General features: G+C 34.1%; 70 protein-coding genes and 3 tRNA genes (2 of these 73 only partly in view). 39 read left to right on the forward strand and 34 right to left on the reverse strand.

The annotated features are described in order from the left end of the window. The 4 genes in view from ACW9W4_RS01340 to ACW9W4_RS01355 are tightly spaced (at most 4 nt apart) and all read left to right on the forward strand, a layout consistent with a single transcriptional unit that may run on beyond the window. Window positions 1-857 carry the 3' portion of a branched-chain amino acid transaminase gene (locus ACW9W4_RS01340; RefSeq protein WP_457760738.1) on the forward strand. Its footprint begins 61 nt before the window's first position, so 857 of the gene's 918 nt are visible here — the last part of the coding sequence; the start codon falls outside the window, past its left edge; it ends in the stop codon at window positions 855-857. Beyond that, a complete protein-coding gene (locus tag ACW9W4_RS01345; RefSeq protein WP_457760739.1) occupies window positions 858-1,793 on the forward strand; it encodes a Gfo/Idh/MocA family protein in 936 nt (311 codons plus the stop codon). Then, window positions 1,790-2,059 carry a Trm112 family protein gene (locus ACW9W4_RS01350; protein ID WP_457760740.1) on the forward strand — a complete coding sequence of 90 codons (270 nt, stop codon included), beginning with the start codon at window positions 1,790-1,792 and terminating at the stop codon, window positions 2,057-2,059. Before ACW9W4_RS01345 ends, ACW9W4_RS01350 begins: the two co-directional genes overlap by 4 nt. A 4-nt stretch (window positions 2,060-2,063) precedes the next feature. Next, complete coding sequence (locus ACW9W4_RS01355) at window positions 2,064-2,540, forward strand: acyltransferase (protein ID WP_179362978.1); 477 nt, start codon at window positions 2,064-2,066, stop codon at window positions 2,538-2,540. Here ACW9W4_RS01355 and ACW9W4_RS01360 read toward each other — a convergent pair. The 5 genes from ACW9W4_RS01360 to ACW9W4_RS01380 are packed head-to-tail and all read right to left on the reverse strand — an operon-like array spanning window position 2,537 to window position 8,478. After that, the gene (locus tag ACW9W4_RS01360) at window positions 2,537-2,767 is read right to left on the reverse strand and encodes a hypothetical protein (RefSeq protein ID WP_457760741.1); all 231 of its coding nucleotides are present in this window, start codon (window positions 2,765-2,767) and stop codon (window positions 2,537-2,539) included. The two genes, ACW9W4_RS01355 and ACW9W4_RS01360, sit on opposite strands and share 4 nt — an antisense overlap. Then, complete coding sequence (locus ACW9W4_RS01365; protein WP_457760742.1) at window positions 2,764-3,756, reverse strand: MraY family glycosyltransferase; 993 nt, start codon at window positions 3,754-3,756, stop codon at window positions 2,764-2,766. The genes ACW9W4_RS01360 and ACW9W4_RS01365 overlap by 4 nt, the downstream gene beginning before the upstream one ends. Beyond that, a complete protein-coding gene (locus tag ACW9W4_RS01370; protein ID WP_457760743.1) occupies window positions 3,757-5,883 on the reverse strand; it encodes a DEAD/DEAH box helicase in 2,127 nt (708 codons plus the stop codon). It abuts the gene before it with no gap. Next, window positions 5,880-7,967, reverse strand: a complete 2,088-nt coding sequence (locus tag ACW9W4_RS01375) for a minichromosome maintenance protein MCM (RefSeq protein ID WP_457760744.1) — start codon at window positions 7,965-7,967, stop codon at window positions 5,880-5,882. The genes ACW9W4_RS01370 and ACW9W4_RS01375 overlap by 4 nt, the downstream gene beginning before the upstream one ends. Further along, window positions 7,948-8,478 (reverse strand): hypothetical protein, encoded by a 531-nt coding sequence (locus ACW9W4_RS01380; protein ID WP_457760745.1) that lies wholly within the window; start codon window positions 8,476-8,478, stop codon window positions 7,948-7,950. Before ACW9W4_RS01380 ends, ACW9W4_RS01375 begins: the two co-directional genes overlap by 20 nt. Before the next feature lie 190 nt (window positions 8,479-8,668). Between ACW9W4_RS01380 and ACW9W4_RS01385 the strand changes: the two genes are divergently transcribed. Continuing rightward, complete coding sequence (locus ACW9W4_RS01385; RefSeq protein WP_457760746.1) at window positions 8,669-9,619, forward strand: replication factor C small subunit; 951 nt, start codon at window positions 8,669-8,671, stop codon at window positions 9,617-9,619. Window positions 9,620-9,622: 3 nt separating this feature from the next. Here the strand turns inward: ACW9W4_RS01385 and ACW9W4_RS01390 are convergent. From ACW9W4_RS01390 to ACW9W4_RS01400, 3 genes are all read right to left on the reverse strand, one after another. After that, a tRNA-Ser gene (locus ACW9W4_RS01390) sits at window positions 9,623-9,706 on the reverse strand. Between the two features lie 73 nt (window positions 9,707-9,779). Next, the gene (locus ACW9W4_RS01395; RefSeq protein WP_457760747.1) at window positions 9,780-10,328 is read right to left on the reverse strand and encodes a 4Fe-4S dicluster domain-containing protein; all 549 of its coding nucleotides are present in this window, start codon (window positions 10,326-10,328) and stop codon (window positions 9,780-9,782) included. Between the two features lie 104 nt (window positions 10,329-10,432). Next, window positions 10,433-10,942, reverse strand: coding sequence for a 4Fe-4S dicluster domain-containing protein (locus tag ACW9W4_RS01400; protein WP_457760748.1), 510 nt, complete (start codon window positions 10,940-10,942; stop codon window positions 10,433-10,435). A gap of 129 nt (window positions 10,943-11,071) precedes the next feature. On the opposite strand from ACW9W4_RS01400, the gene ACW9W4_RS01405 reads away from it, so the two are divergent. After that, a complete protein-coding gene (locus tag ACW9W4_RS01405; protein ID WP_457760749.1) occupies window positions 11,072-11,737 on the forward strand; it encodes a translation initiation factor IF-6 in 666 nt (221 codons plus the stop codon). On the opposite strand, the gene hisS is transcribed toward ACW9W4_RS01405, so the two are convergent. The 3 genes from hisS to ACW9W4_RS01420 all read right to left on the reverse strand — a co-directional run bounded on the left by hisS (window position 11,718) and on the right by ACW9W4_RS01420 (window position 14,206). Further along, window positions 11,718-13,001: a histidine--tRNA ligase gene (gene hisS / locus ACW9W4_RS01410; protein WP_457760750.1), complete on the reverse strand. Its 1,284-nt coding sequence runs from the start codon at window positions 12,999-13,001 to the stop codon at window positions 11,718-11,720. The genes ACW9W4_RS01405 and hisS overlap by 20 nt on opposite strands. A gap of 191 nt (window positions 13,002-13,192) precedes the next feature. Continuing rightward, window positions 13,193-13,591, reverse strand: a complete 399-nt coding sequence (locus tag ACW9W4_RS01415) for a hypothetical protein (RefSeq protein WP_457760751.1) — start codon at window positions 13,589-13,591, stop codon at window positions 13,193-13,195. Window positions 13,592-13,645: 54 nt separating this feature from the next. Then, on the reverse strand, window positions 13,646-14,206 hold the full coding sequence (locus ACW9W4_RS01420) for an HD domain-containing protein (protein ID WP_457760752.1): 561 nt from the start codon (window positions 14,204-14,206) through the stop codon (window positions 13,646-13,648). Window positions 14,207-14,282: 76 nt separating this feature from the next. On the opposite strand from ACW9W4_RS01420, the gene ACW9W4_RS01425 reads away from it, so the two are divergent. From ACW9W4_RS01425 to ACW9W4_RS01455, 7 genes are all read left to right on the forward strand, one after another. Continuing rightward, window positions 14,283-15,263 (forward strand): aldo/keto reductase, encoded by a 981-nt coding sequence (locus ACW9W4_RS01425; protein ID WP_457760753.1) that lies wholly within the window; start codon window positions 14,283-14,285, stop codon window positions 15,261-15,263. Between the two features lie 45 nt (window positions 15,264-15,308). Next, entirely contained in the window at window positions 15,309-16,028 is a 720-nt protein-coding gene (locus ACW9W4_RS01430) for a hypothetical protein (protein ID WP_457760754.1), read from the forward strand. Between the two features lie 64 nt (window positions 16,029-16,092). Continuing rightward, on the forward strand, window positions 16,093-16,311 hold the full coding sequence (locus ACW9W4_RS01435) for a hypothetical protein (protein WP_457760755.1): 219 nt from the start codon (window positions 16,093-16,095) through the stop codon (window positions 16,309-16,311). A 35-nt stretch (window positions 16,312-16,346) separates the two neighbouring features. Continuing rightward, a complete protein-coding gene (locus ACW9W4_RS01440) occupies window positions 16,347-16,532 on the forward strand; it encodes a hypothetical protein (protein WP_457760756.1) in 186 nt (61 codons plus the stop codon). Between the two features lie 363 nt (window positions 16,533-16,895). Beyond that, window positions 16,896-17,318 carry a Kazal-type serine protease inhibitor family protein gene (locus ACW9W4_RS01445; protein ID WP_457760757.1) on the forward strand — a complete coding sequence of 141 codons (423 nt, stop codon included), beginning with the start codon at window positions 16,896-16,898 and terminating at the stop codon, window positions 17,316-17,318. Window positions 17,319-17,356: 38 nt separating this feature from the next. Further along, window positions 17,357-18,103 (forward strand): thermonuclease family protein, encoded by a 747-nt coding sequence (locus ACW9W4_RS01450; RefSeq protein ID WP_457760758.1) that lies wholly within the window; start codon window positions 17,357-17,359, stop codon window positions 18,101-18,103. A gap of 56 nt (window positions 18,104-18,159) precedes the next feature. After that, entirely contained in the window at window positions 18,160-18,399 is a 240-nt protein-coding gene (locus ACW9W4_RS01455; RefSeq protein WP_457760759.1) for a hypothetical protein, read from the forward strand. Here the strand turns inward: ACW9W4_RS01455 and ACW9W4_RS01460 are convergent. Next, window positions 18,396-19,067, reverse strand: coding sequence for a TIGR00266 family protein (locus ACW9W4_RS01460; protein WP_457760760.1), 672 nt, complete (start codon window positions 19,065-19,067; stop codon window positions 18,396-18,398). The two genes, ACW9W4_RS01455 and ACW9W4_RS01460, sit on opposite strands and share 4 nt — an antisense overlap. Before the next feature lie 161 nt (window positions 19,068-19,228). Here ACW9W4_RS01460 and ACW9W4_RS01465 point away from each other — a divergent pair, with 161 nt between their 5' ends. After that, window positions 19,229-19,774 carry a hypothetical protein gene (locus ACW9W4_RS01465; protein ID WP_457760761.1) on the forward strand — a complete coding sequence of 182 codons (546 nt, stop codon included), beginning with the start codon at window positions 19,229-19,231 and terminating at the stop codon, window positions 19,772-19,774. 95 nt (window positions 19,775-19,869) lie between these two features. Here the strand turns inward: ACW9W4_RS01465 and ACW9W4_RS01470 are convergent, their stop codons facing one another. Then, complete coding sequence (locus tag ACW9W4_RS01470) at window positions 19,870-21,384, reverse strand: ABC transporter substrate-binding protein (protein ID WP_457760762.1); 1,515 nt, start codon at window positions 21,382-21,384, stop codon at window positions 19,870-19,872. 453 nt (window positions 21,385-21,837) lie between these two features. Here ACW9W4_RS01470 and ACW9W4_RS01475 point away from each other — a divergent pair, with 453 nt between their 5' ends. The 5 genes from ACW9W4_RS01475 (at window position 21,838) to ACW9W4_RS01495 (ending at window position 24,683) form a co-directional block, all read left to right on the forward strand. Beyond that, a complete protein-coding gene (locus tag ACW9W4_RS01475) occupies window positions 21,838-22,212 on the forward strand; it encodes a nitroreductase family protein (RefSeq protein WP_457760763.1) in 375 nt (124 codons plus the stop codon). Continuing rightward, the gene (locus tag ACW9W4_RS01480; RefSeq protein WP_457760764.1) at window positions 22,209-22,442 is read left to right on the forward strand and encodes a nitroreductase family protein; all 234 of its coding nucleotides are present in this window, start codon (window positions 22,209-22,211) and stop codon (window positions 22,440-22,442) included. Before ACW9W4_RS01475 ends, ACW9W4_RS01480 begins: the two co-directional genes overlap by 4 nt. Before the next feature lie 15 nt (window positions 22,443-22,457). Further along, window positions 22,458-22,784, forward strand: coding sequence for a hypothetical protein (locus ACW9W4_RS01485; RefSeq protein ID WP_457760765.1), 327 nt, complete (start codon window positions 22,458-22,460; stop codon window positions 22,782-22,784). Window positions 22,785-22,786: 2 nt separating this feature from the next. After that, complete coding sequence (locus ACW9W4_RS01490) at window positions 22,787-23,443, forward strand: uracil-DNA glycosylase (RefSeq protein WP_457760766.1); 657 nt, start codon at window positions 22,787-22,789, stop codon at window positions 23,441-23,443. A gap of 448 nt (window positions 23,444-23,891) precedes the next feature. Further along, complete coding sequence (locus ACW9W4_RS01495) at window positions 23,892-24,683, forward strand: DUF72 domain-containing protein (protein ID WP_457760767.1); 792 nt, start codon at window positions 23,892-23,894, stop codon at window positions 24,681-24,683. A 12-nt stretch (window positions 24,684-24,695) separates the two neighbouring features. Here the strand turns inward: ACW9W4_RS01495 and ACW9W4_RS01500 are convergent, their stop codons facing one another. After that, window positions 24,696-25,238: a DedA family protein gene (locus tag ACW9W4_RS01500; RefSeq protein WP_457760768.1), complete on the reverse strand. Its 543-nt coding sequence runs from the start codon at window positions 25,236-25,238 to the stop codon at window positions 24,696-24,698. Between the two features lie 78 nt (window positions 25,239-25,316). Continuing rightward, window positions 25,317-26,267, reverse strand: a complete 951-nt coding sequence (locus ACW9W4_RS01505) for an MDR/zinc-dependent alcohol dehydrogenase-like family protein (RefSeq protein WP_457760769.1) — start codon at window positions 26,265-26,267, stop codon at window positions 25,317-25,319. 85 nt (window positions 26,268-26,352) lie between these two features. On the opposite strand from ACW9W4_RS01505, the gene ACW9W4_RS01510 reads away from it, so the two are divergent. The 6 genes from ACW9W4_RS01510 to trxA (ACW9W4_RS01535) all read left to right on the forward strand — a co-directional run bounded on the left by ACW9W4_RS01510 (window position 26,353) and on the right by trxA (ACW9W4_RS01535) (window position 32,363). Beyond that, complete coding sequence (locus tag ACW9W4_RS01510; protein ID WP_457760770.1) at window positions 26,353-26,718, forward strand: VOC family protein; 366 nt, start codon at window positions 26,353-26,355, stop codon at window positions 26,716-26,718. A 41-nt stretch (window positions 26,719-26,759) separates the two neighbouring features. After that, window positions 26,760-27,179: an archease gene (locus tag ACW9W4_RS01515; RefSeq protein WP_457760771.1), complete on the forward strand. Its 420-nt coding sequence runs from the start codon at window positions 26,760-26,762 to the stop codon at window positions 27,177-27,179. Between the two features lie 79 nt (window positions 27,180-27,258). Further along, complete coding sequence (locus ACW9W4_RS01520) at window positions 27,259-28,884, forward strand: Ig domain-containing protein (RefSeq protein WP_457760772.1); 1,626 nt, start codon at window positions 27,259-27,261, stop codon at window positions 28,882-28,884. 94 nt (window positions 28,885-28,978) lie between these two features. Next, window positions 28,979-31,723, forward strand: a complete 2,745-nt coding sequence (locus tag ACW9W4_RS01525) for a fibronectin type III domain-containing protein (protein WP_457760773.1) — start codon at window positions 28,979-28,981, stop codon at window positions 31,721-31,723. A 47-nt stretch (window positions 31,724-31,770) separates the two neighbouring features. After that, window positions 31,771-31,917, forward strand: coding sequence for a hypothetical protein (locus ACW9W4_RS01530; protein ID WP_179362946.1), 147 nt, complete (start codon window positions 31,771-31,773; stop codon window positions 31,915-31,917). Window positions 31,918-31,961: 44 nt separating this feature from the next. Continuing rightward, the gene (gene trxA, locus ACW9W4_RS01535) at window positions 31,962-32,363 is read left to right on the forward strand and encodes a thioredoxin (protein WP_457760774.1); all 402 of its coding nucleotides are present in this window, start codon (window positions 31,962-31,964) and stop codon (window positions 32,361-32,363) included. On the opposite strand, the gene infB is transcribed toward trxA (ACW9W4_RS01535), so the two are convergent. From infB to glmM, 6 genes are all read right to left on the reverse strand, one after another. Continuing rightward, on the reverse strand, window positions 32,360-34,141 hold the full coding sequence (infB, locus tag ACW9W4_RS01540; protein ID WP_457760775.1) for a translation initiation factor IF-2: 1,782 nt from the start codon (window positions 34,139-34,141) through the stop codon (window positions 32,360-32,362). The genes trxA (ACW9W4_RS01535) and infB overlap by 4 nt on opposite strands. Before the next feature lie 6 nt (window positions 34,142-34,147). Continuing rightward, window positions 34,148-34,549, reverse strand: coding sequence for a nucleoside-diphosphate kinase (ndk, locus tag ACW9W4_RS01545; RefSeq protein ID WP_457760776.1), 402 nt, complete (start codon window positions 34,547-34,549; stop codon window positions 34,148-34,150). Between the two features lie 2 nt (window positions 34,550-34,551). After that, on the reverse strand, window positions 34,552-34,752 hold the full coding sequence (locus ACW9W4_RS01550) for a 50S ribosomal protein L24e (protein WP_457760777.1): 201 nt from the start codon (window positions 34,750-34,752) through the stop codon (window positions 34,552-34,554). A gap of 8 nt (window positions 34,753-34,760) precedes the next feature. Further along, complete coding sequence (locus tag ACW9W4_RS01555) at window positions 34,761-34,973, reverse strand: 30S ribosomal protein S28e (RefSeq protein WP_179362942.1); 213 nt, start codon at window positions 34,971-34,973, stop codon at window positions 34,761-34,763. After that, entirely contained in the window at window positions 34,970-35,356 is a 387-nt protein-coding gene (gene rpl7ae, locus ACW9W4_RS01560) for a 50S ribosomal protein L7Ae (protein WP_179362941.1), read from the reverse strand. Before rpl7ae ends, ACW9W4_RS01555 begins: the two co-directional genes overlap by 4 nt. 62 nt (window positions 35,357-35,418) lie before the next feature. Continuing rightward, a complete protein-coding gene (gene glmM / locus ACW9W4_RS01565) occupies window positions 35,419-36,768 on the reverse strand; it encodes a phosphoglucosamine mutase (protein ID WP_457760778.1) in 1,350 nt (449 codons plus the stop codon). A gap of 47 nt (window positions 36,769-36,815) precedes the next feature. On the opposite strand from glmM, the gene ACW9W4_RS01570 reads away from it, so the two are divergent. The 7 genes from ACW9W4_RS01570 (at window position 36,816) to rpiA (ending at window position 40,660) form a co-directional block, all read left to right on the forward strand. Further along, window positions 36,816-36,903: transfer RNA gene (locus ACW9W4_RS01570), tRNA-Leu, on the forward strand. A 51-nt stretch (window positions 36,904-36,954) separates the two neighbouring features. Next, complete coding sequence (locus tag ACW9W4_RS01575) at window positions 36,955-37,797, forward strand: formyltetrahydrofolate deformylase (RefSeq protein WP_457760779.1); 843 nt, start codon at window positions 36,955-36,957, stop codon at window positions 37,795-37,797. A 5-nt stretch (window positions 37,798-37,802) separates the two neighbouring features. Next, the gene (locus ACW9W4_RS01580; protein ID WP_457760780.1) at window positions 37,803-38,525 is read left to right on the forward strand and encodes a creatininase family protein; all 723 of its coding nucleotides are present in this window, start codon (window positions 37,803-37,805) and stop codon (window positions 38,523-38,525) included. A 58-nt stretch (window positions 38,526-38,583) separates the two neighbouring features. Beyond that, window positions 38,584-38,820 carry an LSm family protein gene (locus ACW9W4_RS01585; protein ID WP_457760781.1) on the forward strand — a complete coding sequence of 79 codons (237 nt, stop codon included), beginning with the start codon at window positions 38,584-38,586 and terminating at the stop codon, window positions 38,818-38,820. Between the two features lie 10 nt (window positions 38,821-38,830). Next, on the forward strand, window positions 38,831-38,998 hold the full coding sequence (locus ACW9W4_RS01590; RefSeq protein ID WP_008297772.1) for a 50S ribosomal protein L37e: 168 nt from the start codon (window positions 38,831-38,833) through the stop codon (window positions 38,996-38,998). After that, on the forward strand, window positions 38,999-39,985 hold the full coding sequence (locus ACW9W4_RS01595; RefSeq protein WP_457760782.1) for a hypothetical protein: 987 nt from the start codon (window positions 38,999-39,001) through the stop codon (window positions 39,983-39,985). Then, a complete protein-coding gene (gene rpiA, locus ACW9W4_RS01600) occupies window positions 39,986-40,660 on the forward strand; it encodes a ribose-5-phosphate isomerase RpiA (protein WP_457760783.1) in 675 nt (224 codons plus the stop codon). Window positions 40,661-40,663: 3 nt separating this feature from the next. Here the strand turns inward: rpiA and ACW9W4_RS01605 are convergent, their stop codons facing one another. Continuing rightward, window positions 40,664-41,557 carry a hypothetical protein gene (locus tag ACW9W4_RS01605; RefSeq protein ID WP_457760784.1) on the reverse strand — a complete coding sequence of 298 codons (894 nt, stop codon included), beginning with the start codon at window positions 41,555-41,557 and terminating at the stop codon, window positions 40,664-40,666. Window positions 41,558-41,618: 61 nt separating this feature from the next. Then, window positions 41,619-43,022, reverse strand: coding sequence for a dihydroorotase (locus tag ACW9W4_RS01610; protein ID WP_457760785.1), 1,404 nt, complete (start codon window positions 43,020-43,022; stop codon window positions 41,619-41,621). Between the two features lie 75 nt (window positions 43,023-43,097). Between ACW9W4_RS01610 and ACW9W4_RS01615 the strand changes: the two genes are divergently transcribed. Then, window positions 43,098-43,169 (forward strand) — tRNA-Ala (locus tag ACW9W4_RS01615). A 972-nt stretch (window positions 43,170-44,141) separates the two neighbouring features. Then, window positions 44,142-44,498, forward strand: coding sequence for a zinc-ribbon domain-containing protein (locus ACW9W4_RS01620; protein ID WP_457760786.1), 357 nt, complete (start codon window positions 44,142-44,144; stop codon window positions 44,496-44,498). Window positions 44,499-44,524: 26 nt separating this feature from the next. On the opposite strand, the gene ACW9W4_RS01625 is transcribed toward ACW9W4_RS01620, so the two are convergent. Together ACW9W4_RS01625 and trxA (ACW9W4_RS01630) are read right to left on the reverse strand one after the other, a co-directional pair. Further along, window positions 44,525-45,058, reverse strand: a complete 534-nt coding sequence (locus tag ACW9W4_RS01625) for a zinc ribbon domain-containing protein (protein ID WP_457760787.1) — start codon at window positions 45,056-45,058, stop codon at window positions 44,525-44,527. Between the two features lie 67 nt (window positions 45,059-45,125). Continuing rightward, a complete protein-coding gene (gene trxA / locus ACW9W4_RS01630; RefSeq protein WP_179362930.1) occupies window positions 45,126-45,452 on the reverse strand; it encodes a thioredoxin in 327 nt (108 codons plus the stop codon). A gap of 115 nt (window positions 45,453-45,567) precedes the next feature. On the opposite strand from trxA (ACW9W4_RS01630), the gene ACW9W4_RS01635 reads away from it, so the two are divergent. The 3 genes from ACW9W4_RS01635 (at window position 45,568) to ACW9W4_RS01645 (ending at window position 48,133) form a co-directional block, all read left to right on the forward strand. Beyond that, the gene (locus ACW9W4_RS01635) at window positions 45,568-46,302 is read left to right on the forward strand and encodes a PRC-barrel domain-containing protein (protein ID WP_457760788.1); all 735 of its coding nucleotides are present in this window, start codon (window positions 45,568-45,570) and stop codon (window positions 46,300-46,302) included. 41 nt (window positions 46,303-46,343) lie between these two features. Continuing rightward, window positions 46,344-47,108 (forward strand): signal peptidase I, encoded by a 765-nt coding sequence (locus ACW9W4_RS01640; RefSeq protein WP_457760789.1) that lies wholly within the window; start codon window positions 46,344-46,346, stop codon window positions 47,106-47,108. Between the two features lie 173 nt (window positions 47,109-47,281). Beyond that, entirely contained in the window at window positions 47,282-48,133 is an 852-nt protein-coding gene (locus ACW9W4_RS01645) for a CFI-box-CTERM domain-containing protein (protein ID WP_457760790.1), read from the forward strand. Here ACW9W4_RS01645 and ACW9W4_RS01650 read toward each other — a convergent pair. From ACW9W4_RS01650 to ACW9W4_RS01680, 7 genes are all read right to left on the reverse strand, one after another. Beyond that, the gene (locus ACW9W4_RS01650) at window positions 48,130-49,041 is read right to left on the reverse strand and encodes a lysyl oxidase family protein (RefSeq protein ID WP_457760791.1); all 912 of its coding nucleotides are present in this window, start codon (window positions 49,039-49,041) and stop codon (window positions 48,130-48,132) included. The genes ACW9W4_RS01645 and ACW9W4_RS01650 overlap by 4 nt on opposite strands. Before the next feature lie 124 nt (window positions 49,042-49,165). After that, entirely contained in the window at window positions 49,166-50,692 is a 1,527-nt protein-coding gene (locus ACW9W4_RS01655) for a 4-hydroxyphenylacetate 3-hydroxylase family protein (protein WP_457760792.1), read from the reverse strand. Window positions 50,693-50,765: 73 nt separating this feature from the next. Continuing rightward, a complete protein-coding gene (locus tag ACW9W4_RS01660) occupies window positions 50,766-52,862 on the reverse strand; it encodes a 4-hydroxybutyrate--CoA ligase (RefSeq protein WP_457760793.1) in 2,097 nt (698 codons plus the stop codon). Window positions 52,863-52,925: 63 nt separating this feature from the next. Continuing rightward, the gene (locus ACW9W4_RS01665) at window positions 52,926-53,282 is read right to left on the reverse strand and encodes a reverse transcriptase-like protein (protein WP_457760794.1); all 357 of its coding nucleotides are present in this window, start codon (window positions 53,280-53,282) and stop codon (window positions 52,926-52,928) included. Then, window positions 53,272-53,715: a hypothetical protein gene (locus ACW9W4_RS01670; protein WP_457760795.1), complete on the reverse strand. Its 444-nt coding sequence runs from the start codon at window positions 53,713-53,715 to the stop codon at window positions 53,272-53,274. Before ACW9W4_RS01670 ends, ACW9W4_RS01665 begins: the two co-directional genes overlap by 11 nt. A gap of 35 nt (window positions 53,716-53,750) precedes the next feature. Next, on the reverse strand, window positions 53,751-54,035 hold the full coding sequence (locus ACW9W4_RS01675) for a hypothetical protein (RefSeq protein ID WP_457760796.1): 285 nt from the start codon (window positions 54,033-54,035) through the stop codon (window positions 53,751-53,753). A gap of 25 nt (window positions 54,036-54,060) precedes the next feature. Further along, the gene (locus ACW9W4_RS01680) at window positions 54,061-54,363 is read right to left on the reverse strand and encodes an ArsR/SmtB family transcription factor (protein ID WP_457760797.1); all 303 of its coding nucleotides are present in this window, start codon (window positions 54,361-54,363) and stop codon (window positions 54,061-54,063) included. Window positions 54,364-54,464: 101 nt separating this feature from the next. Between ACW9W4_RS01680 and ACW9W4_RS01685 the strand changes: the two genes are divergently transcribed. Then, the gene (locus tag ACW9W4_RS01685; protein WP_457760798.1) at window positions 54,465-55,346 is read left to right on the forward strand and encodes a radical SAM protein; all 882 of its coding nucleotides are present in this window, start codon (window positions 54,465-54,467) and stop codon (window positions 55,344-55,346) included. Here ACW9W4_RS01685 and ACW9W4_RS01690 read toward each other — a convergent pair. Continuing rightward, on the reverse strand, window positions 55,343-55,795 hold the full coding sequence (locus tag ACW9W4_RS01690) for a hypothetical protein (protein ID WP_457760799.1): 453 nt from the start codon (window positions 55,793-55,795) through the stop codon (window positions 55,343-55,345). The two genes, ACW9W4_RS01685 and ACW9W4_RS01690, sit on opposite strands and share 4 nt — an antisense overlap. 40 nt (window positions 55,796-55,835) lie before the next feature. Next, window positions 55,836-56,087 carry a hypothetical protein gene (locus ACW9W4_RS01695; protein WP_457760800.1) on the reverse strand — a complete coding sequence of 84 codons (252 nt, stop codon included), beginning with the start codon at window positions 56,085-56,087 and terminating at the stop codon, window positions 55,836-55,838. An 81-nt stretch (window positions 56,088-56,168) separates the two neighbouring features. Between ACW9W4_RS01695 and ACW9W4_RS01700 the strand changes: the two genes are divergently transcribed. Further along, window positions 56,169-56,379 carry the beginning of a hypothetical protein gene (locus tag ACW9W4_RS01700; RefSeq protein WP_457760801.1) on the forward strand. Its footprint extends 281 nt past the window's final position, so only the first 211 of its 492 coding nucleotides appear in the window; it begins with the start codon at window positions 56,169-56,171; the stop codon falls past the right edge of the window.

Raw genomic sequence — 56,379 nt, forward strand, 5'->3', positions numbered from 1 at the left:
CACAAGTTCCAATTACAACACATGCAATTCATTATGGGACATCAATATTTGAAGGAATTAGAGCATACTGGAATGGGAAAAATCTCAATGTGTTCAGATTAGATGAACATGTAAAGCGATTTAGAAGATCAGGGCAATTTTATAATATTTCACTTAATTTTTCAGATGATGAGATTACTAATGCAATAATTGGAATTTGTAAAAAAAATAAGATAAAAAAATCATGTTACATAAGACCATTTTACTTTGTAGGTGATTACGGAATTAATCTTCATGTTACTGAAAAAGCACCAACAAATGTTGCAATCTTTACTTTTCCTTTTGGGGATTTGTTTAGCAAAAATGGAATTACAGCAGGAGTTGTATCTTGGAGGAAATTCTCAGACATGTCAACCCCACCTCAAGCCAAAATGGGAGGAAATTATCTAAATTCTATCATTGCCACACAGGAAGCAAAACGAAATGGGTTTGATGAGGCAATTTTACTTGATCATAATGGAAATGTCAGTGAAGCCCCAGGTGAGAATATTTTCATTGTTAGAAATGGTCAATTGATCACTCCTTCGCTTGCATCATCAGCACTTGAAGGAATTACTCGTGATGCAATTATCAAAATTGCAAAAGATTTGGATATCGATATGATTGAGCGAGAGGTCACAAGAAGTGAATTGATCATATCAGAAGAAATTTTCCTAACTGGAACTGCAGCTGAAATTACACCAATCATTAAAATGGATTCAAAACAAATTGGAAATGGTAAACCTGGAGACATTACTAAAAAAATGATGGAAATGTATACAGAGATAGTAATGAACAAAAATGATGATTACACTCATTGGTTAACTGAGGTGTATTAGATGAAAATTATTCAAATTGGAACAGGTGGATGGGGAAAGAACCATACAAGAATTTTATCACAATTAGGAGTACTAGTAGCTGTGTGTGATTCAGATTCTCAAAAAAGTAAAGAATATGGAGAAAAGTATTCTGTTAATCACTATACATCATTAGATGAATTATTATCTAAAGAGGAATTTGATGGTGCATTTGTGGTAACTCCCACATCAACTCATACTGTAATTACACAAAAATTGTTAGAAGCAAAAAAACATGTCTTTGTTGAAAAACCAATGACATACAAATCTGAAGATGGACAAAATCTTGTTAAAATTGCAGAAAAAAATAAAGTCATTCTAACATGTGGATATATTGAAAGATTCAATCCCGCAGTTGACGTAGTTAAAAAAATGGTTAAAGAGAAAAAATATGGCGATTTGGTAATGCTTGAATTTCACAGAGAAAATAGAATGCCTCTGCACATCAAAGATGTGGGAATTATTTATGACACATCAGTTCACGATATTGATACTGCAAACTGGTTATTTGATGAAATGCCTCAAGTAGTATTTGCCAGAGCAGGAAAAATAAAACATGAACATGAAGACTTCACAAGTATCATGTTAGGATACAAAAATGATAAAGTTGCAATCATCACATCCAATTGGATAACCCCTAAAAAATTAAGAAAATTTAATGCCGTTTGTACAGATGCAATTATTTCATCTGATTTCATCACCCAAGAAATTGTTGTAGAAAAAGATGAAGATTCAGAAACCATACAAAATGAAAAACAAGAACCATTGTTATTAGAAATTCAAAGTTTTCTTGGAGTAATTGAAGGGAAAAACAACCAGATAGTAAAATCTCAGGAGGCAGTAAATGTAACAAAAATTGCCGAAGCTGCACTTTTATCTAGTCAAAAGGGAATCCCCATCTATCTGGATCTAAAATGAACAAAACTATGATGGATATTTTGGCTTGTCCTATTGACAAAACACATCCTTTAGAATTATTTGAAATAAAGGAAAAAAACAATGTTATTTTAGATGGGGTAATTTTTTGCCCAAAATGCTCTAGATTTTACCCAATAATTGAAGAGATTCCAATAATGTTACCAGATGAACTTCGAGATAAGAAACAAGAAATAGAATTTCTGAAAAAATTTAAGGATAAATTACCTGAAAAAATTATTACAAAGGCAAACCCATGGCACTTGTGAGATAATGGTTACTAATTTTATTTCAGAGAAAGCAAAGATTGGTGAAAATGTTCAGATTTGGCATTTTTCATATGTAGGAGATAATGTAGAAATTGGAGATAATGTCAAAATTGGTTCTTTAGCACATGTTGATTATGATGTAAAGATTGGTGAAAATACCAAAATCGAAGGTCAAGCATACATACCACCACTTTCAAGAATTGGAAAAAATGTATTCATCGGCCCTGCAGCAGTATTAACAAATGATCCTTATCCAATGTGTAATAAAATGATAGGAGTGACAATTGAAGATAATGCAATTATTGGTGCACGTGCAGTAATCAAAGCAGGTGTCACCGTAGGAAAAAATAGTGTTGTTGCAATGGGAGCAGTTGTGACAAAAGATGTTCCTGAAAATACAGTAGTGATAGGATCTCCTGCTTCAATTAGATACAGTAGAGACGAATATGACAAGAAACAAAGACAGTGGAAAGAAAGTTAAAGTTTAATTTCTTTTCTGAATATCCAATTCTTCATCTTTGATAAAATTAAAACCCAAATTACAACCAGAACTAATGCAATAACAGCTTTAATCACAGATGCAATAAACCAATTAAGTTCACCAAATCCTGAAATTGTAATTGGTCCTAGAATAATAACTATAATTCCGCCACCTACAATTATCAGCCCCCACATTGCAAACAAGAAAACAAAAAGCCCAGATTTCAAAGGGATACTCCCATCATAAATGCAGTAATTACTGCTAAAATTCCTGAAAATATTGTTAGTTTAAAAATTACCAATCCTACATTTTTTTCAGACATTGGTCCACCTGCAAGAATCAGTCTAACCAAAGTAACCGGGGCCTTTTTATCATCAGTTGCTTTTAGTAGAAAATCTTCAGTATTCTCTACAGGCTTTCCCTTAATTTGCCTGTGCTCTACTACTCGTTTTACGCTCGATAGGAACAAAAATGAGTTGATTACTGCAGGTAAAAGTGCAATCGCTGCAATTATTTCAACGCCACCTACAATTGCAATTGCACCATACATTGCACCCAAGGTTAATGCGCCAGAATCTCCTGGAAAAATTTTACTTGGGATTTTATGATATTTGTAAAATGCTAATGAAACAAACCCAAGAGGTAAACTTACAATTGCAATTTCGTAATTTTGTATAATGAATAAACAAATAGACAACGAGAAACTGGCAATTACCATAAACCCACTTGCAACACCGTTTAGAACATCAATAGAATTAATTGTGTTTCCAGTAATTGGGATCATGAATATAATTAATACAAGGTATAGTGCAGGAATTTGCACTGTTCCAAATAATGGAAATGCAAGATTAGTATCATATGCACCAAGTGCAATGATTGGAATTACAGCAATTGCTAGTGCCAATGGCTTAAACCATCCACCCATTACTTTTCTATCATCAACATATCCGATAACACATGCAGCTGATGTTGTAATTAGTATAGCAAGAATTTCATTCATTTGTAAAAATGCATAAAGAACTAATTCAGATGCAATAATTCCTGCAAGAATTGCAGGACCACCAGGTCTTACTACCATTACATCTTCTTTTTTATTCATATCTTTTACTGCAAAATTTCTTTTTTCTAAAATTTTGATTAAAGGAGGAGTCATAAGAAATACTACAAAGAATGCAACAATGCAAGAAATTATTGCTGGAATCAGTAAATCAATCAATTATCTAACCTTTCGTAACTCTGCCTTTATGTTATCCGCAATGGTTGAACCAATTTTATCAAATTCTGCTAATTTATTCACAGAAATTTTTCTCAAATCATCCAGATTCTTGATACCATGTTTGAATAGAATTCTAGCTCTGACCCTTCCAATGCCCTTAACTCTGACTAAATCAAGCAGTTCCTCTCTAATTCCATAAACTATTCTATTTCTCAAATCACTTAATTCTTCAAGTAAATCTGCCCTCTCAACGTGCTTGGAAATCTCCCTAAGACAATAAGATAGCCAATTTGCATTCTCAGTCATTCTATGCATATCCCCAGACTCAATTCCGAGGCTATCTGAGAGAGATAATTCAGTAGATTCAGTAATCCAAGATTGTAATGCCAAAAGACTTCTTGAACAATCATACTCAGATATTGGTTCTAAAAGTTGTGATGAATTATTATCAATCATCAAACTTGCAGTTTCGTAATCTTTCTGTCGTAAGGAGAACTTTGGAAAAAATTCTTCACAATTTGTGATCATGTGCAAAAATCCAAAAGTATGTTTTCTTTCTTGAGATACATTTTCAATTGAATCTCTAAAGTATGTTGCAGTTAGTGGATCAATATACAACATTGATGTCTTTTTTCCAAATTCAGTAGCTGCATATCTTTCACCTTTTTTAATAATCAAAAACTTACTTGCAAGAAAACGTAATGAAATATCAATTGCAAATTTAATTGTCGGTTTTCTTGATTGTAGTCCGCCCAATGTTTGTAAAAAAAATTCTAAAATCTCTTCTTTTTTAATTCCCGGATGTGTGACTATAACACTTAGAATATGAGTTCGTAAAGATTTATCATCTGTAATTTTAGATACGATTGCTTCAGGTTCTCCGTTAATGTAATATTCTATTAGATCTTCTACATTGCCATTTCCAACAATAATTGATTCTCCATAATCATCGTATTGGGGTCTTCCAGCTCTGCCACAAAGTTGCTTGTATTCTAAAATACTAATTGGTCTATTAGCACCTACTTTGGCATTATACCTGTTAATGTTTGATATAACAACTCGTCTTGCTGGAAGATTAACACCAGCAGCTAAAGTTGGAGTAGATGATAAAAGTTTGATTGTTCCTTTACGAAATTCTGCCTCTATAGTTTCTCTGCATTTTTGATTTAGTCCTGCATGATGAAATGCAACTCCTTTTTTTACTAATAATGCCAATGTCTTGACTAGTTCAGTATGTTCATTTTCTGATAGAAGTTTTTTTGATGTCTTTTCTAATTCTGTAATTTCTTTTTTTTCTAATATTTGAAAAATTGCATCTGCTGCTTTTGTTGCAAGAGATTTTGAGCGAGTTCTAGTCTCAGCAAATACTAGGGATTGTCCTCCCTGATGTACTGATTGGACGCCTAAATCAATAGGGGTTCCCATTAAACTACGCTCAACTTCAAAGGTTTTACCATCACTCATTGTAACTTGACCTCCGTCACATACTCCTTCAGAAAGTGGAACTGGCCTCCAATCATTTTTTACTAATTTACATTCAAGCCAGTCTGCAATCTCATCTGAATTTGTAATCGTTGCACTAAGACCTACAATCTGAGGTTTTGTTTCTAATAGTTTGAGTTGTGTAAGAATCATCTCAAGTGTCGGACCCCGATTCTCATCTCCAATCAAATGGACTTCATCAGAAATGACTAATCCAATTTCATCAACCCATTCAGCACCATGTCTAATTATAGAATCCATTTTTTCATTTGTTAAAATCAAAACATTGCTTTTTTCCAAGTTTTTTTCAATATTTTCAAAGTCACCTGTAGATATTGCAACCTTTATTTTGTTTCCTAGAGCGATTTTTTCCAATTTTTTAAATTCTGTAAACTTTTCAGCAGCTAGTGCACGTAATGGGCTAAGGTAGATCACCTTCCCTTTGTTTTTAGCCAGATAACTCAACATTGCAAGCATTGCAATCAAAGTTTTTCCGCTGGCAGTAGGAGCGGATACTAGAATGCTTTGTCCATCAAGTAATCCAGACTTTACACTATCAGCTTGTGGAGGATATAATTTTGTAAAACCTTGTGATTTTAGAAATTCAATTGCTGATTCTGAAAGTTTTAGTTTATCTATATTCATACTCGGTTATAGTGACCGGGTTTTGATTCATAAATAGATGCTTCTCTGAGCATTCTTCTAATGTAATTTCTTGCCTCTTCTTCAGTGAATTTTTCACTCTTTTCTAATTCTTTTACAAACGTCTTCTCTTCAACTGGAACTTTGTTATCTCCTTCAAGACCCTTGAGAACATCCATGAATAATTGCATCTTGGAAACCTCACTTCTTGGTTTTCCTTGTAACACACCAAGATCGACTTTACCAGTATTAACATCGACTCCTGCATCTTGAAGCATACTCTGAATTAGGAAGATTGCACGATCAGCATCTTCTTCATCTACCTGATCTTTCATGAGTAATCTCGCTCTGGCAGTTGAAAGTCTGATAATTCCTTCTAATTGTCTAGGAGTAACTGTAATCATCTCTTCTGATTCTACATTTCTCATTTGGAGATAATAATCAAGGATTTTAGCCTCAGCTTCAGGTGTTAATTCAGGTTCTCCACGTTTTGCATATGATAGATATTTTGTTAGTAAATCAACTTCAATGACAGATTTTTTGTCTGTTCCTTGTGCAGAGTTTCTTCGAATAATGTGTTTTGCAATCATCATATCTCTTTCTTTAGTTGGAATATCTCGAACTACAAAGATCAAGTCAAATCTTGTAAGCAAAGGAATTGGTAAGTTAACATTTTCTGTAATATTTTTGAAAGGATCATATTTTCCATACATAGGGTTTGCTGCAGCCAATATTGAAGTTCTAGCATTCAGGGTAGCTACAATACCACCTTTTGCAATACTTGCAGACTGTTGTTCCATAACTTCGTGCAATGCACTTCTGTCTTCAGGTTTCATTTTGTCAAATTCGTCTATACTTACAAGACCTTGATCACCTAGTACAACTGCACCAGCTTCTAACATCATAATTCCAGTTTTATCTCGAACTACTGCAGCTGTAAGACCTGCAGCTGTAGAGCCTCTACCAGAAGTATACAAACCTCGGGGTGCAATTCTTGCACAAAACTTCAACATTTCAGATTTTGCAGTACCTGGATCTCCAACTAGAAATACGTTAATGTCTCCTCTAATCTTACTTCCATCACCAAGTAATCTTTGGTTAGAACCAACAATTAGCAATAGAATAGCTTCTTTGATTAATGCTTGACCTTGGATATGTGGTGCAAATGAATCAATCAATCTTTGATAAACATCGGAGCTTTGACTAAGAGATTTGATTAGTTTTTCTTCTTCAGGTGAAATTTCTTCTCTACCAATTTTTCTGTCAGTTTTAGAACCACGTCCACTTAAAAATTCAATATTATTTCCTTCAATTCTTAATCTATACAATCCACTATGGCCTCTCTGAACTCCTGCAACTGATTCCTGCTCAACTCGCACTACACCAGTTAGAATGATTCTATCTCCAGGTCTTGAATTATCTACCAAATCCTGCCTAGTTGTGACATCAATATAGTGAGGTAATTGTCCAGGAGGTAAATCTTCAGGAAGTTCTTGTAATCTTAAAATTTGAAAATCGATAAACTTGCTTGCTTCAGGCTTTAACTCAAAGTCTCTATGTTTGCAACTAGGATTATCACAGACAATTGGCATTTTAACATCCATACCCTTTAGTTGAATTATTTTAGTTGGATGTTCATCAGGACATACAAAGACTAATTCTTTTGCAAGAGGTTTAACTTCAGATGCTCTTACCACCATTCCTGAAACACTTGTAATCTTTCCAATAGTTTCAGCAGTGATTTGTCTTAGACTTCTCTCTAATGGGAAATTAATTAATCTAACACGAACTTCATCTTTAATTTTTTCTGCATATTCAGGAAATCTTGTTTGAAGTGCTTCTTTTATTGCCCTTCCAAATGCTTCAAACAATCTATCAGGATTTTGAGAAAATATAATTTCAATTTGTGGTTCTATCACCAAATCATTGTAATCAACTATGATAAATTTTGCATTTTTTGGCATCATCTCGTCGATTGCATCTACATACTTGTAGTTGCCATTTCTATCCTTGAATCGAGTTAAGAATTCTTTTACTTTATCTGATAAAGCAGAATCTGTAAATGTGCTAGCTTGAGCCATGCTCATTTCGTTCTCCTCTTATCTGCTTTTCAAACTCTACACTGTTTTCATGAATTGTTTTGTAAAAGATACTTTCCTCAACAGTTAGTTTGTTGTATAGTTCTGAATTGAGTTTCATAGAATCTGCAATCTTTACTAGCTTACCCCTTCTCATTCTAAATAATTCTAACATCATACTTTCAACTTTATCAAAATCATCATGGTTTAGTTCCTTCATTGATTCTTTCAATTTTATGTAAAAGTGAGGATCAAGTGTAGAGATTTGATATTCGCCAACCATTTTTTCTTTTGACAAGGCTTGTTTTAGTTGTGTAATCATATCTGGAGAATTTACCGTCCCTATTTTATTCTCTGAAAGAATTTTTCCTATCCATTGAGGCATGTTGTTTGTATCGCCTTGAGTACCCTCAATTTTCATACCTGCAACATTATACTTGAAATCTTGATTAATCGTAACTTTAGCATCCTTTAGGCGATATCCAATTGAATGTACTTTTTCTACTTTATCTATTTCCATTTGAGATCACTTTTTCTTATTTAGATCCACAAGTACCGGATCGATCAATTCTGTTAACAATTTAGTGAGATCAATTGATCCTAATTAATTCCAGGCTGATCGCATGTAATTATGCTAAATTTGATTTTAATATGATGCATAAGACAATAACCAATTCGGATTTATTAATGGGATTTAGTCTTTGATACTCATGACTGCAACTGGGATGTGGGTAGAAAAATATCGACCAATGAAACTTTCAGAAGTTGTAAACCAAACAGAAATCATTGGCAGTCTTGAAGCTTTAATCAAAGATCCAACAGATATGCCACACTTGATGTTTTCAGGTTCTGCAGGTGTTGGAAAAACAACAGTTGCATTATGTATTGCAAGACAGATTTTAGGAGATTATTCTAAAGACTACACATTAGAGCTAAATGCATCTGATGAGAGAGGAATAGGAATGGTCAGAGAGAAAGTAAAGAAATTCTCAAGATTTGCAGGAATGGCTGAAGTTCCATTCAAAATTATTATTTTAGATGAAGCCGATGAGATGACAAATGATGCACAAACAGCTCTAAGACGAATTATAGAAGATACTGCAAAAATATGCAGATTTATTTTCATTGCAAATAATATTTCAAAAATTATAGACCCAATTCAGAGTAGGTGTGCCACCTTCAAATTTACATCAATTCCTGAAGCAGATATAATTGAAAGACTAGAAGAAATTGCTAAAAAAGAGAAAGTAAAAGTGGACAAAAAAGGTCTCAAAGCAATTTACGATTATTCTGAAGGAGATTTGAGACATGCAATTAACTTAATGCAAGCAACAGCAAGTCTTGGCGGAATTACAGAAGAGAATGTAATATCTTCAGCAGGTTTGACAAAGACTTCTGATGTTGATGAAGTTCTAAAAATTGCATTGTCTGGAAAAGTTCCCGAAGCCAGAGAAAAAATGATAGAGTTAATCAAAGTTTATGGAATGTCAGAATCTGATTTTCTAAAATACATCAACTCTGCAGTATTCAAATCAAAACATGAAAAATTAGCAGATATTTTAGAGATAATTGCTAAGTATGATTATAGAGTTCTAGTAGGAGCAAATTCTGAAATTCAATTATCTGCAATGTTAGCAGAATTAGCTAAAGTAGAAAATTAAAAACGCAGAGAGGGGGATTTGAACCCCCGTGTCCTTGCGAACACAGGCTTTCAAGGCCCGCGCCCTACCGGGCTAGGCGACCTCTGCAAAAAATCTTGGAGAAAAGCGGTTAAAATTTGTTGATGTAAAATAGAAAAATAAGAAAAAAGAAAAATTTTCTTTAATCGTGTGCGTGAGGTCCGCCACCACTTGATGGCATTTTAACGTATGTTCCTGCTGCCTTCTCATGCCATTCTTGATTTGATGATTCAATTCGAATAGCTCCTTCAGGACAGATTTCTTGACATGCCATACAAACTGTACAATCATGTTCTCTGATTGGTTGTGATTTGTCTGTATAATCTAATCTTTCATCTTGTTCTGTTTTACCAGTACCTTCAAAAGTTTCTCCCATACATTTGTCTGCTGGAATATCTTTTTCAGTTCTGTACCATTGGAAGGTTTGAACAGGACATACACTCATGCATGAACCGGCTGCAACACATGAATCCCAATCGACTGCAACAGTAGTACCATGAATTCCTAGAGGAACTTGTGTTTCTCCTCTTGCTTCATAGGCTGCTTTTACATCGTCGTTTGAGAATGCTGCACCATCGGATCTTCCGTCACCCCAGATAAAATGAAGATTTTCACCATCTGAATGACTTGTTTTTCCTTTTGGCTTTACGTCATTATGACAAAAGTCTTCAGGAATTTGTAGATCTACCATAATATCATACTTGTAGAATATTATTTAAAGCTAGAGAAAATTAGTTGGGACTAAATTCAAAAATAATATAAAAATTAAAAATTTTTAGGTTTAGATTCTAGATATTACAAAGTTTTTGCAGCACTTTCGTGTTTTTCAACATTTGATTGATCTACCTTAATAGCTGCTGGTGGACACACTGAGACACAAGCCATACACCAAATACAATCATGTTCTCTGATTGGATCTGCTTTATCTGTAAGGTCTTTGCGCTCGTCTTTTACATCACTGCCAGTACCTGCAAAGGTTTGACCAACTACATCTTTTGCTGGAATATCTTTTTCGGTTCTGTACCATTGAAATACTTGTACAGGACAAGCTTCAATGCAAGCACCATCTGCAACACAAGAATCCCAATCTACTGCAACCATTGTACCGCTGACACCAAGAGGAACTTGTTCTTCGCCTCTTGCTGCATATGCTGCAACAACGTCTGCATCTGCTAATGTTTCAGGTTGTGAACCATCAGTGTTTTTGGTTTTACCTGGACCCCACATGATATGGAAATTTCCATCATCGAGGTTAATTTTTCCAAGTGGCTTTAGGCCTTCAGGGAAATTTTCTGCTATTGGCATGATACAATTTTCTAGTAGTTATTATTTAAAGCTAGATAGCTGTTTTTCTAACAGGCAAGTGAAGGATCGATCAATTAGGAACGAAAAATTTCCTTACGTTCATAACGATCAAGTGTTAATTCTCTGGATATGGATATTATCAAGTATGATGTGTATAGAGGACCAAACCTTGGAGTATACATTACTGTCAATGATAGCATTGGTCTAGTTCCAATGGGATTTGCTCAAACCAAAGCAGATAAGCTTGCAAAATATCTAGATATTCAAATTCATCATACTGCAATTGCAAACACTAGACTTATCGGCGCATTATCAGTTATGAACAATAAAGGAATCTTACTTCCAAATACTGCTTATCAAAATGAATATGATTATCTAAAAGATGAAACAGATTTAGAAGTTGGTGTACTTGATACAAAATTTAATGCACTAGGAAATGTAATCTGTGCAAATGACAAAGGCGCAGTTGTATCACCTTGGTTATCAAAACAAGATTGCCAAACAATTTCAGATGTATTAGGAGTAGAAGTAATTCAGAAAAAAATTGCAGGATTTAATCAAACAGGGGTTGTACTTGTTGCCAATGCAACTGGTGCTGCAATCCATCCAGAAGCAGATGAAGAAGATATGAAGACAATAGCCAATGTATTAGGCACAAATATTGAGCAGAGTTCAATCAACAACGGAGTTCCATATGTGTCATCAGGGATTTTGGTGAATAATCACTGTGTAGTTGTGGGTTCATTGACAAGTGGACCTGAGATTATGATGTTGACTAGAGCTTTTCTAAATTAAGTATAGATTTTGGATCTTCAGTTAGTTTTTCTAAAGAGATAGTTCCTTCAGTTCCATTTATCATATCTTTTAGAACTACATTTCCATTTTCTAATTCCTGAGGTCCAACTATAATTGCAAATTGTGAATTTGTTGCAATATCCATTTGTTTTTTCATGTTACGTCCTAACAAATCAATATCAGTTGGAATGTTGTTAAGTCTAAGTAACGATGCAATTGAATGAGCAACTTTTTGCATTTCTTCATTGATATACAATACTGCAACTCTTTTTTGTTTAGTTTCTGAAATTATTTTTTGCTCTTGCATTGTCAAAATTATTCTCTCAACTCCTCCAGCAACTCCTGTTGCACCAATATCTTCTCTATTAAATGCCTTAGTTAGAGTATCATATCTACCTCCACCAGCTAAAGCACCTAAAGTTGAATTTTTATCAAAGACTTCAAAGACAATTCCTGAATAGTAATCCAATCCCCTAACAATTCCAAAATTAATTCTAACATTTGAAACTCCTCTATTCTCCAATGAATCAATTAATGCTTTGAGTTCATCCCAGGATTCTAGTTGTGAAACATCAAATGCTTTTTCAACTTCAGAAATTGAGCCTTTGATTTGGGAAAACTCTAAAATTTTTTCAAGTTTTTCAGTGTCATATCCCTTTTCTTGAAATTCTTTTAGAATTTGCTCTTTTGATTTTTTTGCAATTTTATCTACTGCACGTAAAATATCAGCAACTAATTCTGGATCTTTTGAATCAAAGACTTTGTTGATGAATGATTCTACAAGATGTCTATGATTGATGTCAATTGTGATATCTTTGAGTAAGAGTGAATCAAATAATCTAGATGTAATTTCTATGATTTCAGCTTCTGATTCAAGACTAGCTTTGCCATAAATTTCGATATCCCATTGGTGAAAGTAACGATATCTACCCTTTTGGGGTTCATCATATCTAAACACGCCTCCAAACGCAGATATTTTTGCTGGAAGCTTCATTGATTTTTGGGCTGTAGCATATCTTGTGAGTCCCATCGTAAAATCAAAACGTAATGCTACTTCTCTATCTCCCTTATCTTTAAAAAAGTAAATTTCATCTCTAATTCCTGGACCAGATTTAGTTTCCAGGGTAGATAATAGTTCAATTGGTGATGGATCCATAAACGAAAATCCATACAAGTTTGATAATTTCTTGAAATGATTCCTAATGTGTTCAATGTTTGCATTTTCATCTCCCTCAAAGTCTTTCATTCCTCGCGGTAATTCCAAGTTAATTAGATGTTAGATAGTAGTGATTTAGATATTTCTGTGATAACTAGCAATAGGCTTAAGTGAACTCAAAAAATTTATGCATATATCATGAAAGTTACCGTAAAAGAAGGATGGAGTGATACAAGTAAGTTAGCAGTAATTGCCATAATTGGAAGTCTTTTAGCAATAACTGCAGTTGTAATATTTGACTAGTTTATTTTTGGAGAAAATGCGGATAGCCAATAGTGCATAATTTTTCTATTCAAATCTGTAAATCCTTCTGCATTGTCATTCCATGTCTTTGCAGTGTTTTTTATTGATTCAATATTTGATATTGCAAGTTTATTGTAAATAGATCTAAATTTTAGAGCCTCTTCACTCATACTCTCTACAATATCTTGTGCACTTTTTGGAAAAGTCAATCCAGAATCAGATAAGAATTCTTTGTATAGTGATGTATTTGCAGTAATTGCATTTCTCCATGTCTTGTAGCATTCATTTTGTAAATCAAATAATGTTTGTTGTATATGTGGAACTGAAAATTCTAATTCGGTGAAATACTTGTTGTTTAGTTTATCTAGAATTTCAAAATCTTTATTTTCACTCATGTATTTACTAAAAAATTTGGGAATTTAAAATTATTGAAGTGATTTGAGGCTAGTTCATGACTTTAACTGGACTGAAAGGGGTCTCTGATTAAATTTTATAAAAATTACATTTGCACTCTCTATAAGTGATTGAACATATGGGTAGTTTGGATTTCCTAAAATATCATTTTTGATAATACTAAGATAATGTCTTTGTTGTTTTACTAGTCGTAATTTTTTTGATTTTGATGCTGTAGAATTTTTCAATTCTCCCAGATTTGCAGAAATATCACATAGTTTGATTAATTTTGCACTAAATGATGATTCTTTGAGTTGAATTGTATATGCTCGCTCTCTTTTTTTTCTAGACAATTTCATGTCTTTAGATACAGATGACACCAATACTGTAATTTCACTTTCAAATTGTTCATACAAATCATCAAAAGTGGTTTCTGTTTGCTCTATAGTATCATGTAGCCATCCTGCACAAAATATTTGTTCATCAATTATACCCAAACTTTTGAGTCGGTTTACAACATCATCAAGATGTTTTGAATATGGTGTAATACCATCTTCTCTGAATTGCCCTGCATGTTTGCTCTTTGCAAATAATTCTACACTTTTTACTAGATCCAAAATATTCTAAATTTCTCAGTGTTTTGTTCAATATTAGCCAAGTAAACTATATTCCAAAGAAAAATTGTATCATACTATGCCAATTGAAAAAACACTCCTAGGGGATTTAGAGATTTGTAGAATTCTTAATGGAATGTGGCAAGTTGCTGGAGGCCATGGTCAAATTGATTCAGAATCAGCAGTAACTGATATGGAAAAATATCAAGATTCAGGATTTACAACATGGGATTTGGCGGACATTTACGGTCCTGCAGAATCTTTAATTGGAAAATTTAGAGATTCAGTTGGAAATAATTTTCAAGCACTAACAAAGTTTGTTCCAAATTCAGGTCCAATGAGTAAAAGTATTGTTTCACACTATATTGATCAATCATTAGAAAAAATGAAAACAGATTGTATTGATTTACTTCAGTTTCACTGGTGGGATTATAGTGATTCAAGTTATCTTGATGCAATGAATAATTTATCGGGATTGCAAAGTGAGGGTAAAATCAAACACATTGGCCTAACAAATTTTGATACTGAACGAGTTAAAATAATGAAAGAGCATGGGCACAATATTGTATCAAACCAAGTCCAATATTCTATTTTAGATCAGAGACCTCAAAAGATCATGTCCCCATTTTTTGCAAAACATGGAATAAAAATTCTATCTTATGGAACATTGCTTGGAGGATTTTTCTCAGAGAAATACATAGGAGTTGATGAACCACATAGAGGTGATTTAACAACATCTAGTCTTCAAAAATACAAAAACATGATTGATGCATGGGGAGGATGGCAACTATTCCAGGAATTATTATCTATAATGAATAGTATTGGAGAAAAACACAATTGTAGTATTGCAAATATTGCAACTCGATTTGTATTAGATAAACCACAAGTTGCAGGTGTTATTATTGGAGCAAGATTAGGTATTTCTCAACATAGAGAAGACAATGCCAAAGTCTTTGATGTGAAACTTGATTCTCAAGACATTTCAATGATTGATTCAATTACTGAAAAATCAAATGATCTCTTTGATGTCATTGGAGATTGTGGTGGAGAATATAGATAATTCCAGATATGGAAATTTATACGATTAAAAGACTAGAGAAATTACTTGAATGACGGAGCTTTACCAAAAGAAGATTCTGATTTTAGTCTTCCAGGAAGAATAGATGAGAGCGACGCTGCATATTTTGGACCAGAAATAGAAACAAAATCAAAAGGCAAGTCACTTGCAATATTTGGAATAGCCTTCGTCATAGTTGCCGCAGGAGTATTTGCATATTATTTTCTAAATCAGAGTGAAATTGATTCACAAATTCTTGATAATACTACCTTTAAGACATTGGAGGAAAAGATGGCAAAACACTACGGAGTTGGACAATTTGGGAGTGAGCATGCACATGCAGCATTAACAGTTTTTGTAAATGGTAATCAATTAGATTTTTCACACCCACAGTTTCAAATTCAAAGTAAGTACATTCATTTTGAAAATAACAACCCATACTTAATTCACAAGCATGCAACTAATGTTCCATTGGATATGTTGTTTACATCATTTGGATTAAAAATAACAGAAAATTGCATAGAGTTAAGTTATCAATCAGGTACAAATGAACACTGCATTGATAAAAATAATTCTATAGTGTTTTTGGTAAATGGGAAATCTATTTCAAACATCAACATCTATGAAATAAGACATAATGATAGAATTTTAATTTCATTTGGGGATTCAAAATTAATTTCAGAACAAATAGAATATTTAGAAGGACTAGAAATTCATGACATTCCTAAAATCAACAAAGTAGTTCCTGGAAATAATATCTCTATTTGAGTCGGTAAAAAATAGATTCAATGTATAGTGATCCTTTTAGAGTATTAATGAGTTAGAAAATAAAATGAGCGATTGTGCACACACTTGGAGAAAGAAACTACGACTACAAGAATTAATGGTTATTGCTAAACGTGAAATTAATTCAGGTGAAGAGATTGATCTAGTTTTTGAAATACTAGAAGATGAAATGCAAACACGCTGGAGATTTGTTAGTAGTACAAGGCGGCAATACTTGGATGATATCAAGAGAATTTTGGCAAATCAGTATGTTTTGACAGTATAGAATTGATTTTTAAGATATGAAGTAGTACTGTATACATGGTACTCGCATACATTGGAATTGCAATAGGAGTTTTGATAGTATTAATTCTAATTGTAAAAATTTCAAGGACCAATCCACGTGAAGTTGCAGGAATTGATATATTTTGTAAAAAGTGTGGGCTTGAGACAAGAGGTATGAATTGTCCCAAATGTGAAAAAAAATCCAAATCATTTGGCATCTAATTTACATTGTATAGTGATGCTTTAATGAAATGATTTCAAAATTTAAACATGTCAGAGATGATTACAGAATATTTTACCTGTGAGATTTGCCATGAAAGTCATTCTATCTCACATGATCAAGTAAAAGATAAACTAACTACTTGTAACAGTTGTTGGTTGAAGATGGGGATTTGGGAAAAGTATGAAGAATCTGATTCGGCGAATTAGATTCCAATACGCTTATGTTGAGAATTCTTTGTGAAAACTCATGGAAGAAGAATATAGGAAAATTATGATAAAACAGAAAAAAGAATTTGAGGAATACAAAACGAAAGAAGGAGATTCAGATATTATATTTAATAAAAAAGACAACAAGGAAAAGAAATGAAGCCTTTCCTAATTATTGCAATAGTAATTCCAATTATTGTTGCCGCAGTTTTTGCAGTTTTTTTCGTACAGTCAATGCCTCAACAAAATTTTGAAAATACATCTGAAGAATCACGTGATGAGGCCACATGGCAATTATATCAAAAAACATACCTTGAACAAGAGTGTAGAGAGCAATTCATAGGCCAACCAGACCAACTAGAAGATTGCTATGACAGAATAGATGAAGAGCAAAGATTGAATCCACCTACCAACCCCAACGAATCAAAATCAGATTGTTCAATTCAATGTCTTGTTTATGATCCGGTTTGCGGTGAAGATGGAATTACTTATGGTTGTGGTGTTGAAGATGCAGCATGTCATGGAATTAAAGTTGAATATGAAGGAGAATGCATTGTTTCAACAAATCCACCAAAATAAAACGTAACTCTTAAGTTCATACATTTTAAAAAATCATTGTGAAGCCATTATCCATTGCAGCATTAGTTGTTGTACCCTTTGTGTTGTTTATAGCAGCTGGATTAGTATACCAATCACAAACTGGGACAGATATTGTCACAGGAGAAAAGACAGGACTTGCAGCTAAAGAAGTAGGACAAAAACAATTTGAGAATATTTATAAAAATAAGCCGGTCCAAACACAGAAAGATTTTGATTCTCACAAATGCATTGGAGATGCCATATGCATTTCACAGTTAATCACAGAAGTAATTGATGGGGATACTATCTACACTGCAAATTATAAAATCAGACTGTCCCTAGTTGATACACCTGAGAAAAATGAGCCAGGGTTTATTGAGGCCACTACATTTACTGCTAAAATGTGTCCTGTAGGAAGTTATATCACAATTGATCAAGATGATATGCAGCTTTATGACCAGCACGATAGATTACTTGCAAATATTTTCTGTGATGGGAAATCACTAAACTCTGCATTACTGTACAACGGACATGCAGAAATTTCTACACGATATTGTGATATCAGTGAGTTTTCAGATTATCCATGGGCTCAAAAGTTCGGATGTGTAATGCCTGAAGTTGTAGAGTTGTCTGATAATTGTGATTCTTCATATCCTGATTTTTGCATTGTACCATATCCACCAGACTTGGATTGCGGTGACATTGCACAGAAAAGATTCACAGTGCTATCACCTGATCCACATGGGTTTGATGGAGATGGAGACGGCATTGGTTGCGAATCCTAGATTTCTTTGCTGAAAATTAAAGATATACTTAATTTTGCAATTGTTTGAAAAAAGTAATGAAGCTAGAATCTATCAAGATTTTGGTAAGTGAAATAGACTACAAGCTTGGCCGTATTGAATTCTTCAAGGAAAGACTAGAAAAGTGGGAAAACAAAGAAGACAAAGAATACGAGCAATCACTGAGAAGACTAGACAAGCTTGTAGATGAGGCAGCTAATTTGCTGCAAATTATGAAACTAGAAGAATTAGATAATTTCAAAGAATATGAAAAGATACTAGCTAAGCTAAAGGATTAGTTTCTCTTTGGCAAGAATGGAATTATAGAGCGTACAAACTCCATGACATTCTTTGTTTGAATGTAGACAGTTCCAGGACCCGTGATTTCAATTACTAGGGCTTCTCCTCCAAACAGAGTTGTTTTGAGACTGCCATGTCTTCTAACTTCATAGCCTGCCGTGGAACTTAACGCCACTAGCTGATAGTTGTCAATTATCATCTTCTCACCGGGGTTTAGTGTATGTGAGATGATTCCACCCCATGCGTTTACAAAGATTTCTCCATTGCCGACTGTCTTTAGCATGAACATGTTTGTTCCAAAGATTCCCTTTGTGAATCCCTGCCATTTAGTATCCAGTGTTAGGTCTCCAGTTGAACCTACAAATGCACCTGATGAAACAATAAACTCTTCTTGTATTTTGATTACCTGGATATCTCCCAATGTATTACCAGTTAGACCCAGCTTGCAGTTGTCCTCTTGTGCGATGAACTCATTTACAAAAAATGATTCACCGCCAAATGCTGCAGCCTTGATAGACTTTAGAAAGCCACCCTTTCGCATTCTAGTATCAGTTAGGATGTTGCCTTTGATGTATACCATGGATGCAGCCTCTGCTGTAACTTTTTCATCTTTGTTTAGTGTGAATTCGATTAATCCCATCGGGTTTTTTAGAATTTGGTATTCCAATGGTTGTGTATTATAGTATCATGATTTGAATATTTCTTTAGGCGTGATAACTATGCAGAACTATGCAGTTTTTTGAGATATTATAATTGATTTAGTGTTGACTCAAGGTTAGCTAAAAACACTTGAAATCTAGTAAATGAGAAAAGAATGATTAGTAAAACATGGCATTGGTACAAGAAAAGAAAGGTGGACGATATACAAAAGATGACAAGATAAAACGTCAAAATGAAGTATTTAGATTACATTTTGAAAGAGGATACTCTGCAGTAAAAATTTCGGAAATGATGAAAATTAATCGTAATACCATTAATTCAGATATCAATTATTGGTATGCTATACTCACAAAAGAATGGAATAGTTATGATTTAGATTCATGGTGTATGAAACAGATGCATAGATTAGAATCGCAAAGAGCAAGATTGTTTAAAGAATTAGAAAATGTAAAAGAAATATCATTAAAACTATCAATTGAGAAAATGATTTTAGATATAGATACTAGAATGATGAATTTTGTTTCAAAGTCAATATCAGTTAATGAGTCAATAAAGAATGGAACAATAAGTTCAGTTAATCATTGGGCAGAAGAGAAAAAAGTAGATCTTAGATTGATAGATACAAACAAAATAACATATGCAACTGCAAAAACAGCTCAAGAAATTGAAAAATTGTTAGACAGGGATTGGAATGATAATCGTGGAGGAATGTAATTTCAAAATTCATTCATGAATATTTGATCATTAATTCCCTCAGGATTATTGGAATAATTAGTAAATCCCTTAATTTTAAAAATAAAAAAGAAAGATTAGTTAGCAGGAACTACAATTCCTCTATCTATCATCTTAAGTGCAGAATCTGCGTGTAAGCACATTGCCACACCGTTTGATGCCTTCATTACAAGACTGTATCCTTCACGACACTCTACTTCTGCAGAATCAATTCCTGCAGTCATTTGTGTACGTGGGGAAATCCATGCAAGCTGCATGTCTTTTGCCTTTTCAATGAATTCTTCTCTAAGTTGTTGTTTTTGCTCGTCAGATAATTCAGATGATTTTTCGCGGAGTTCTGCCTTGTAGGCTTTCATCTCTGCTAGCCTTTCACGAACATCAGATTTGCGTTCATCAGACATTTTGAATTTCATCTTTAACATGTGATCTTTGTATTTCATCTTGATTTCAGAACGTTTCTTATCAGAATCTTCTCCGAATTTTGATTCAAATTTCTTCTTGATTTCATCTGCTCTTTCATCAGAGATATCACGTTTGTCCATGATCATGGCCTTTAGACGGTCAGATTTGTCAGAGAACTTTACCATTTTGTCATGTAGCTTGTCTTTGGCCACATCAGACATTTTGTCCTTTGCAACGTCTGACATTCTATCAAACTCATGAGGCATTCCCATCTTTTCATGATGCTCCATCTTGTAGGCTTCTTTTTCTTCAGGTGTCATTTCACACCATTCAGATGCCTTCTCAACAAACTCTGCATCAAATGTACTTGCTGCAAGTTCCGCATCAGTTAGTTTACAGAATCTCTCATAATCCAAGTGGACAGTTTTTTGGTCATGCATCTTGTCTTCCATATGGGCAATGTATTCGTCTTTGTGTTCTTCAATGAATTTCATTCTTGAATCTTCATCAGTTAGGACACAGTATCGATTCATCTTTTCAACATGGTCTTCTGCTTTGTCATGTTCTGCAACATGTGCTTTTTTCTCAGCATCTGTCATATCACAGTATTTGTCCAGCATCATTCTCATGTCTTTTTTGTAATCCATACGATTATCTTTAACATAATCTCTGAGTTCCATTCTGATTTTATCACCATGCTCTTCAATGAGTTCATCGATTGCATCTTGTTCCTCTTCAGACAAATCACAATAGTTTGCTAGTCTGTCAGTAAATGGTGCAAGTCTTGGATGGTCTGCTAGTAATTGACGTTTTTTATCATCATTTAGTTCACAGTATCTATCAAGTAAGTCATCAAGATCAAAATCATCTTTGTATCTGTCGTCGTTTACGTCTGAATCGTCATCGTCTGTTTCATCTCGTGTCTCCAGGTCTATTGCATCAATGACATCATCGAGTGAATTCTTACGTTCATCCTCATCTTCTATTTCACAGATGATTGCAAGTTTCTCTGCATATTCATCTAGTTCATATTTTGATAGGATGTCGCTTTGTTCATCCAAAGTCATTTCACAAAAGCCTTCTAGAATATCATCGAGTTCATCTGAATCAGCAAATGCCGTGTTTCCAGCAGTAACGCCAGTAAACATAATCAGTGAAAATACAACGCTTAGAAGTTGTGTGCTTTTCATTGCTAGACTTTTTTTCTCATAGATATAAAGAAACACGAAGGATCCTGTGGTAATTGTTATATGCAAATGTCCGATTTGATCAGTTTTAGGCATAGTAATTTCTCACCCATAGAAAGATGGACAAATCATTAGTAATTTCTTTTAAACAATTTTGGATAATTTTTTCATGCTTACAGAAGAAGAAGAGGAGTTCATTGAACAACTATCAGCATGGGCAGAATCCATAGGGATTAACCTAGACAGAGATCCGGAGCAGTTGTAGTATTTGAACACGCACTTTGTTAAGTAAAAAATTTGCAAAGAACAACCATGAAATATATCGGAACAACCAAACTGGACCACGGAATAGTAATGCACTATGAGAATAGCTGTGGCAACATTGAATCTCATTTTATTGAAAATAATTCTTGTTGATTACAAAACTAAAATACATAGATAGAGTCATCAATTCTTATGGATACATTTGATGCAATCAAAGAAAGACGTTCAGTGAAACACTATGATCCTTATCACAAACTTACAGAAGATGAAATAAATCAGCTAATGTCATTGGCAGTTTTATCACCAACATCATTTAACATGCAAAATTGGAGATTTGTTCTAGTCAAAGATTCAGAAATCAAAAAACAGACTCGTGCAGCAGCATGGGACCAAGCTCAGGCTACTGATGCATCATTGCTAATTGTAGTTTGTGCCAATTTGAAAGCATGGAAGGATAATCCTGGACAGTACTGGATAAATGCCCCAAAGGAAGCTCAAGACTTCTTGGTATCAGCAATGGGCCATTTTATGAAGGAAAGGATCAACTGCAAAGAGATGAGGCGATGAGGTCTTGCGGAATTGCAGCTCAGACAATAATGCTTGCTGCAAAATCAATGGGGTATGATTCAAATCCAATGATTGGCTTTGATCCTCAAAAAGTAGCTGAAATTATCAAATTACCAGATGAGCACATAATCTCAATGCTAATTGCAATTGGAAAGCAAACAAAGCCTGCGATGCCACGTGGAGGACAACTACCAATAAGCAAAGTTGTTTTTACTGACAAATTTTCATAGAATTAGAAACAAAAAATGGCAAAAACTCCCCTATACAGTGACAAACATATAGTAATTTTCAAAGATAGATTACGCTTCAAATCTTTGGTATTGTCATGGGGCAAAAAAGACGTAATGTTTAATCATATTAAAAAAATTTCAGAGAGAAAAATGGGATTATTCTCAGGAAGACTGCAAATCTCAGGATCAAATAACTTTAGGGATTGGTTTTATTTTGATGCCACACGTCCTGCAAAGAACAAGGCAATTGTTTTAGAGACTGATTACAAGATTTACAAAAGATTATGGATTACTCCTGAAAGACATAGTACTGCATTGAATATTTTAAGAAAGATTATTTGAACATGAAATCAATTAACACACTAAACAAAAAGATTGCAAGCTGCAAAAAATGTCCTAGACTATCTGAATACATTAGAGATGTTGCAAAAAACAAAGTAAGAAGATTCAAAGAAGAAAAATATTATGGCAAACCACTTTCAGGATTTGGTGATGTAAAAGCCAAATTACTGATTGTCGGATTGGCACCAGCTGCTCACGGAGGAAACAGGACAGGAAGAATGTTTACTGGGGACTCATCAGGGGATTGGTTATTCAAAGTAATGCACAAACATGGATTTGCATCTAGTCCAACCAGTCAAACTGCAGATGATGGATTGATTTTAAATAATGCATACATTACTGCAGCAGTCAGATGTGCACCACCACAAAACAAACCAACAAGAGACGAGATGGATACGTGTTTTAATTATTTAGAGCAAGAAAAAGAAATTCTAACAAACATTACAACCATTCTCTGTCTTGGAAAAATAGCATATGATGCCACCTGTAAACTATACAATGTCAAACCAGAAAAGTTTGGACATAACAAACTATTCTCTTATGACGGATTTAAAATTCTAACATCTTATCACCCTTCAAAACAAAACACACAGACAGGCAGACTAGTATGGAATCAGTGGTCTGCTGTATTTGCCAAAGCTAGAAAATTAACAAAATAGAAGACAGAAGTTTTCTGTGGGTTATCCTTTACAATGCCAAGCAGTATGCATTGACATGTAACACGACAATAGGATATTGTGCTTGAATATCCCAATATTCTGTCTTCGATGTTACTAGGCGATAATGAATAATAAAGCAGATCAGCTAGATCATGAAAATTTGTATAGATTTAATTATATTTTTAAATGAATTTTAAGAATTTCTCCAGTACTCTTTAAATTTCATTTTAACTCAATATACATGACGAGGTCTATCATACCTGCTGAGATTCAGAGGAGAAACTTTGAGGAAGTGGGCAGATAGGAATAGGAAGACACGGAAGGGGTAAAAGTATCCAAAATTCGTCTGGTTTTCCACTATACCTCGTTTCACATTTCGTTTTTAATTCTAAACAAATGGATTTGTAATAGCCTTAATTGTAAAAACAAGATCATCATATCAAATACAATGAATATCAAAATTGGCTGTACGGGATGGAGCTATCAAGGATGGTCAGGTACATTTTATCCCAGAAATCTAAAGAGTTCTGAATGGCTCAAATATTATTCTCAACTTTTTGAGATTACAGAGATAAATTCAACATTTTACAGAATTCCTGCTCAAGAGATAGTCCGACGATGGAATGCAGATACCCCCAGACATTTTAGATTTACAGCAAAGTTTCCATCAGTTATTACGCATGAAAAGAGACTAGACAGAGTAAATTCAGAGATTTTTTCATTTTTGGCATCACTTTCTCCAATTCATGAAAAAATTTCAGCGCTAGTTTTGCAGCTCCCGCCATCATTAACATTTGAAGAGGCAAAACCAAGACTCGAGGAATTATTTGAACTGCTCCCAGAGGATTTTCTGTATCCCATTGAAGGCAGACATGAATCATGGTTTTCTGATGATGCAATTGCATATCTTAAACTACACAAACACTGTCTTGTATGGAATGAAGTTGCAGGAGTGAACAACCCAATGCCAATAACATCAGACTATCTTTATGTCAGATTGATTGGAGACCGTTCCATTCCAGATTCTGAATTTGGAAAAGTTGTAAAAAACAAAGACAAGATAATTGCAAGTTGGGCAACAAAACTACAGAACATCAAAGATATTCCAAATGCAATGGTAATGGCAAACAATCACTTTGAAGGGTTTGGTCCTCATACTGCAAACTCTTTGAGAATGCAGCTAGGGATGCGTGAGTTAATCTGGGAAGAAAAGAAACAAAAAACATTAGGAAGTTTTTAGATACAACTCATTTCAAGGAATAACAGCATTTGATGCAATACCGATTGTTTCTCCAAAGTAATATCCAGATAAAATAGTTCCAGCAGACCAAACACAGGAACCTGCAAAAGTATATGTCACAAACTTTGGAATTCTCATTTTAAGTAAACCGGCAGGAACAGAGATCATTTCCCTCATTACTGGAACCATTCTTCCCAAAAATACTGCCTTGTCACCATATTTTTCAAACCAAATTTCAACTCGTTCTAATTTTTTTTCATTTACCTTGACATATCTCAAGTAACGAAGCAAAACCACACGTCCCAGTTTTAATGCAATAAGATAGATTACAGATGTTCCAATTGTTGCACCTATTCCGCCAAGTATGATCATCGGAACTAGTCCTAGCAAAGTAATTCCTTGCTGCGATGCAAGAAAGCCAGCAGTTGGAAATATTGCCAATGTAGGAATTGGTGGAACTATAGTTTCAAGTAGCGCAGCTAGAAAAATCCCCTCATAGAGATGATCTCCTAAAAACTCTGCAATCCACATAAGAAAAGAATCAAAAGGTTCCATTTGCTTCTGGCAATGAAATCTCACTAAATTACCTTACGAGTAAAAACTACCATATCCTAGTCATAATTTATGCAAAAATCAAGGCTTGAGGAAAACTTTCAGTGTATCAGGCTTTTTTGCATGCTGTATAGCTTCTGAGAATTTCTCCAATGAATAAGTAGAATCAATCATAGAATCAACTGAAACAATTCCTGAAGATAGTGCATCAATTGCAGGTTTGAATAATCCACAACGAGAGCCAACCAAAGTAATCTCATTGATTATAGTTGGAGTCAAATCAAAATTTTCTCGGGATGCAATAGTTGATTTTAAAATTACAGTTCCACGAGGTTTTATCAATTTCATAGTGTCTGCAAATCCAGAATTACTTCCAGTAGCTTCAACTACCAAATCAAATGACTGTTCATCAGAAGGTTCTATACCGATTTTGATTTTAATTCCACTATTTACCAAACTCTCAAGTTTGCTTGCATGTTTACCAAAGCATGTTAGATTAGGACATGTCAATTTTAAAACTTGAATAATCAGTTGTGCCAATCTCCCATCACCAACAACTGCAACACTCCACTGTGGTTGCAATGTCACCTGTTCTTTAATCTCAAAGGCAGCAGCTAGTGGTTCAACAAAAACTGCTTGCTCATCAGTTACACTATCAGGTATAACATGCAAGTTTTTTTCAGGTAATGAAAGAAATTCTGCAAACGCGCCATTGCGTTTTAGAATTCCAAGTACGGTTCTGTTAGGACAATGTCTATCCATTCCCTTTTGACAAAAATCACATGCACCACATCCTGCATTAATCTCACCTACAACTCGTTTGCCAATTAATTCAGGATTTTCAGATTTTTCCACAGTTCCAACAAACTCATGACCCAAAATCCCATCATACGCCATGTATCCGTCTAAAATTTCCAAATCAGTTCCACAAATTCCAGCTAAATTTACTCTAACTAGAGCCTCCCCAGGTTTAGGATCAGGGAAATTAATATCATAAATCATATTTTTTCCATCAAAACATGTTGCCTTCATGAATTGAACAATGCTGTATTGTAATTTTAAAATAGTGAATTACTCAAAAGATTATTTTTAAATAATTTAGTTTTATGATAAGTGCATGCCAAGAATTTCTCACTTTGATATTCCAGTGGATAATCCAGAGAGAGCACAAAAATTCTACAGTGATGTGTTTGACTGGAAATTTGAGAAATGGGATGGTCCAATGGATTACTGGATGGCAAAAACTGGAACAGAGCAACCAGGAATTGATGGAGGAATGTCAAAAAGAATGCCAGGACAAATGGGAATGACTAATACCATTACTGTTCCATCAGTGGATGAATTTGCAAAGAAGATTACCAAAAACGGAGGACATTTGCTTATTCCAAAGATGGCAATTCTAAAAGTAGGATGGTTTGCTCAATGTACAGATACAGAAGGAAACATGTTTGGCATCATAGAAATGGATGAGAAAGCAAAGTAATACCATCTAAATTAATAATCAGAAAGATTACAAATTTTCAATTGAGTTACAAGTTTTTAGATCATGCAACTGATGCCATAATCGAGGTTACAGCTAAAGATCTAAAAGAAGCATTTGCAGTAGCAGCAGATGCAGAGATCAATCTAACACTAGATCAGGATAAAGTAGAAGAAAAAGATCAAAAGAAATTTTCAGCAAGTGGAAAAGACATTCGTTATCTTTTGTATAGTTGGTTAGAAGAAATTCCATTTCTGCTAATTACTGAAGGATTTGCAATTAAAAGAATAGAATTTAACATCAAAGAAGATAACGGCTATACCATTAATGGAGTAGCGTATGGGGAACCACTGGATGTCAAAAAGCATAATTTCAAAGTCGAAATCAAGGCCCCAACATTCTATGATATGGAAATCAGAGAAAATAATGATGGTGTTTACATGCGATTCTTATTGGATCTCTAAATATGGTGAATAATTCTTCTCAATTCTCTAGAACAAATTATACGTGTTTTTTAAAAGACTTGGCTGTAAAGATACTTTCGTGAGAACAAATCTGGGATTAATTGCAACATTTTCATTAGTTATTCTAATGATTGTACCTGCATATGCAAATGTTACATCTCTTTCATTTGAGAAGAGCTTTTACACAATTGATGAGAATTTTACAATTATTGGAACTCAAGAGGGCAAAGAGATAGTTTATGTTATAATTCGTGATTCAAATGGAAATTACAAAGGAATGGTCTCAGACCCTACAACAACTCAAGGGGAATTTAGCTCTATTCCAAGAGGAGTTGATTTATTTTTTGATGCTGAAGGATTTTACAACGCTACAGGATTTACAGATAGTCAAAAAGAAGTTAATGGTACATCAATATTATTAGAATTTGATGGAAAAAAAGTATTTGAAGTTCCTGATGTTGTGTTAGAGCTAAAGGGAATAGCAGATAAAACAGTTGAGGTTGAAAAGACAATTACATTTACAGCTAGCCTTATCGATAGTTCAATTCAAAATGCAGTGTATAGTTTAAAAAATGCACCAACTGGAGCTACAATTGATTCAACTACTGGAAAATTTGTTTGGACTCCATCAAAATCTCACGGAAACATTCAGGATGTTAGTTATAATTTTGATATCATAGTAAAAGCAGGAAGTCAGGAAGACAAAGAAAATATCACAATTACAGTTAAACAAGCATATGTTGAACCAGTAAAAGAACCAAAAACAGAACCTAAAGAAACAACTCCAGAACCTCCTGCAGAACCTAAAGAATTAGGAATTGCATCATTTGTAGATGTAAAAAAAGATCCACAGAGTTACGTTGATAGATACAATACAGAGGCAACTTACAAGGGATGGTTTGATGAAAACTTTCCTGAATACGATTCAATTTACCAAGCAGTAGGACTAGAAGCGCCAATTGCATTAGCATCATTCGTTGATGAGACTAAAGATCCACAATACTATATTGATAGATACAATAATGAAGCAACTTACAAGGAATGGTTTGATGAAAACTTTGCAGAATACGATTCAATTTACCAAGCAGTAGGACTAGAAGCACCTAAAGAGTTGGCACCATTTGTTGATCCAAATTTGGATCCACAATACTATATTGATAGATACAATAATGAAGCAACTTACAAAGTGTGGTTTGATAAAACATATCCAGACATTACAATTTACGAAGCAGTGGGGTTAGATGAAGAAGAGGTTTTAGAAGAAGAGTTTGGCGAATGTGGGGTTGGAACTGATCTTGTTGATGGAATGTGTGTAATTGTTGATAATTCCAAAGGCGGAGGTTGTCTTATTGCAACTGCAACTTATGGTTCAGAGATGGCACCACAAGTTCAACTGTTAAGAGAAATCAGAGACAATCAATTGATGAGCACTGATTCAGGCGTTTCATTTATGGCTGGATTCAATGAGTTCTACTATTCATTCTCACCACATATTGCCGACATGGAAAGAGAAAGTCCAGTATTCAAAGAGATGGTAAAGATTGGAATAACACCATTACTATCTACTCTATCTGTAATGTCATATGCAGAAACAGATTCTGAGGTATTAGGATACGGAATTGGTGTAATATTGATGAATTTAGGAATGTATGTAGCTGCACCAGCTATAATCATTTTCAAAACTAGAAAATACATCAAAATCTAGAAAAATCTCTAAAAATAGTAAATCACAATTGATCAAATAGGTAGTGAAATTTATTATCTGATTTATTAAATTTGAATCTAGGTGATAGTTGTAATTGAAAAATAAAATAATTCTAGGTCTTTTACTCACATTTTGCTTTATGTCCCTACAAATGGCATATGCAGAGCCTGAATTTTCTTTCAAATTTGGTACAACTGGGACAGATGATGATGAATTTGACAATCCAACAGATGTGATATTGGATATGAATGGAGATAAAATCTATGTTGTAGATAGTAACAACGATAGAATTAGTGTTTTTGAAGATGATGGAGATTTTGATTTTGAATATGGTACATTTTGTAACATTTCATCAATTAATGATTGTAATGACAATGCAGATGGAGCTGATGATGATGGGGATGGTCAATTTAACAACCCACTTGCAATAGCCCGTGATGCCTTGGGAAAATTTTTTGTTGTAGATTCAAGTAATGAAAGAGTTCAAATCTTTGATGATGATGGAGAGTTTCAGTTAAAGTTTGGCTCATCAGATAGTGGTCTAGATGAATACCTTGGTTCTGCCAAAGGAGTTGCAATACAAGAATCTACAAATGAAATCCTAGTTTCTAGTACAGATACAGATTCAATTTCTGTATTTGATGACGATGGTAACTTTATGTTTGAGTTTGATTCTTTTGATGGAAATGATGATTTTCAAAATCCAACATTTATGATAATTGATAATTCTCAACAGATGTTGTATGTGTCAGACTCTGGCAACGACAGAATTGTAGTCTTTGAACTAGTTACCGGCACTACTTGTCCAAACGGAACAGATGAAGCAGTTGATGGTGTTTGTTTTGTAAAAGAATTTGGAACTCCTGGAACAGATGAGGGAGAATTTGATGATCCTGGAGGACTTGCATATGACTCTGCAGATAACTTGCTCTATGTTGCAGATTCAGATAACAACAGAATTCAGATTTTCGAGATAGTAGATGGTGATACCTGTCCATCAAACACAGAGGAAGTAGTTGATGGTGTTTGTTTTGTTGAAGAATTTGGTTCCTCAGGAACAGGAAATGGTAATTTTGATACGCCTTTGGGAATAGCACTTGATACAACAAATGATCTGTTGTTTGTTGCAGATTCAGATAATGACAGAATCCAAGTTTTTAATCTTGATTCAGGTCCTGCAGTCTTACTTCCAGACAAACCTAATAATCTTAAAGCAAACCCAGTGTCTCCAACTTCAATAATCATTTCATGGAATGAGCCTGTAATGAATGACAAAATTCCAGATATAACAGGTTACAAAATTGAGTATAAGATTGGTTCAGAAGATTACATCACAGCAGTAGAGAATTCTGGCAGTACATCAACATCATTTATTCACAAAGGATTAGACTCTAGTGACACATACTATTATCGAGTTTATTCAATAAATTCAGCAGGTACTAGTGATTCAACATCTAGCGTTTCAGCAAAACCTCAACATACAACCACACCAACTGCATTAACAGCTTCTGCAATTTCACCTAGTCAAATCAAACTTTCTTGGCTACCACCATCTGAAACATTTGGACAATCAATAAGCGGGTATGAAATTAAACGAGAAATAATTCCAGGAGTATATGATCCAATAGGAAATACAAATGCTGGAACAACATCATTTATTGTATCAAATTTAGCAACTGACAAAGAATACACATTTGCAGTAAGTGCAAATATTGGATTTGGTCAAACAGGTGAATCACCAACAGCTTCTGCTACACCACGAGATGATTCTACTGACACTACAAAAGAGCCAATAACATCAACTGCAGTTGATGTATCAATTCCATCACCACCAATAAAATTAACTGCAACAATTGTTTCATCATCTCAGATTAATCTAGCATGGAGTGCACCAGTAGAGGATGGTAATTCCCCAATTATTGGTTACAAAATTGAAGTAAAGAAAGATGGAGGTTCATACACAACACTAGTTGCAGATACAGAAAGTACAACTAAAACATATTCTCACAAGAATCTTTCAATAAATTCCAAGTATACATACAGAGTTTCAGCAATTAATGATGCAGGGACAAGTAGCCCATCAAATGAGTTTACAGCAACTCCAAAATCAACTAATATACAAATCAGTCCACTAGGTAAATTGAACATAGATGAAGGTAAATTACTCTTATTTACAGTCAAATTAGTAGATAATTCAGTTACAAATGTTGTATTTAGTTTAGCAAATAATCCACCTAGTGGAGCCAAAATCATTTCAAACACAGGTATCTTTTCATGGACACCATCTAGTTCTGATGGAGGAAAAACATACACATTTGATGTTATTGTAAAAAAAGATGGACTATCAGACAGTGAAGCATTAACTATTACTGTCAATGATGTACTCGGTACATCAACAACAGATCCAGAACCAACAACAGATCCAGAAGAACTAGGAATTGCATCATTTGTAGATGAGACTAAAGATCCACAGAGTTATGTTGATAGATACAATAAAGAGGCAACTTACAAGGAATGGTTTGATGAAAACTTTGCAGAATACGATTCAATTTACCAAGCAGTAGGACTAGAAGAACCATTACAAATTCCAGCATCATTTGTCGATGAGACTAAAGATCCACAGAGTTATGTTGATAGATACAATAATGAAGCAACTTACAAGGAATGGTTTGATGAAAACTTTGCAGAATACGATTCAATTTACCAAGCAGTAGGACTAGAAGAACCAATTGTTAAAGAGAAAAAGTTTGGAATGTGTGGTCCTGGAACAAAATTAATTGATGGAATTTGCACAATTGTGGAAAAACCTACAGTAAAACCTTGGTGGCAATTTTGGTAAAAAAAATAAAAGCTAAGTTTTAATCACAATACTTTTTTCAATAAACAATGGGCAAACTAGCAAGAAATCTTAGAATTTGTGGAGAATGTGGGATTGCATATACTTCTGTTAGTTTTACAAAATATATTGATCAGTGCCCAATTTGTAAATCTCGAAGATTTGAAGCAATTCCAATAAAAACAGAAGACGATTAGTTTTTCAACATAGATTTTTTAGTAGAACCGAATTTTCAATAATATTGTCTGAAGACCCCGAAATAGCAAAAATTATGCAAAAAAAGATGGAAGAGATGCTCAAACCAAAACCAGAGCCTAAAATCGAGCCTGGAATTATCGATTTGAATGATTCTAATTTTGACCAGATAATATCTGCTGAAAATCCAACGTTGGTTGATTTTTGGGCAGAATGGTGTGGTCCATGCAAATCAATGCATCCAATTTTTGAGAGCCTATCAAAAACATATCCGAATGTAAAATTTGCAAGAGTTAACGTTGATAATAATCAAAACATCTCAATGAAATATGCAGTACAGTCAATTCCTACATTTATCATGTTCAAGTCTGGACAAATTGTAGATAAGATGATGGGAGCAGTTGGTGCTCCTGGAATCCATATGATTTGTAAAAAACACTCTAGCTAGTAACCGTATACGGGTTCTATTTCTCTTTGAATCCTGACAATATCATTAAACACTTCTTGTTCTTTAGAACTTAGTTTGTGCATGAATTTTTTTAAAATTTGTTTTGCCTCATGTGATGGTGGAAATGTATAGTATACTTCTTCTTCAAAAATTTGTCTTCCAATTGTGACATCTTTTACAGAACATGCAACCTCATCTCCTGTTTTTGCAGTAGATACTGTTTTTTTATCTAGTTGTAGTTGATGAATATATCCAACCTTATGTCCTTTCATGTTCATAAACGGAATTTTATGTTTTAGATTTCCAACATCTACACGTACACCAAAAACTGCAGGATTATTGTTTCTAAACACCATTCCTTTCATAAATGAGAATTTTGATATCGGTGTCAACTCTGCAAACATTGCATCTTCTTCGTTGGCAGAATCTTCTTCTACCCAAGCGTTATAGTTGTCAATTAAACTGTAAATTACTTTGTCCTCAAATAGTTTGATGTGGCTTGTTTCTGATTCATCTTGGGCATCTTCTAATAATTTAACATTAAATGCCAAAACAACACCTAGATGTCTATCTTTTTCTTTGATGGCTTTGGCTTCAATTACATCTCTTCTTGTTACAGGACCAATGTCAGCTTTTGCGACAGGGACTTGGGACCTCTTTAACATCTCGATTATAGCTTCAAGTGATCCTATAGTATCGCATTTTAGAATAACTCCATTAGTTTCAGTATCAACAAATACAGATTTCATCTCAGACTCTATGAGTTTAGCATACTTTGCAATCTCCTCATCATTTGATGCAACATAAAGAGTACTTCCGGGTAAAACACCCTCTAAATCAGGGGATGCAATTTTGAATCCAGCTGCTGCTTCTACTTGAGGGACAGGTTTGAATTTGTCACGAGGATCACGCATCTCATCAAGAGGTTTTGGTAAAAGCAACGCTTTAGGTTTTGTAACAATTACGCCATCACGTTTTGCAACAACAATGCTGTTTTCTTTTTTAATAATACCATCAATGAGTATTACATTTGCAGTTTGGCCCAAACCAACTTCATCTTTAACTTCTAGAATAATACCACGCGGTTCTTTTTCATCTTGATTGAGTCTTTTTTGGAGATATTGTTGAGTCAAACCAACTAAAACACTAAGTAATTCAGGAATACCAACTCCAGAACGAGCAGAGATTGGAACTATAGCAATTTCTGATTTAAAATCATCTACACGGTAAAATGCTTCTGATTTGTATCCCAAAATAGACAGAGTTCCCACAACATCATACACTTTTTGATCCAAATCAGATTGAATTGACGCATCTTGTTCTTTGATTGCTTGTGAAATGAATTTAGTTTCAGACTTTCGCCATCCAGAAATTTGATCACATTTGTTTAGTGCAACAACAAATGGAACTTTTCTACTTTGTAAAATTTTCAGACTTTCATTTGTTTGTGGTTGAAATCCACGATTAACATCAACTACAAGTATTGCAATATCAGCAGCAGACCCACCTCTTGAACGAAGATTTGTAAACACTTCGTGTCCTGGTGTATCAATTACTAGAAGACCTGGAACTTTATTTTCTGATTGTTCTAGTTTTTTGTATAGAGGACCACACATTTCTTTGATAGTCTCAGTTGGAAGAAAACTCGCACCAATATGTTGAGTAATTCCACCTGCTTCTCTACCTTGAACACCTGTTCCACGAATTCTATCTAAAAGAGATGTTTTTCCAGAGTCTACATGACCAAGAACTGCCACTATGGGCTGACGAATATGCAAATCAGATCACTCAAATGCTACCCTCGATTCATGATCAAAGCTTTCTTGTGAATCAGATGCGTGAATAATATTCTCACTAAATCCTAATCCAAAGTCACCTCTAATAGAACCAGGTTCTGCTTCAAATGACTTTGTTGCACCAATCATAATTCTTGTAGTTGCAATTGCATTGTTTCCTTCAATAATAGCAGCTACAACAGGTCCTGATGTGATAAATGATGTTAACTCACCAAAGAATGGTTTGTCTTTGTGAACGCCATAGAAATTTTCAGCCTGTGATTGAGTAAATGTAAACATCTTTAGTTTCAAAAGTTTGAATCCTTTTTTTTCAAATCTTGTTACAACCTCACCAACTAGATTTCTAGATACTGCATCCGGCTTTACAATGAATAAAGATTGTTCAGTCAATTCTACTTCTTTCTAATTCCGCCTTTGACGTATTTTTTTGTCCACTTTAGTTTTCGTGGATCACGTTTTAGGACTAGTGCATTCTTTTTACATTTTGAAGAACAGAACCATAAAACAGTTCCATCATTTTTAGCAAGCATAGTACCAGATCCTTTTGCAACTGGTCTATCACAGAAATTACATGGTTTAACTAAAAGACTCATCTTAACACCTAATGAATTTTCTTTGCTTCTCTCTCGGTTTCTCTTAGCATTAGAATTTCTCCCATTCTAACAGAACCTTTAACGTTTCTTGTAAGAATTCTACCTTTATCCTTACCAGTAAGAACTTTAACTCTAACTTGAATTACTTCACCAGCAATACCGGTTCTACCAACAATTTGAATAATTTCAGATTGAACTACTTCTTCAGCGTTTTGACTCATTCTTCAGTCTTACCGCCTTTAATTTTAGCGATGGATGATACAACTTGGTCTACAATGTGTTGTGCATCACCTGCATCCAAAATTGCTGCAGCGGCAGAAGTAATATCAATACCTAATGATTTGCCTAATTCCTCTTTGCTTGGTACAAATGCATATGCTGCACCTTGTTCCTCACATAGAATTGGAAGATGGGCTACTACCTCTGGAGGTTCAACATCTTCAGCGATTACAATTAGTTTGCTAGTTCCACGTTCAATTGCCTTAGTTGCTTCGTTTGTTCCTTTCTTGACTTTACCGCTAGTAGATGCTACTCTTACAGCTTCCAAGATTGGACTAACGAGGTCTTCTGGCGTCTCAAATTTAACATAATATGATTTTCCCATACTTCGTCACCCTAGGGGTTCATTCTCCATTCTATCCATCGATGAGTTTGGTTTTAAAAGTGTTATCTGGAAATTATTGAGCTTACTTTTTCAAGGTATTCAGACATTAATGCATCCAATTTCTCCTGACTTTCAGATTCGGCATAGATTCTAACAATAGGTTCTGTTCCACTTGGTCTAATCATTACCCAGTTTTTAGAATCAAGGGTAATTTTGATGCCATCAGAAATATCAGAATTAGGAAACTCCTCGTTAAGTGATGAAATTAGTTTTGGGATTTTTTCAGCAGAACACGGTATTTTATCTTTAGTAGTAAAAGAGGGGGGCAAACTTGCAATTTCTTCATTAAGAGGTTTTCCAGATGTTGCCAACAGGTCAAGCATCAAAGCCAATGTCATACATCCATCTCTTACCTGATTATGTTTACCATACATGAAACCACCATTCTCTTCAAATCCTATCAATGCACCAGTTGGAACCATTTTTCTTGAAACCTCTACACTACCTACTTTGGTTCGAATTACTTTAGAATCAAACTTTTCAGCTAACACTTCAATGTTAGAACCAGAATTCAAACAAGTTATAACTAGAGAGTTTGGATTTTTCTTTAGAATATGTTGTGTAAGAACTAGTGCAGACTTGTCACCTGTTAGAATTTCTCCATTGTTATCACAAAAAATACTTCTATCGCCATCACCATCAAAAGCTATTCCTACATCTGCATTATTTTCTCGTACTATTTTTGAAAGTTCAGAAAGATTTTGTGGTGTAGGTTCTGATCCACGTCCTGGAAATGTACCATCAATTTTTTGGTTAACAAGGAATGTTTCACAATCAAGTAATTCACAAAAATTGGGAGCTGATACTGCTTGTGCACCATTGCCTAAATCTAAAACAACTTTGAAATGTTTTGATTCTATTAGTTTAGAATCAACATGAGAAATAATTCCTTTAAGATATGCTTCAATTGCTCTATTTTCTGTTCCTGTAACTCCCCATTTAGCAGGTTTCTCCAACCACTTTTTTTGCAAGTAAATATCTTCAATTATTAATTCATCTTCACGTGAAATCTCAACTCCATCACTTGCACATGGTTTGATTCCATTGTATTGAGCGGGATTGTGTGATGCTGTAATCATTAATCCTCCAGAATATCCTAAACTCTTTACTGCAAATTCTAGACACGGTGTTGGAACAATTCCTGTAACATTACAATCAATTCCAATAGAATTAAGAGCAGAACTAACTACTTTAGATATAACAGGACTTGATTCTCGTCCATCATATCCTATCAATACAGGTCCTTTTCCAAAGTATGTACCAATTGCAAGTGTCATATCGTGAACAAATTCTAATGTAAAATCTTCATCAAAGACTCCGCGAATTCCATTAGTTCCAAAAAATTTCGCCATAATACTATGCAATAATAGATAAATTTGTGTTTAATGGCAAATCCGTTGCGGGAGTCGCCCAGCCTGGTCAAAGGCGTAGGGCTTAGGACCCTATATCTTAGGATTTCGTGGGTTCAAATCCCACCTCCCGCACCATCTAGATTTCTGTGAATGATTAATAATGAGAAAATATTCAGCAAACAAGTCATGAAAAAAACAGTAGTAGGGATTACAGTAGTAGGTAAAGACAGAGAGGGAATTGTAGCTACATTTACAAATTTTGCATTTTCTAAAGGTGGAAACATTGAGAAAGTGAATCAAAATGTAATCAAAGGTCTTTTTGGTATGTATCTAGAGGTATCATTTTCAAAAGTAGTTGATGTAAAGAAATTTGATTCAGACATTCAAGGTATTGCTAAAAAAGAAGAAATGGATGTTAGTACTCACCATGAAACAAATTCACAGAAAAATATTGCAGTTTTAGTGACCAAAGAACCACTTTGTCTTCAAACAATTCTTGCAAATGTAAAATCACTCAAAGGAAAAATTTCAGTAATTATTGGAACTGAAAAAACATTAGAGCCTCTAGCAAAAAAAGCAAAAATCCCATTTGTTTTAGTGGAAGACAAAATACAAGACAAGGCCGAAGATAAAATTATTCAAATATGTAAAAAGTATGATATTGATTTAATTTCACTTGCAAGATACATGAGAATTCTAAGTCCCAACTTTGTTTGGAGATATCCAGATAGAATAATTAACATTCATCCATCATTACTACCAGCATTTCCAGGAGCTTCAGCATATGCGCAAGCTTTTGAAAGAGGTACAAAGATTGTAGGTGTTACATCCCACTATGTAACGGAGAACTTGGACCAAGGACCAATTATATTTCAAGACTCTTTCAAAGTTGATCCAAATGATACATTAGAAGAAATGAAAACTAAAGGACAAAAACTAGAGGCAGATACTTTACTAAAAGCAATGAAAATGCATTTAGAAAACAAGCTTGAAGTTCGCTGGAGAAAGGTTCACATCAAATCTAAGTGAATTAAATGGTAGATATCAAATCACAGTTTGATCCTAATTTAAGAAAATCAATTTCAAACAAAAAACAAGTAGCAGTTATCCCAGTAGGCTCAATTGAGCAACACGGACCACATTTACCAGTATCAACTGATTCAGATATTGTAACTGAAGTTGCAAAAAAGATCTCAGAAAAATATGGATATCTATTACTACCCACACTAAACTATGGAGTTTCATATGAGCATGCACCATTTTTTAATCTGAGTGTAAGAGAATCAACTCTACAAACTATTCTAACTGATTTGTGCACATCACTATTATCAAATAACATCAAAGCTGTTTTCATAATTAATGGTCATCACGGAAATCTAAAACCAATAAAAAATCTAGATGTCAAACTAAAGAAAATTACAAAAAATAAACTCAAAGTATTCCCACTCTCATACTGGCATTTTATGGAAAGAGAGTTTGACCATGCAGGATTTGTCGAAACATCACTAATGCTGGCAATTTCAAAAAATGTCAAAATGAGCTTGGCAAAAAAAGGTCTAGATACAGAAGGAATGACAAAGCAAGAAATCATTAAACTTGGAAAACTAGCAAATCAATCATTTCCCAAAGCTACCAAAAATGGGATTTGGGGTGATCCTAGAAAAGCTACAAAGAGAGACGGACAAGTAATTTTAGCTGAAATCGTTAAAAATCTCGGAAAAAAGTGTCAAACTTGCCTTACTGGGCGGAGCTCATAGTTTCACCAATGGAAATTTAATATAACGCCTCGATATCCATGTCAATAAGTGATTATTGATGTCCGTTGATATGGCAGTAAAAGTATTGGATGAGAGCATCAGTCAAGTTGTACTGATAAAACTCAAAGGAAACAAGACCATTAGAGGTACTCTTTTAGGTTTTGACCAACACATGAACCTGCTACTCGATTCTTCAGAGGAAATTCCTGCTGAAGGCGATTCTAAAAGCCTCGGAAGCATTGTGGTAAGAGGAGATAATGTAGTAATGATTTCCCCTCCACCAGCACAAAATTAGGTGATTTGCAATGACTAAAGGCACAACTTCTATGGGTGGTTTTACAAAGAAGAAAGTTCACATTAGATGTAGAAGATGTGGTAAAAACTCACTTCACAAACGTCACCACCAATGTGCAAGTTGTGGATTCCCAGAGGCTAAACGAAGAAAGTATTCTTGGATTAAATGGTATACTTAGATGCAAGAAATTGTATTAATTCTTAGTTCATTAGCAGGTGTTGCTACAGCCGCTGCTGTACGTAAAATGCCAAGAGACAAAAATCAATTACTTAGTCTCGGTGCCAGTTCTCACATCAAAAGTCAAATCAGTTCATTAAAAATTGAAAAAGATATTCTAACTAAAACAATTTCAAGATTATACCAAGCAGAATCAGAATTTTCTAAAATTCAAAAAGACAAATTATTACTAAAATATCAACACCAATTAGGAATCGTACTAGCTAAACTTGAGAAACTTGAGCAAGCAAGTCACCATCCTGACTTGGGTCCAGTTGGCGACGGTTTGATCACATTGATGGATCAAAAACTATCAAAATTAGATGATAGATTGTATGAATTATCATCAAAGATGGTAAGTAGTAAAGTTGAAGCACCAAAGGTAGAAAAACCTGAAGTAAAACAAGAAACAAAACAAAAGATGTCCAATGTATTCAACTTTGATAAACCAAAAGAAAGCAAAATGGATCCTATTGTAATTCCTCCAAGAAAATCAAGACAATCATTTGAATTAACAACTCTAACAAACATTTCAAGAGGAGAACCAAAATTCCCTCAATTTGAAAACAATCTAACACAAGATGTAAAACCAATGCCTCAGCCAAGGGTTATTCCAGCTGAAGTTATTCCAAAGGAAGTTATTCCAACAGAAGTGATCAAACCAAAAGATGAAATCGTTCAAGATATCATCCAACAAAAACCAAAAGTTGAAGATAAAATTGAAATTATACAGTCAGTAGCACCAAAACCAGAGATTAACCTTGGAACTAAACCAGACCTGAACAAAGAAGTTGCCAAGATTACAGAGCATAAAGCACTTCCAGAGCCAATTAAATCAAAACCAGTTACATCAGATGATGACTTTGATGATGATGCAGATGATTTAGATAAAATCAAAGGCGATATCATGAGAGTATTATCAAAACTGGATCAAGTAGAGGTAGAGTAATTGACTTATGATGATGCCATCAAGGCATTATCAAGTGACGCATTAAAATTTGTTAAAGATGATTATGTTATTGGATTAGGAAGTGGACGAGCAGCTACTTCACTTGTAAAATCACTTTCAAAGTTCATCAAACTAAAAGACTACAACATACGAGGAGTTCCAACTTCATTGCAGATCAAATTAATTGCAGAAAAAGTAGGCATTCCACTATTAGAAGCTGATCAGGTAGAACATATCGATGTTGTATTTGATGGTGCAGATCAAATTGATTCACAAAAGTATGTAATCAAAGGTGGAGGAGGTGCATTATTGAGAGAGAATATCTTGTTTAGTCTTGCAAAAAAAGTCATAGTCATGGCAGACAAGACAAAATTTGTAAAGAATTTTACGAGGACTGTTCCAGTTGAAATTCATCCATTAGCAAGAAACTCTGTAATTCAATCAATTAAAAAATTAGGAGGGAATGCACAAATTCGTTCTCTTGACAGAGGGTATCCATTCTTTACAGAAAATGGAAACATAATTTTGGATTGTGATTTTGGAACAATAAAAAATCCCAGAATGCTAACTCAGAAAATAAAGCAAACAGCAGGAGTTTTAGAGTCAGGAATATTTTTGAGAAAGCCAGATGTAATTTACAAAGCTAAAGAAAACGGTAAATTCGATATTTTATAGAAATTAATGCTCTTGTGGTGGATTTTCATGTCTAATTGAATTCATGAAATCTTTATGTTGTAACATTAATTCAATCATTTCTTCTCGTAAATCTTCATCATCCATTACAGCATTAAGAATAGGCTCCATCATCTGATTAGACATCATAGCCATATGAGAAGGATCTTCAAGCATTAAGGAATGCATGTCTTTAGTCATTTCAGAATTGATCCACACATGATGAATCATATCCATCATTCTGTTAGAACCAGACATCATCATTCCATGAGATTTCATAGAATTATGTTCATAATGAGGACACCAGGTACATCCTGATTGATGCATTTCTTGTCCCATTCCAGAATCCATCATGGGTTGATGTATTGAATCCATCCATATTGAATCTAATTTTAGATGAGTCTCCATCTGAGGATGAATCTTCATTGTATGAATCATTTTTTTACGTAATTCAGGATCACTAGCCAGTGGAGATAACATATTTTTGAGTAATTCAGGATTATTTTTCATTTGTAAAACCCAATCATCCAAAGTCTCCATCATCATAGTGGGATCGTTTTGCATCATTTCATGCCAATGGGACATTAATTTTTCATTTGAAGCCATGTTGTTCATTAAAGTATTCATCATTTCTGGTTTTTTGTTCATTAATGATTGATCGTATACACCATATCCTCTATCAATTAATTTTAGATATGTGGATGGCATCACACATGCAGGATCACCATTGCTTTTTTGGATCAATAAATTTCCAGATTTACAAGTTAACATGTCTACATCTGTAAATTTTTTCCATTGTTGATGAACAGACATTTGTTGTGCAAAAGAATTCTCAAAGAGTAAAGGACTAACTGCAATTGTTAAAATCATAACAAATAGAAATACAAACTGTAAATTCAATAAGAAGAATTATCTTTTTGTACTTAAAAAGCAATCGTAAAAAATCAAATTTGTGAATTTGTTATTTTGAAAACAAGTTAATTTTTCTATCAACTAGTTTACCATGACCAAGTTTTCCAATCACTTCAAAGTTCTCAGCAACTAATTCACCTCTAACCATTGTTTTAACAGGCCATCCAGTTAGATTTCTTCCCTCATATACAATATAATCAGAAAATCCTCCAAACAAATCCGAAGTAACAGTTTTATCTTTTTTCAAATCAATCATTGTTATATCAGCATCAGAATCTTTCTCAAGAGTTCCTTTGTGTGGATACATTCCAAAAATTTGAGCAGCATTTTGGCTAGTAAATCTAACAAACTGTTCTAATGATATTTTCTTTTGATTTACTCCATCATTGAGTAAAATAGGAATTACCGTGCCTATTCCAGGGAATCCTGCAAGTGCACCCCAGACATCATCACCACCCAGTTTGAGTTTGAGTTGATTTGCAACGTGATCAGTACCTATTGTATCAATTTGATTATTAGATAATGCATTCCATACAGCTTTTCTATCATTCTCTGTTCTAATAGGAGGCATTACCTTTGCAAGATAGCCAGATTGTTTTTCATAAGAGAGTGTCAAGTAATGAGGACAGGTTTCAACAAAAATTTTAGTTCCAAGTTTTTTTTCTTCTTCAATTTGTTTTAGTGCACGTTCTGAACCAATATGAACAAAATAAATCACACAATCATAGTCTCGTCCAAACTTTGATACAGTTTTGATTGCTTTAGCTTCAAATTCTGGAGAACGACTAGAAGACCAAGCTGATAATCCATCTTGGTTTTTTTCTTTTGCAGTTTTAATTCCACATCCACATGACTCATAGTCTTCAGCATGAACAAGTACAGGGCAGCCAAGCTCAGCTGCTGCTTTTACTGTTTGTTCAACTATTTCATCAGTAACATTTACTTCAGCTGCAACAAGATTAGGAGAATTTGGCGGCATATCCATGTACACATGACCCACTTCACCACCAAGATTCATGTAAATTTTAAAAGAAGTAATTCCTTTTTCAATACAATAATTCATCTCGTTGATTTGTTGTGGTGTAAAAATTGAAGCATGTATTGCATAGTCAACATAATGGTTTTGAGATGCTGCATCAAGTTGGTCTTGTAAAGAATTTGTAAATGGATCACCTAGTCGAAGCATTCTCATCATAGTAGTAATTCCACCAATTGCTGCAGCATGAGATTCAGTTTTTGCTGCCTCGTTAATTGGTGAATATACGCCATAATGAACATGAGTGTCAATAGGTCCTGGAATTGAAACTAGTCCTGCACCATTAATTTTATGATCACATGCAGGCATATCAGTTGTAAATCCAACAATTTTTCCCTCATCTATGAGAATATTTTTCTCAACCATACCATTTGGGAGGATAACATGTGAGTCAGTGATTATAGTATCATACGTCATCTGAAAATTTTACGAAATGCAGGCTATTATGCGTTGAGAAAATGAATAAAAGAACAACACAAAAGGGTATTCTGAGGGCCGGTGGTTTAGGAGTATAATGCCTCGTTCGCAACGAGGATGTCGAGGGTGCGATTCCCTCCCGGTCCACTTTTCCAGAAGTTTACGAATCGTGATTATTGATTTTAAAATCATTTTATGATAATTAATGTTGGTCAATACAAAATCAAAAAAAATATAGTGTGGTCATAATAATTTCATAGCTATTTATCCACAAACATAGTGTTAAAAAATTTGAGAATACAAAAAAGATTAGCGACAATCAGTAAAACAGCATCCCCACGTTTTGTTCGTCGACAACTTGGGTATGATGTTTTAGGTATCTAAATTCAAGGTGTTGATTCCATCAAAATATTCATCAAACAAATCAGGGTATTGATAGAACATTCAAGATCTGTTGTTTTTCGATTTGAGTTTTTTACTTAAGATAAACAATAAAATTGAAACGCCTACAACAAATAATATCTGACTTCCAATCATTACAATAGATGCAATTTCACAGGGCGGATATGATTTAGTATAAACCCCGTACCCTAACGTCAAATTAAAATCACAATGATCATGGATTTCTGAATACACAAATAAAAATCCATCAATACTAAAAATGATAAAAACAATACCAACAATAAGTAAACTAATAATTTTATTTTGAAAGATGAATTGTTCTTTCACACAATCTATATGAATAACTTACATAAATTATTTCCAAGAGTATTTTAAAAGAAAAAAAGAGAGAGGGTTAGTCTAACCCAAGTGTGTAAATTATTTTGTGAGTTCATATTTTTCATTTTAATGGGCATGTAATAATAAAAAATGGTAATTCTAGAAAAGTGTGTGCTCACATAGAAAATGCTTACGAAATGGATTCCTAAAAATGAAGTTATAGGCACGTGTAATGAAGTGGAAAAGCGTGAGAATGAAATATTTCATGAATGTTCCTAAATGAAACCATTTTGCTAAAGCCACGCTAAACATCACGCTTTACGTCACGTTTTGTGCCTACAAGACACCAAAAAAGAGTTTCCAGAAACTATTATACATAAATGAAAAATACTGTTTTTCATGGAAGTTTTTGACGGCAAAAAAGCTGCACAAGATTACATGTCAAAGCACACATTAGCATTCTCAACTCCAGAATTAACGCTAATGAGATTTGCATTCTGGTTAGGAGATTCTGTACCAGATCCAAAGAATAAAGAAAAAGGAATTCCAAGAATGATGACATATTTGATAGAACAAGACTTTGAACCAGTCTTAATTGATGATGAGACATATGTTCCATCAGGTGCAGTAAAAAGTTCAGCAAATGTTGGAAATGCATTTAATGAACAAATTCCAGATGGAAACTTTTGTTCTGAATGCGGTAACAGTCTATCAGCTACTGCAAAGTTCTGTCCTGAATGCGGAACAACACAATAAGAAAATAGTTTTTTAATTTAGTAATTTTATGCTTTAGCGCCACACTTTGTACAAAACTTTGCGTTTTCTCTAAGTGCTGCACCACATGAAGAACATCCATTTCCACCTTGTGGCGAAATAGTTTGTCTTGGCATCAATGCAGGATCAGGTGTTGGTAAAGTTCCAGGATCTCCAAATGCTTCTTGTGCAGAAACAATTCCTGGAGGCCCTCTACCTACTGGATTTTCAGCAGTTCCTGATCTTGGTGGTTGCCCCATTCCTCCTGCCATCATTCCAGGTTGTCCCATTCCAGGCATCAATCCAGGAGATTGTGTACTTCCAGAACCAGAACCAACTGATTTTTTTAATTCAAAGATCACTTTGATAGCTAGAAATTCTAATGCAGAATACGCTACTGTATAATCACCTAATTTTTGAAAGAATTCTTTGTCACTGAGTTGACCTTTCTTGTACATGTTGTTTGTATCTAGAAATGATTCATAGTATCCTTGGGATTCATCAAACAAATTCTGTAGTTTGTCAAAGAGCATGTTGAGAGTATCTACTTCACCAAATGACATAATCTCAGTTAATTTTTGGAATATTAATTACTTTAGGATCAAAAAAGAGGAAAAAACGTGTTTGAATTTATGCAAGTGCTCTATCAATCATACTTTGGTATGATTCTTTAGATGCAGCACCAACTTGCTGACTAACTATTTCTCCTTTGTTAAGGAGGATTAAAGTTGGAATACTAAATACATTGTATTTTGATGCCAGTTCATTGGCCTCATCAACGTTAACCTTGACAAATTTTACTTTGCCATCATAGTCAGCTGCCAGTTCTTCAACTACTGGACCTACCATTCTACATGGACCACACCATTCGGCCCAAAAGTCTACAAATACAGGAATGTCAGAATTTATCACATCGACTTCCCATGATTTTGCATCTGAAATTTGTGTTACAGCCATTCTAAGATTAATTTATTGCACGTACCTAAAAACGTTCACCAGAATTAACACCATATTTTTTGTTGGAAAATTAATTTTGATATATACTTAAATGACGTTTTGCTAAATCTCAGTTATGAGTTCTGAACTTAGACTTAAAAAATTAAGAGGATCTGGAGGCTATGTTATGGCTACCGTTACTGATGAACAACAGATGAAAGGGAATCTAGGCGGGCCTGATCTATTTTTAGCACCAATAGGAAGACTAGATGCGGATAAAATTACTAAACATTTTTGCAATACTTGTGAGAAAGAATTTGAAGGTCCTCCAAAAATTGAGTTTGAGAATCCAAATGAAGAAGTTGCAGAAAATTTAATTCTTGCAGAACGAGGTCAATACATTTGTAATTCATGTAATGCATCAATTGCAGAATATAGAGACTTTAAGAAACAAGATGAAGCAGGCGAAGTCGGAGTTGCAAAACCCATAGAACCTCAAGTTCAAAGTACACAACCAGAAACAAAACAACAAGTTGTAGAACCTCCAGCAACCCCAGAACCAACAGTAACACAACCAGGTTCAGCTACTTCAGTTACATCTATTGAAGGAAAACCTGTCTTTGATGAGAATGCAAACAAGTTAGGAACTGCAAAGCAAGTTGGAATTGACTCAACACAATCTATGGTTTTAGTAATTACTAAAGAAGATGGAACAGAAGGAAGTATTCCATGGAACAGTATTAAAAAAATTGGCGAAGTAGTTCTTTTAGGAAAACCTGAAGTTGTAACTCAACCAGGAAAATGTTCTAACTGTGGATTTGCAAACAAGGAAGGCTCCAAATTCTGTGAAGACTGCGGTAACAAAATCTGATAACTAGTAACTTAATCAATGACACTAAGGCGATAATGTAATTGGCAAAAAGATCAATCCCTAAAGGAGTAGTAAAAGACATCATAATTGTCGCAGTAGGGGTTTTAGTAATTTGGATTGGTCTACAAGTAGCATTTGGAACACAAAATCCATTCTATGTTGTTGCAAGTGGAAGTATGATTCCAGTTTTAGAAGTATATGATGTATTGATAGTTTCAGGTCATGTACCTTTTGAAGAAATTGAGGTAGGCGATATCATTGTGTTTAATCGGCCATCAGATCACAATAGAGTGATTGTTCACAGAGTAGCGTCAATTGTGGAAGACGATCCTAAAACAATTAGAACTAAAGGAGATGCAAATCCGGCATCAATTCCAGGGACTGACTTTCCAATCACAGATGAAGAATATATTGGAAAAGTAGCACATACTTTACCTCAAGTAGGATACATCACACAATTACTAAAGCCACCAATCAACTATGTCATAATTGCAATAGTTGTTGGAATTATGGTAGTAAAGCAATTTGTAAAGAAGAAAAATGAAAAGGGACTATCACTTACAGATCCTCTAGATTCAGTAAATCCAGATACAATAGAGGAACTATCAGATATTGATAAAATTGAAAAAGATTCTGAATATTCTGAACATGTAGACAGTACTGATGAGATTGAAGAATTAGACGATACAGATAAACCAGAAAATCAAACGAAAACAGAAGAAATTGATGAAAAATTTGAAGGGATTGAAGATTCTATTGACGATAAAATAGAATCAAAAGAAGATCCAAAGAAGAAAGAGTTTTGATTTAGTAAATTTTCAGGCAAACAGGTTCACATATGCCCCGTATGACAAGAGCAATAGATCGTCCTGCTTGCTTGGTAGTATACTTACGTCAAATTTACTAAAAAAGGATCCTCATGAATTATTTGTTTCAAGAGTAGAATCACTTATCAAGTAGCAGAAAAGAAATTGCCTAATTGAAATATTTACTTGTTTTTTCAATAATTTTTGTAATTAGTTCTGCATACGCACAAACTCCATTTCGTGATACTGCAGGCTTGACATTGAATGGAATCGAATGGTGTGAAGAGAATTATCAGCTGTACTATTACATGGGAAATGGTTTTTTTGAGCATCATCAACATTCTATAGAATCTAGACTGTGTGGCAATTTGTACAATGATGATTTGTGGTTGTATTCAGAGCCAGACAGATATCAAAAATTGATTGAACAAAGCAGAATTTATTATAATTTAGAGATTCAAGAAAGTTCTAAAGAAGCAGAAGAAGGAAAAATAGATACAAAATCTGTAAACATTAAAGAAATTCCACAAGAACTTGCTCAACAACAAAAAGAATTAGAAAAATTAATTGTAGATGAATCAGTAGAAGAATCAAATGAAAATGATATTGAAATAGAAATTGCTGAAGAAAAACAGATGAATGATTCAGAAGGCGGTGGTTGCCTGATTGCAACGGCTGCATATGGTTCTGAAATGGCACCACAAGTTCAATTGTTAAGAGAAATCAGAGACAATCAATTGATGAGCACTGATTCAGGAATATTATTTATGACTGGATTCAATGAGTTCTACTATTCATTCTCACCACATATCGCAAACATGGAAAGAGAAAGTCCTATTTTCAAAGAAATGGTAAAAATTGGAATCACTCCATTGCTATCAACCCTATCTGTAATGTCATATGCAGAGACAGACTCTGAGGTACTAGGGTATGGAATAGGTGTGATTTTGATGAATTTGGGAATGTATGTAGCTGCACCAGCAATGCTGGTACATCAAATAAAAAATAAAAGAAAAAAGAACTAGGAGTTCTTTGAAACGTCTCCACACATTCCAGGAGTTGAACCATCAGGGTTACATTCAGGAGCAAATGACCCCATTTCAGTAATCTTTCTGTTTCCATTTCCACTGTTATCTTGTGATAATTCAAATTTGATCCATGATTGATCGTTTTGATTACTTTCATCAACAAAGAAATCTTCTGGATTCCATGTGTGTGTTAAGAAGTATTCTCCATTTGGAAGACCTGTGATGTTTACTTCATTATCATCAGTTGATTGATGATATTGATCAATCCAACCAGGTTGAATTCCTTGGAATCCTACTTCACATTCCCAATACCATTTTTGAGATGTTGCTGGATTTCCACCGTCAATTTTGTAGACATCTGAAATACAGAATCCTACTTTAATTGCAGCTGCTTCATCACCACTTGGTAAAATGGCAATATCTCCAGGAATTTCATTTCCTTCAGTATCAAAAGCTACTTCTCTTACTGCAAATTCTCCAACACCATCAATGTGCCAATGGTTATGAGTATCATGAAATGTAAATTCTGTTACAATTTCATTCCATACAGGTGGAATTGAATGTCTAAATTCACCTTCTTCATTGTATAGGTTTTGGAATGCTTGTGTGACTGTACCTTCAACTGGATCTGGAACTTCAATTATTGGTTCAAATTCCAAACCACCAACACCAACATTTCCCCAAACATTTGTAAATCTTAGATATTCATCTTGTTGTTGATTATGAATATTCAGATGTTTTGGAACACCAGGTGAAATATCAGGAAGTATTGCATCTCCTGGAACGGGTTCAGTTGGTAAAAAGTCTGCACTTGCATTTATCATGAATGGTGTTGCAGACAATAATCCTATACCCAACAGGAGTGGTAAGATAGTACTTTTTCGTACTAGGTTTGCATATGTCATTATACAAAACAAGATTATTTAGTACTTAAACTCCTGTCAGTAAGAAGAATAACAAGCTGTTTTAAAATATTAAAAAAAGTTTTTCTTAATTTCATATAACATACAAATTAAATAATTTCTTTGATTAAAGAACAGAATCTTTGGTTTTGAATACTCGCTTAAAGTATTCAGATGGTTCTTTTGGCTCTACAATGTCATTTGTAATTCCTGCCAAATTTTTGGCCAAATTCTTTTTGTAACCTACTTGCATCTGTCTTTGGATTTGAATTCTTTGAGCCTGAGGTGAGCCTGCACCATGCATAGATTCTGTAAGATATCCTACGGCATTTCTACCCAAAGTCATATTTTCAATTAATCTTAAAATTCTCATTCTGTTTTCCACATCCACTCCCTTTCTTCCAACAAGATACTTTTTGAGTAGTGGTCCTGCTTCTGGATGTCTAAAGTCCTTCTCTGAAGGTAACGTAACCATCAATCCACCTGCAATATCTTGTGCCAGTCTACTAATTTCATATGGGAATCGAGTAACATTATGTTTACAAACCTGTGCAAGCATATCATCATTTAAGAAAACACCTGACTTCATCTTGTGTCCCTGGTGAGAAGATGCAATACCTGCAGCAAATATGGTTTCATTAAGATGAGTCATCTCAATAATTTTATCTTTAATATGAGAAACTTTTGGAATACCATTATAATCAGCAATTGTTGCTGCTGCACCGATCAACACATCTCCCAGACCTGTTTTGCATACATAACTACGTCTGTGATAACACGTGAATCTCTCTACAAGCATAGATGCGAATTCAAATTCACCGTTCATGAAAATTTTATCCCATGGAATAAACACATTATCTAAAATCATCAATGCTTCTTGTCCTCCAAACTTTGCATTACCATCATCAATGTCACCTTCCTCCATACTTCTTGTGTCACAAGATTGTCTACCGTAAATGTAAGTGACACCTTTAACATCTGCAGGAACTGCTCCAACAATTGCCCAGTCTTTATCATTTTCTGTTAGTCTGATTGTTGGCATTAAGATAATCCAGTGAGAGTTGATACAACCAGTCTGATGTGCTTTTGCACCTGAAACATAGACTCCATTTTCATCAGTTTTTACAATTCTTGTAAATAAATCAGGATCATCTTGTTCTGCAGGACCTTTACTTCTATCTCCTTTAGGATCAGTCATGGCACCGCCAATTACAAGGTTTTCTTGTTGTACCATTTTTACAAATTCTAAGAATCTTTTATGATAATCTGTTCCATGTTTTTCATCAATTTCAAATGTAGTAGAGTGTAAAGAGTTCAGGGCATCCATTCCAACACATCTTTGGAAGCATGTTCCAGTGTTTTGTCCAAGTTTTCTCTGCATTTTATTTTGTAAAACTAAATCTTCTGCACTTTCTGCAATGTGTAAAAATCGGTTAACTTTCAATCCAGTAATTGATGAATCAGCAGAAGCTAATGCTTCTTCACGAACTGCAAGATCATAAGTTTCTGCAACGGCATTAATTGATGGCCTAATCATTGGATGATCGACTGGTTCTTTGACTAATTCTCCAAAGAGGTAAATTTTGAGATCTCGTCCTCTAAGACTTTCAATGTAATCATCACCTGTTCTAATTGTCTTTAAGACATTAGCCATGCTACATTATTGATTTTTATCTTGTATAAATATTCTAAATCAATTCAGGTTAAACTCTAGGAATAAAGTGCGATCAGAGGCCAATTCTGACATCAAGAATTCTACATCCCTTTCCTTTCTCCATAACTAGAACAGGGTTCATGTCTAATTCTTTGATCTCTTTAAAGTCTGAGACTAATTGGGATAATCTCTGTATACACTCAGATAGCTTTGCAATATCAGATGGTTTTTCGCCTCTAACACCTTGTAGTAATTTTTGGGTCTTAATTGATGCAATCATGTCATCAGCTTCTAAATTAGTTACAGGGGCTAGTTTGAATGTCACATCTTTGAGAACTTCAACATAGATTCCCCCCATTCCAAGCATGATGACAGGACCAAATCCAGGTTCTAATTTTGAGCCTATGATGAGTTCTTTACCACCTTTTACCATCTCTACAATTAGTACGCCTTTAATCTCAGCTTTGCTGTTGTATTTTTTAGCATTTTTGATAATTGTTTTGTATGCTTCTTTAATTTCAGAATCATTTGTCAAGTTAACTTTAACACCACCTGCATCGGATTTGTGAATAATTTGCGGAGATGCAATCTTCATTACAACAGGATAACCAATCTTCTTTGCAATTTTTACTGCCTCTACTTCATTTTTAGCAAGTGCACTTTTTGGTAAAGGTAAACCATATGCTTTGAGAACTTCTTGTCCTTCTTCCTCTAAGAGATTTGGTCGCTTTTCTTTTTTTACTTTATCAAAAATTGCTTTTGCTTTAGCTTTGTTTACTTTGAATTTAGTAATTTTTCCATTTGGAGATTTAACCCAGTTTGAAAATTTAATCATTGCAGAAAGAGTTCTGATTGCACCTTCTGCATAATTATAATATGGAACATTACCCTTTGCTAAAATTTCTCTATTTGTAATTCCCTCATCTAATCCCATTAAACTTGCAAGCATTGTCTTTTTGTATTTTTTAGACATTGTAACAATTACTTCTGCTAGCTTATCATAGTCTAGTGTTCCAGATGGTGTGCACATTGAGATAACAGAACCAACTTTTGTATGGGTCAATACACGATCCAAAACATTATGGAATCGATTAAAATCAGCATCACCTACAATATCAACAGGATTTCTAGAGCTTCCCCAAGGTGGAATAACTGCATCAATTTTTTTTCTGACACTAGTAATGTCTGCCATCTTGATATTCAACTTTGAGCATGCATCTGTTGAGATAATTGCAGGACCTCCTGCATTTGAAACAATCACCAAGTCACCTCCTGCTGGAAGTGGTTGTTTTGAAAACGCTGTTGCATAATCAAAGAGCTCCTCCATTGTATCAACTCGAATAGCGCCTGATTGTTTGAGTAATGCATCATAGATTTCATCAGAGCCCATCAAAGCCCCAGTATGAGACATTGCAGCTTTTGCGCCTTCTGGACTACGTCCTGATTTTAGTACAAGAACAGGTTTTTTGAGTTTTTTAGTAATATTTTTACAAACTTTAAGGAATTCTTGGCCATCTCCCATGTCTTCAAGATACATTACAATAACTTCAGTTTGTTTGTGATTTGCAAGAATTTTTAAAATGTCAACTTCACTCATTACAGCTTTGTTACCAAGACTAACCACTGCAGAAAATCCAATTCCCTGAGCACTGGCATCTTCAACTAATGCTGCACATATTGCACCACTTTGTGATACGAGTGCAATTTTTCCAGACTTTGGTGTTACTTTAAGGAAAGTAGAATTCATCATTGTCTTTGGATCGAGATTCATGACACCAAGACAGTTAGGTCCAATGATTTGGATTTTGTATTTTTTAGCTATGTCTTTAATTTCTTGTTCTCGTTTAGCTCCTTCTTCATCAACTTCTTTGAAACCTGCTGTGATAATTATAACGCCTTTGACTTTTTTCTTTCCACATTCTTCTAACACAGGTGCAACCAATGTATTTTTGATTACAATAACTGCAAGATCAATTGGTTTTGGAACATCTAAAACGGATTTGTAGGCTTTTTTGTAAAATACTGTCTCTCTAGATGGACTAATTGGATAAACTGTTCCTTTGAAACCATTCATAATGTTTGATGTGATTGTAGCACCAACACTTCCTCTCTTATCAGATGCACCAATCACTGCAATAGATTTTGGTGATAAGATAACAGAATCTGCCATAATAAATTCAATCTGAGATTTTGTATAATAAAGTTATTCTTGAAAATTTCTGATCTCTAGTTTTTAGCTTCCCAGCATTTTTCCTGCCAAATTCTCTTTTCTTGGGACCCAAACAATAGATAAATTAGAAAATTTTCCAATTATCCCCCAAGATTCTCTAGCCAAATCTCTTAATGCTTCATTATTTATTGCAAATTCATGATTCAGTTGATTTACTGTATTCTTTGAATCACTGTAAATTGTAATTTCATCGCTTAAATCAACATACTTGTTCAATGCAGAAATTATTGCTAGATATTCAGCCTGATTGTTTGTCAGATCAGATTTTTTTTCATAAAAAGATTCCCCAGTCTCTTTAACAAAATACCCATATCCACTATTAGTTCCACCAGAACCATCAACGTAAATACTAATTCCCATCTTTATACAACCTTGTTATCTTTACAGTTAGATTTAGTACTATCATGTAAATAATTGTAGATATTCCTTGTGATACAATTGATGCTAAATAAGGATCATAGTTTATTGTCAGTAAATAATACTGTAATGCCCATCTAGCTACAGTATAAACAACTTCAGCAACTCCCAATGAAGTAATTAATTTTTTTAAATCTTGTTTAAGTTTTACAGTATCAGTTTTCCCAGATTCTAATCGATATTTTTTTCTGTTATCAAAGTAAAATAAGCTACTAAAAACTGAAAAATAAATCACATAATCTGCAATTGTAGTATAGGTAGTATTGAGAATATCATCTTGGTCAGATAAAACTTGAGCAATAACTGCCGAAATAATTATTGATGCTGCAAATGCTATGAGAATATTTTTGTTTAATTTTAGATATTCTTGTAACACATAATTGATTCTTTTTTGCTACAAATAAACTAAGATTAGTCCAAAGTAATTTTTAGAAATATTATCAATCCTGCAAGTTCTGCAATTCCCACTCCTAACATGTAAGGGAATATTTCATGTGAGAAAATCTCCTCCATTGAAAAATAAGCTAATGCACCAATGACATTATGTAAAAATAACATCCCTGCAACAACTATCATGCCTAACGGAAGTTGGGCTCTAGTATTACCATACATCTTTCCAAATATACAGATTAGAATTCCAAGTATGCCCATATTGGCAATTGAAACAATAGATAGCACTAGAGAAGTAGATTCCATTTAGTGTAAAACACCCCTAGAGCTTTTATTTACTTTTGTCCAATTTCCTTGCAATTTCTTCAAATGCCTCCATATTGACTTCAAGATAAGTTGAGATAAAATAGGTTACATTGTATTTTTCACCAACTTTGGTGATCATGTTATTTTTTTCTAATACTCGAATATGATGCTGAATAGCCTTGTAATCAAGACCCATCTCCTTTGCCAATTGATTTGTGTTAAACGGATTTTCCTTTAGTTTAGAAATTATTTTTAATCGATTTAGTCCTCCTCTAGAACCTGCAAATACAAACCACAAGAGTCTTTTTGCATCAGGATCATTGGCCATATGTTACAAAATTCCCCCTTATTTACTACTAAAAGGTATTCTGAGATAAGCAAAGTAGAAAGTATAAAAAACATAATCAGGCAATTTTGAGTGGATAAAAAATGATGTTAAATTATGATGCACCACTGTATAGACCACCATCAGAAGCTAGATCTTTAATCTTCCAAGTAACATTAGGATGTTCATTTAACGAATGCTCATTCTGTGATATGTACAGATCAAAAGAATATTCTGAAAGATCATGGGAAGATGTAAAAGCTGAAATTGATATGATGGCAGGTTATCAACCAGATACAAGGAGAGTGTTCCTTGCAGATGGTGACGCACTAAATCTTGATTCAGAATATATGATTAAAATTGTAAAATACATTAGAGAAAAATTTCAAAACATTGAAAGGATATCATGTTATGCAATGCCTATGAATATTCTAAAGAAAACATCTGATGAACTAAAGAAAATGAATGAAGCTGGGCTTGATATGTTCTATTTAGGAATTGAAAGTGGTTCAGATATAGTTCTAAAAAAAGTAACAAAAGGTGCCATTGCAAAAACAATTATCAAATCAGTGAACAAAGCAAAAGAAGCTGGATACGTAATGTCATGTATGGTAATTTTAGGACTGGGTGGAAAGAAATACTCAAAAGAGCATATCAAAGGTACTGCTGAAGTCATTAGTGCTTGTTCTCCTAATTATGTTGGTGCTTTAACTCTCTATTTAGAAAATGGAATTAAACAAGAATTTATTGACAAGTATGAAGGGGAATTTACCAAAATTGATGATGATGAATCATTAGAAGAACTATATGATTTGATAAATCAAATTGATACCAAACAAGAGATTGTTTTCAGAGTAAATCACGGTTCAAATGCATATACAGTAAAAGGAACATTTCCTAAAGACAAACAAGCAATGTTAGATAAAGTAGAATGGATGAAACAGCATCCAGAGACTGTACGCCCAGAAGGATTACGTGGATTCTAAATTAGATTTTTTGGATACATGTATACTACTTTGAAGATCATTACTGAATAATCACCATCAAAGATTTTGCTAGTTACACCGTTTTCAGATTTTAAAACTCTAAACTTGTACTCGTAATTACCATTTGAATTCACATCTGTCTGAGCAAAATGAACAGCATCATTTTCTTTGAATATTTGAATAATTACTGGATAACCTTCAACATGATTTGCAATCTTTCCCTCAACAAATGCCCAAGGTAAAGTATTATCTTCAGAAGAATGGAAAAATATTGTTGATTTTTCAAGTGCAATACTTCCACCAAGTGAAATAATTTCAGTTTGAGGTTCATGAGTATGGCCATTGATTAGAATTTGACCGGGATGTGGATGTGCAAAAGCAGAATCTATAGAAAACGTCAATAGAAATGTCAAAATCAAAAGACTAGAAAATAAAACAAGTTTGCTCATACTGGATTCAAGAAATCAGAGTAATTTAAGAATTCTTCATCTAAAGAGTGTCAATAATAGATTTTAGATTGTCTGGTAAATCTGGCAATTCAGTATGGCTTTCATTGTTTTGAAGAATTTCAGGTCCTATTCTTCTAACTCGTTGAGTTCCAATTAAAGTATCGATGTTTCTTTGAATATCCTTTTCAGATAGAATGGTCTTTAGTTTTTCATTTACAATTGCTTCATTTTCATATTTTTTTATCCCATATTGAACAAGGATAGTTTTTTCATCAGATGAAAACTCAGTCATGTTTTTCAAGAGTAGTTTATGGCTAATAGTCTTTTGTTAATCAAAGATAGTTAAAATATGATGAATTGCAAATGGACTTACTTGGAAAGTAAAGTACAATTAATTTCAAATGTGTTAAAAACAAAAAGATATGCTGCCATTGCAATAATTAGTGGCACAGGGTTAGGAATAATCTATTACTTTTTGACAATGTCAATGCTACCATCTCACTTGAGTACTACAATGGAGATAATGCCTTACTATATTTTGGCATCAGTCGGATTAACAATAGGGATTTCAGCATTAGCAGGAG

The sequence above is a fragment of the Candidatus Nitrosopumilus sp. bin_7KS genome, assembly GCF_054095835.1.

Excerpts from the sequence above, each read along its gene's own strand:
- ACW9W4_RS01345 (WP_457760739.1), top strand. The coding sequence starts at position 858 with ATGAAAATTATTCAAATTGGAACAGGTGGATGGGGAAAGAACCATACA.
- ACW9W4_RS01350 (WP_457760740.1), top strand. The coding sequence starts at position 1,790 with ATGAACAAAACTATGATGGATATTTTGGCTTGTCCTATTGACAAAACA.
- ACW9W4_RS01355 (WP_179362978.1), top strand. The coding sequence starts at position 2,064 with ATGGTTACTAATTTTATTTCAGAGAAAGCAAAGATTGGTGAAAATGTT.
- ACW9W4_RS01370 (WP_457760743.1), bottom strand. The coding sequence starts at position 5,883 with ATGAATATAGATAAACTAAAACTTTCAGAATCAGCAATTGAATTTCTA.
- ACW9W4_RS01375 (WP_457760744.1), bottom strand. The coding sequence starts at position 7,967 with ATGAGCATGGCTCAAGCTAGCACATTTACAGATTCTGCTTTATCAGAT.
- ACW9W4_RS01380 (WP_457760745.1), bottom strand. The coding sequence starts at position 8,478 with ATGGAAATAGATAAAGTAGAAAAAGTACATTCAATTGGATATCGCCTA.
- ACW9W4_RS01385 (WP_457760746.1), top strand. The coding sequence starts at position 8,669 with ATGACTGCAACTGGGATGTGGGTAGAAAAATATCGACCAATGAAACTT.
- ACW9W4_RS01395 (WP_457760747.1), bottom strand. The coding sequence starts at position 10,328 with ATGGTAGATCTACAAATTCCTGAAGACTTTTGTCATAATGACGTAAAG.
- ACW9W4_RS01400 (WP_457760748.1), bottom strand. The coding sequence starts at position 10,942 with ATGCCAATAGCAGAAAATTTCCCTGAAGGCCTAAAGCCACTTGGAAAA.
- ACW9W4_RS01405 (WP_457760749.1), top strand. The coding sequence starts at position 11,072 with ATGGATATTATCAAGTATGATGTGTATAGAGGACCAAACCTTGGAGTA.
- ACW9W4_RS01415 (WP_457760751.1), bottom strand. The coding sequence starts at position 13,591 with ATGAGTGAAAATAAAGATTTTGAAATTCTAGATAAACTAAACAACAAG.
- ACW9W4_RS01425 (WP_457760753.1), top strand. The coding sequence starts at position 14,283 with ATGCCAATTGAAAAAACACTCCTAGGGGATTTAGAGATTTGTAGAATT.
- ACW9W4_RS01435 (WP_457760755.1), top strand. The coding sequence starts at position 16,093 with ATGAGCGATTGTGCACACACTTGGAGAAAGAAACTACGACTACAAGAA.
- ACW9W4_RS01440 (WP_457760756.1), top strand. The coding sequence starts at position 16,347 with ATGGTACTCGCATACATTGGAATTGCAATAGGAGTTTTGATAGTATTA.
- ACW9W4_RS01445 (WP_457760757.1), top strand. The coding sequence starts at position 16,896 with ATGAAGCCTTTCCTAATTATTGCAATAGTAATTCCAATTATTGTTGCC.
- ACW9W4_RS01455 (WP_457760759.1), top strand. The coding sequence starts at position 18,160 with ATGAAGCTAGAATCTATCAAGATTTTGGTAAGTGAAATAGACTACAAG.
- ACW9W4_RS01465 (WP_457760761.1), top strand. The coding sequence starts at position 19,229 with ATGGCATTGGTACAAGAAAAGAAAGGTGGACGATATACAAAAGATGAC.
- ACW9W4_RS01470 (WP_457760762.1), bottom strand. The coding sequence starts at position 21,384 with ATGAAAAGCACACAACTTCTAAGCGTTGTATTTTCACTGATTATGTTT.
- ACW9W4_RS01475 (WP_457760763.1), top strand. The coding sequence starts at position 21,838 with ATGGATACATTTGATGCAATCAAAGAAAGACGTTCAGTGAAACACTAT.
- ACW9W4_RS01480 (WP_457760764.1), top strand. The coding sequence starts at position 22,209 with ATGAGGTCTTGCGGAATTGCAGCTCAGACAATAATGCTTGCTGCAAAA.
- ACW9W4_RS01485 (WP_457760765.1), top strand. The coding sequence starts at position 22,458 with ATGGCAAAAACTCCCCTATACAGTGACAAACATATAGTAATTTTCAAA.
- ACW9W4_RS01490 (WP_457760766.1), top strand. The coding sequence starts at position 22,787 with ATGAAATCAATTAACACACTAAACAAAAAGATTGCAAGCTGCAAAAAA.
- ACW9W4_RS01495 (WP_457760767.1), top strand. The coding sequence starts at position 23,892 with ATGAATATCAAAATTGGCTGTACGGGATGGAGCTATCAAGGATGGTCA.
- ACW9W4_RS01500 (WP_457760768.1), bottom strand. The coding sequence starts at position 25,238 with ATGGAACCTTTTGATTCTTTTCTTATGTGGATTGCAGAGTTTTTAGGA.
- ACW9W4_RS01505 (WP_457760769.1), bottom strand. The coding sequence starts at position 26,267 with ATGAAGGCAACATGTTTTGATGGAAAAAATATGATTTATGATATTAAT.
- ACW9W4_RS01510 (WP_457760770.1), top strand. The coding sequence starts at position 26,353 with ATGCCAAGAATTTCTCACTTTGATATTCCAGTGGATAATCCAGAGAGA.
- ACW9W4_RS01530 (WP_179362946.1), top strand. The coding sequence starts at position 31,771 with ATGGGCAAACTAGCAAGAAATCTTAGAATTTGTGGAGAATGTGGGATT.
- ACW9W4_RS01550 (WP_457760777.1), bottom strand. The coding sequence starts at position 34,752 with ATGAGTCTTTTAGTTAAACCATGTAATTTCTGTGATAGACCAGTTGCA.
- ACW9W4_RS01555 (WP_179362942.1), bottom strand. The coding sequence starts at position 34,973 with ATGAGTCAAAACGCTGAAGAAGTAGTTCAATCTGAAATTATTCAAATT.
- rpl7ae (WP_179362941.1), bottom strand. The coding sequence starts at position 35,356 with ATGGGAAAATCATATTATGTTAAATTTGAGACGCCAGAAGACCTCGTT.
- glmM (WP_457760778.1), bottom strand. The coding sequence starts at position 36,768 with ATGGCGAAATTTTTTGGAACTAATGGAATTCGCGGAGTCTTTGATGAA.
- ACW9W4_RS01575 (WP_457760779.1), top strand. The coding sequence starts at position 36,955 with ATGAAAAAAACAGTAGTAGGGATTACAGTAGTAGGTAAAGACAGAGAG.
- ACW9W4_RS01580 (WP_457760780.1), top strand. The coding sequence starts at position 37,803 with ATGGTAGATATCAAATCACAGTTTGATCCTAATTTAAGAAAATCAATT.
- ACW9W4_RS01585 (WP_457760781.1), top strand. The coding sequence starts at position 38,584 with ATGTCCGTTGATATGGCAGTAAAAGTATTGGATGAGAGCATCAGTCAA.
- ACW9W4_RS01590 (WP_008297772.1), top strand. The coding sequence starts at position 38,831 with ATGACTAAAGGCACAACTTCTATGGGTGGTTTTACAAAGAAGAAAGTT.
- ACW9W4_RS01595 (WP_457760782.1), top strand. The coding sequence starts at position 38,999 with ATGCAAGAAATTGTATTAATTCTTAGTTCATTAGCAGGTGTTGCTACA.
- ACW9W4_RS01610 (WP_457760785.1), bottom strand. The coding sequence starts at position 43,022 with ATGACGTATGATACTATAATCACTGACTCACATGTTATCCTCCCAAAT.
- ACW9W4_RS01620 (WP_457760786.1), top strand. The coding sequence starts at position 44,142 with ATGGAAGTTTTTGACGGCAAAAAAGCTGCACAAGATTACATGTCAAAG.
- ACW9W4_RS01625 (WP_457760787.1), bottom strand. The coding sequence starts at position 45,058 with ATGTCATTTGGTGAAGTAGATACTCTCAACATGCTCTTTGACAAACTA.
- trxA (WP_179362930.1), bottom strand. The coding sequence starts at position 45,452 with ATGGCTGTAACACAAATTTCAGATGCAAAATCATGGGAAGTCGATGTG.
- ACW9W4_RS01635 (WP_457760788.1), top strand. The coding sequence starts at position 45,568 with ATGAGTTCTGAACTTAGACTTAAAAAATTAAGAGGATCTGGAGGCTAT.
- ACW9W4_RS01650 (WP_457760791.1), bottom strand. The coding sequence starts at position 49,041 with ATGACATATGCAAACCTAGTACGAAAAAGTACTATCTTACCACTCCTG.
- ACW9W4_RS01655 (WP_457760792.1), bottom strand. The coding sequence starts at position 50,692 with ATGGCTAATGTCTTAAAGACAATTAGAACAGGTGATGATTACATTGAA.
- ACW9W4_RS01660 (WP_457760793.1), bottom strand. The coding sequence starts at position 52,862 with ATGGCAGATTCTGTTATCTTATCACCAAAATCTATTGCAGTGATTGGT.
- ACW9W4_RS01665 (WP_457760794.1), bottom strand. The coding sequence starts at position 53,282 with ATGGGAATTAGTATTTACGTTGATGGTTCTGGTGGAACTAATAGTGGA.
- ACW9W4_RS01675 (WP_457760796.1), bottom strand. The coding sequence starts at position 54,035 with ATGGAATCTACTTCTCTAGTGCTATCTATTGTTTCAATTGCCAATATG.
- ACW9W4_RS01680 (WP_457760797.1), bottom strand. The coding sequence starts at position 54,363 with ATGGCCAATGATCCTGATGCAAAAAGACTCTTGTGGTTTGTATTTGCA.
- ACW9W4_RS01685 (WP_457760798.1), top strand. The coding sequence starts at position 54,465 with ATGATGTTAAATTATGATGCACCACTGTATAGACCACCATCAGAAGCT.
- ACW9W4_RS01690 (WP_457760799.1), bottom strand. The coding sequence starts at position 55,795 with ATGAGCAAACTTGTTTTATTTTCTAGTCTTTTGATTTTGACATTTCTA.
- ACW9W4_RS01695 (WP_457760800.1), bottom strand. The coding sequence starts at position 56,087 with ATGACTGAGTTTTCATCTGATGAAAAAACTATCCTTGTTCAATATGGG.